Here is a 56,294-nt window from a genome sequence, read left to right as displayed (position 1 = left end):
AGTCGATGGTGGTGCCGTCGGCCTGCTTCTTCAGGATCAGGTTCACCACGCCGGAGATGGCGTCGGAGCCGTAGATCGCCGAAGCGCTGCCGGTGAGTACTTCGATGCGGTCGATCATGCCCAGCGGCAGGCTGGAGATGTCGGTGAAGTTGCTGCGGCCGCCGAAGGGCAGCGGGAAGTCGGCGATGCGCCGGCCGTTCACCAGCACCAGGGTGTGGTTGGGGCCGAGCGCGCGCAGGTCCACCTGCTGGGCGCCGGGCGAGAAGTCGGCGCCGCCGGCCGACTGCTGGCTCTGCGTCTCGCCGCCGTTCTGGGTGAGCGAGCCGAGCACGTCGGGCACGGAGGTGAAGCCACCGGCCAGGATGTCGGCGGCGGTGACCACGGTGATCGGCGCCGGGCCTTCGATCTGCGCGCGCGGGATGCGCGAACCGGTGACCTGCAGGGTTTCCATCGTCACCGGCTCTTCGGCGGCCGGTGCGGCGGGCTCCAGGGCCTTCGGCGCCGGGGCCGGCGCGGGTGCGGGCGGCGGGTTCGCCACCGCGGCGCGCACGATCACCACGGCGCCGGCGTCCCCATGCCGGGCCACGAAGCCGCTGCCGGCGAGCAGCTTGTCCAGCGCCTGGTCGGGCGTCAGCTGGCCCTGGGCGCCGGCGGTGTCCACGCCACGCAGCTGGTCGGCCGGGTACACCACCTGGGTGCCCGACTGCCGCGACAGCGAATCCAGCGCGGCGGCGAGGCTGCCGGCCGGGATGTCGATCGGGCGGGCCGGCGGTTCCTGCGCGTGCGCGGACAGCGCGGCGGAACAGGCCAGGCTCAACAACAGGCGTCGAAACGGTAACGACATGGCAACCCTCCCCTGGTAGGCGCACGACGTGGCGCCCTTAGGCCATCACGACGAACGGACGCGCGATTCCCCCCATCCCCGGGGGCCGGGTGCCTCAGCGGCAGGCGGCGGCGCCGGCCGAATGCAGCACCACGGCCTCGTCGCGGCGCTCGGCGCACACGGGGAAACCGGCTTCGAGCAGGGACACGAAGGTGTCCACGTTGTCCCAGCGGAAGCTGCCGCCCACGCGCAGGGCGCCGGCGGTGTCGTCGCCCACCAGCAGGCGGCGGGCGTTGTAGCGGTTGAATTCCTCGGCCGCGGCGGCCAGCGAGGTGTCCTGGAAGGCGAGGTAGCCGCTGCGCCAGTCCACCAGCCGCGCCACTTCCTCCAGCGTCTGCCGGCGCACCAGCACGCCGTCGCCGCCGGTGGTGGCCACGCTGCCGGCGCGCAGCAGGGTGCCGGGCGCGTCGGGGTCGCCGGCGTCGGCCAGGCGCACGATGCCTTCGGTCACCACCACCCGCACCTCGTCGCCCTGGCGGCGCACGGAAAACGCGGTGCCCACGGCCACCACGCGGTGTTCGCCCACGGCCACCACGAAGGGCCGGGCGCGGTCCTTGGCCACTTCGAAATAACCCTCGCCCTGCGCCAGCTCCACCCGGCGCTGGCTGCGGTCCAGGCGCACGTGGATGCGGCTGTCGCTGCCCAGGGTGGCGCGCGAACCGTCGGAGAGCGGCACGGTGTCGAGCTTGCCCAGCAAGGTGCGGTAATCCGCGGTCTCGATGCCGCTGCGCCACCAGGCGCTGCCGGCCAGCACGGCCAGCACCAGCGCGGCGGCCAGCCCGGCCAGGCGGCGCAGCGCACTGGGCCGGGGCGTGGCGGCGGCGTGACGCGGGCGCGGGGCCAGTTCGATCACGCCGGCGCCGGGCAGCGCGGCCTGCGCGGGCGCCAGCGCCTTCAGCCGGGCCGCCTGCTCCCAGGCCGCCTGCACGCGCAGGAAGGCCACGCGGTGCGCGGTGTCGGCCTGCAGCCAGGCCTCGAGCTCGGCCTCCTGCGCGTCCGTCCAGCGCTCGCCCACGCGGCGCGCCAGCCATTCGGCGGCGAGGCGGTCAGTCTGCGTGCTGGCGTTCATGGCGTTTCTCCCGTCGGGCCACGGCCGGCGCAGGCGCCGCCAGGTCGAGGCCGTCGCCGGTGCCACCGTGGAAACCCTCGGCCATCAGGCGCATGCCCTTGGCCAGGTGCTTTTCCACTGTCTTCTCGCTGATGCCCAGGCGCGCGGCCACCTGCTTCTGCGAAAGCTCCTCCACCCGCCGCAGCCACACCACCTGGCGGCAGCGGGCGGGCAGGCGGTCGAAGGCGTCCGACAGCCGCCGCAGCACCTGGCGGGCGCCGCACCAGTGTTCCGGCGACAGCCCGTCCACCATCAAGACGTTCAAGGCCTCGAAATCACCCATCGTCTCGATCGACACCACCCGGCTGCGGCGCACCCGGTCGGCCAGCAGGTGCCGGGCGGTGGCGAACAGGAAGGCCTTGGGCTGCTCGGGCAGCGCCTTGCCGGCGGCCTCGTAGACGCGCACGTAGATTTCCTGGCGCAGGTCGGCCAGCTCGTCGCGATGCGGCCAGAAACGCCGCAGGAAGTGCATCAGCGCCGCCTCGTGGGCGAGGATTTCGCGGACGAACCATTCGTCTTGGGCGGCGGACATGGCCTTCACCATAGCCGAAGGCGCGGGGTGGGGATATTGGACCTCCGTTCGTCTTGGACAGGACAACCAAAATTCGGGGGAGCGCGGCATGGCAGGCAGCAGGCATTGGCTTTGGACCCTGGGCTTGGCCCTGCTGGCGCCGGTGGCGTGGGCGGCCGACTACGCCCACTACCAGCTGGGCAACCCGGACGCGCCCACCCCGGGTCAGGTGCGCCCCGGCCTGCTGCTGATGGGCGGCGGCGACCGAAATTTCGATTCCCTGCGCTGGTTCTTCGAGCGCGCCGGCCATGGCCACATCGTGGTGCTGCGCGCCTCGCAGGCCAACGAGGTGGCCGAGGAGTTCTTCAACGAGGTCGGCGGCATCGCCTCGGTGGAAACCTACGTCTTCAGCAACCGCGAATCGTCCACCGACCCGGCCCTGCTGCGCAGCCTGGCGCGCGCCGACGGCATCTTCATCGCCGGCGGCGACCAGTCGCGCTACGTGCGCTACTGGCGCGGCACGCCGGTGGCGGCGGCGCTGCAGAAGCACGTGCTCGACGGCAAGCCGCTCGGCGGCACCAGCGCCGGCCTGGCCATGCTGGGCGAATACCTCTACGGCGCCATGGACGGCGGCAGCCAGGTGAGCCCACTGGCGCTGGCCGACCCGCTGGGCGCCGGCAACACCATCGAAACCGGTTTCCTGCAGCTGCCGCTGCTGCACGGCGTGCTCACCGACACCCACTTCCGCGAGCGCAACCGCCTGGGCCGCCTGGTGGCCTTCGTGGCCAAGGCCGAAGCGATGGCCGGCGAAGGCCGCCGCATCCTCGGCCTGGGCGTGGACGAAGACGCCGCGCTGGCGCTGGAAGGCGACGGCACCGCGCGCGTGTACGCCACCGCGCCGGGTGCCGGCGCCACGGTGGTGCCGGGCGGCTTCCCGCGCACGCAGCAGGAAGACCTGCCGATGCAGCTACCGGCCTTCGAAGTGATTGGCGCGGACGCCGGCTCGGTGCTGCACCTGCCCGAAGGCCGGGTGGAGAAGCCCGCGTTCCGCCACCGCTACGCCGTGCGCGACGGCGTGCTGGTGGCCCTGGACCAGCCGCTGCTGGTGATCCACGGCGGCGCCGGCGTGGAGCGCGCCAGCCTGGACGCGAAGGAAGAAGCCGCGGCCCGCGCCGCGCTCGAACAGGCCCTGCGCGCCGGCCACGCCGCGCTCATGGCCGGCCAGCCCGCGCTGGACGCGGTCACCGCCGCCATCACGGTGCTCGAGGACGCGCCGCAGTTCAACGCCGGCCGCGGCGCGGTGTTCACCCACGACGGCCGCAACGAGCTTGACGCCTCGGTGATGGACGGCGCCACCGGCCAGGCAGGCGCCGTGGCGGGCGTGCACCGCGTGCGCAGCCCCATCACGCTGGCGCGCGCGGTGATGGAAAAATCCAAGCACGTGATGATGGTCGGCGACGGCGCCGAAACCTTCGCCGCCGAGCAGGGCATCGAGCTGGTCGACCCGTCCTGGTTCCGCACCGAGAAGCGCTGGCAGCAGCTGCAGAAGGCGCTGGCCGAGGAGGCGAACGCGCAGGCCGCGGTGGAACTGCCGGGCAAGGCCTACTTCGGCACCGTGGGCGCGTTGGCGCTCGACGCCCAGGGCCGCCTGGCCGCGGGCACCTCCACCGGCGGCATGACCAACAAGCGCTACGGCCGCGTCGGCGATTCGCCGGTGATCGGCGCCGGCACCTGGGCCGACGAGCGCTGCGCGTTCTCGGGCACCGGCTGGGGCGAGTACTACCTCCGCGCAGCCGCGGCCTACGACGTCTGCGCGCGCATGAAGTACAGCGGCGTCGGCGTGCGCCGCGCGGCCGAGGCGGTCATCAACGAAACCATCCCGGCCAAGGGCGGTGACGGTGGCGCCATTGCGCTGTCGGCCGACGGCGAAGTGGCCTTCCCCTTCAACACCGAAGGCATGTACCGCGGCTGGATCGGCGCCGACGGCGTTCCGCACGTGGCCGTGTTCGCGGGTGAAACGCTGGCGGAGCCCTGAGCATGGGGCTGGCGCGCAGCGCCTTCGACCGCCGCGCGCGGCGGCATACTGCGGGCATGAAGAAGCGCCCCTCGCCCCCGCCCGCCGCCATGATGGCCGCCTTCGCCGACGCGGTTTACCGCGTCTACGACGGCGATTCGAAAATCGAACTGCGCATCGGCCAGGCCAACCCGGCCATGGCCGCGCTGCTGGCGCGCCACGGCGTGGCGCAGGGCGGCCTGGTCACCGGCGAAAACCCCTTCGGCCAGGCGCAGTCGCCGGAAGCCAACGCCGCCGCGAACGCCGCACTGGCCGCCGCGATTGATTCCCTCGGCCTCGTGCGCCTGCCGTCCGACGGCGGCAGCGAGGACAACAGCTGGAACGAACCCGGCTTCCTGGTGCTCGGCGGCGAAGGCGACCCGGTGGACATGCTGGCCCGCGCCTACCGCCAGGCGGCCTGGGTGCGCATCGACGAGCAGGGCCGCGCGCACCTGGCGCCCTGCCACTACTGGCGCGCCGGCGAGGGCCCGGAACCTTGCTGGCCACCGGGCCTGTTCGACGACGAAACCCCGCTGCCCACCTGATTTCAGTCAAGGCCGGCGCCGCGGCCCCGCCGCAGACTGCCGGGCATGGACACGCCCGCCCCGCTCCGCCGCCTGCTCGCCTGCCTGGACCTGACGCGCCTGGGCGACGCCGACACCCCCGCCGATATCGCCGCGCTCTGCAACCTGGCCGCGCGCCTGCCGGTGGCGCCCGCCGCGCTGTGCGTGCACCCGGAAATGATCACCAGCGCCCGCGACGGCCTGCTGCGCCGCGGCCTGGCCGGCGTGGCCATCGCCACCGTGGTCAACTTCCCCGACGGCGCCGCCGACCCGGCGCGCTGCCGTCGCGAAATCCAGCGCGCGCGTGGCGCCGGCGCCCAGGAAATCGACGCCGTCCTGCCCTGGCGCGCCCTGCTCGACGACGACCCCGATGCCGTGGTCGCCTGCCTGGTGGCGGTGCGCGAAGCCAGCGGCCCGCTGCCGGTGAAGGTCATCCTCGAAAGCGGCGAACTGGGCAGCGCCACGCGCATCCGCGAGGCCTCGCTGCTGGCCATCCACGCCGGCGCCGATTTCATCAAGACCTCCACCGGCAAGGCGCGCGTGCACGCCACGCCGGAAGCGGCCGAAGTGATGCTGCAGGCCATCGCCGACACCGGCGGGCGCTGCGGCTTCAAGGCCGCCGGCGGCATCCGCACGCCGGAAGAAGCCGCGCAGTACGTCGCCATCGCCGCGCGCCTGCTCGGCCCGCTCTGGGTCACGGCCACGCGTTTCCGCATCGGCGCCAGCAGCCTGGCCGAAGCGGTGCTCGCGCAGCTGTCGCCCAAGCCGCCGGAGGCCTGACATGGCCCTCGCCGCGCCCTCGCCGCAGGCCGTGCTGCGCCGCAAGCGCGACGGCCACGCGCTGGCCGCGTCGGAACTGCAGGGTTTCATCGCCGGCATCGCCGACGGCCGGCTCAGCGACGGCCAGCTCGGCGCCTTCGCCATGGCCGTGTGCCTGCGCGGCATGGACCGCGACGAAACCGTGGCGCTCACCCTGGCCATGCGCGACAGCGGCCGGCGCCTGGACTGGCGCGCCGCGGGAATCACCGGCCCGGTGCTCGACAAACATTCCACCGGCGGCGTGGGCGACTGCACCAGCCTGCTGGTGGCGCCCCTCCTGGCGGCCTGCGGCGCACACGTGCCGATGATTTCCGGCCGCGGCCTGGGCCACACCGGCGGCACGCTCGACAAGCTCGAGGCCATTCCCGGCTACCGCGCCACGCTCTCGCCCGATGCGCTGGTGGCCGCGGTGCGCGAGGCCGGGCTGGCCATCGTCGGCGCCAGCGCCGAACTCGCGCCCGCCGACCGCCGCCTCTACGCGGTGCGCGACGTGACCGCCACGGTGGACGCGATCCCGCTCATCACCGCCTCCATCCTGTCGAAGAAGCTCGCCGCCGGCCTGGACGCGCTGGTGCTGGACGTGAAGTGCGGCAACGGCGCCAGCCTGCCCGAACCCGCGCAGGCCCTCGCCCTCGCGCGTGAGCTGGTGGAGGTCGCCAACGCCGCCGGCCTGTCCACGCAGGCCCTGGTCACCGACATGTCGCAGCCGCTGGCACCCGCCGCCGGCAATGCGCTGGAAGTGCGCGTGGCGCTGGCCTGCCTGCGCGGCGAAACCGTGGCGCCGCGCCTGGTAGAACTGAGCCTGCACCTGGCCGCCACCGCGCTGTGGCAGGGCGGCCTGGCGCCGGATCTCGATGCCGCGTACGCGCAGGCGCAGGCCACGCTCGCCAGCGGCGCCGCGGCCGAACGTTTCTCGCGGATGGTGGCCGTGCTGGGCGGGCCCGTCGACCTGCTCGAAGCACCCGACCGGCATTTCCCGCCCGCGCCCTGCATCGCTTCGCTCGGGGCACCGGCCGACGGCTGGCTGGCCGGCTTCGACACCCGCGCGCTCGGCGAAGCGGTGGTGGACCTGGGCGGCGGCCGGCGCCAGCCCGACGACCGCATCGACGCACGCGTCGGCCTCGACGCCATCCTTCCCCTCGGCACGCGCGTACGCAGCGGCCAGCCGCTGCTGCGCGTGCATGCCGCCGACGAAGGCGCGCTGGCGGCCACGCTCGAACGCCTGCGCACGGCGGTGACGATCCAGCCGCAGGCACCGGCGCCCTCGCCGCTGGTGATCGAACGCATCGGTGCGGGGGTCGCCAGCGCATGAGCCGCGTCATGCTGCTGGTGCTCGATTCGCTCGGCGTGGGCGCCCTGCACGACGCCGCCGACTACGGCGACGCCGGCGCCGACACGCTGGGCCATATCGCGCAGTGGTGCGCACGCCCCGTGGCCGACGGGGGCCGCGGCCGCCCGCTGTCGCTGCCGAACCTGGTGGCCCTGGGCCTGGGCGAGGCGGCGCGCTGCGCCACGGGGCGGACGCCGCCGGGCCTGTCGGGCCCCGTTGCCTGGGGCGCCGTGCACGGCTGCGCGCGCGAGCAATCGCGTGGCAAGGACACCGTGTCCGGCCACTGGGAACTGTGCGGCCTGCCCGTGCCCTGGGACTGGGGCCTGTTCCCGCGCCGCGAAGACACGCTGGCGCCGGATGAACTCGCGCGCCTGGCCGCCGCCTGCGGCGTGCCGGGTTTCCTCGGCAACCGCCACGCCTCCGGCACGCAGGTGATCCAGGACCTGGGCGCCGAACACCTGCGCACCGGCCTGCCCATCCTGTATTTCTCCGCGGATTCGGTGATCCAGATCGCGGCGCACGAAGAGGGCTTCGGCCTCGGACGTTTGCTCCAGGCCTGCGAAGGCGCGCGCCGGCTCGCGGACGACTGGCGCATCGGCCGCGTCATCGCGCGACCCTTCCTGGGTTCGCCGGACGAGGGCTTCCAGCGCACGCCGAACCGCCGCGACTACGCCGTGCCGCCGCCCGCGCCCACCCTGCTCGACCACCTGCACGACGCCGGTGGCGAGGTGGTGGCCGTGGGCAAGATCGGCGACATCTTCGCCGGCCGCGGCATCACCCGCGCGGTCAAGGCGCATGGGCTGGACGGGCTGGTGGAGGCCACGCTCGCTGCGTTCTCCACTGCACGCGACCCGGCGCTGGTATTCACCAACCTCGTCGATTTCGACCAGGAATTCGGCCACCGCCGCGACGTGGCCGGATACGCCGGCGCGCTCGAACACTTCGACCAGCAGCTGCCGCGCCTGCGCGACGCGCTCGGCCCCGGCGACCTGCTGGTGCTCACCGCCGACCACGGCAATGACCCCACCTGGCCCGGCAGCGACCACACCCGCGAGCACGTGCCGCTGCTGGCCTGGGGCCCCGGCCTGCGCGGCGCCGACGCCGGCGTGCGCGACAGTTTCGCCGACCTGGGCCAGTCGCTCGCGCGCTGGCTCCGCCTGCCACCGCTGGCCCACGGCACGGCCGCCTTCTGAGGACACCATGAGCCTGCACATCAACGCCGCCCCCGGCGATTTCGCCCCCACCGTGCTGCTGCCCGGCGACCCGCTGCGCGCCCGCCACATCGCCCAGGCCTATCTTTCCGACGCGCGCGAAGTCAGCAACACCCGCGGCATGCTCGGCTACACCGGCCAGTGGCAGGGCCAGCGCCTGTCGGTGATGGGCAGCGGCATGGGCATTCCTTCCTGCGTGCTCTACGCCACCGAGCTGGTGCGCCAGCACGGCGTGCGCCGGCTGCTGCGGGTGGGCACCTGCGGCGCGGTGAAACCCGGCCTGCGCCTGGGCGACCTGGTGCTGGCCCTGGGCGCCAGCACCGATTCGCGCGTGAACCGGCAGCGCTTCGGCGGCCACGACTTCGCCGCCGTGGCTTCGTGGCCGATGCTGCGCACGCTGGCCGACACCGCCGCGGCCGCGGGCCTGCCGCTGCATTCCGGCAACATCTTCTCCAGCGACCTGTTCTACCACCCCGACCGCGCGCTCACCTCGCTGCTGGCCGACATGGGCCTGCTGGGCATCGAAATGGAGGCCGCCGGCCTGTTCGGCGTGGCCGCGGCGGAAGGCGTGCACGCCGCCGCGCTGCTCACCGTGTCCGACCACCTGCTGGAACACACCGCCATGGACCCGGCCGAACGCGAACAAGGGCTGGACCGCATGATCCGCCTGGCGCTCGACGCCGCGGCGGCGATGGAAGCGAACGCCGCGGGCTGAGCCGCGGGCTCAGCCCGGCGGCAGTTCGAAGGCTTCCGGCAGCAGCGCGCCGATGGCGTGCCAGGCCGACGTGCCGTCGCCGGTGCGCCAGCCCACCTGGGCCTCGCGGCCGAATTCGTGGATCAGCTGGCGGCAGGCGCCGCAGGGGGGGATGGCGCGCAGCTGCCCGCTGGCGTCGCGCGCGGCGATGGCCACCGCCACGATTTCCATGCCCGGCCCTTCGGCCAGCACCGCCGCGGCGATGGCATGGCGCTCGGCGCAGCCACCGAGCGGGAAGGCCGCGCTTTCGACATTGCAGCCGGCGTGCAGGTCACCGCCGCGCGTGAGCACCACCGCGCCCACGCTCAGCCCCGACCACGGCGCATGCGCCTGGGCCAGGGTGTTCTCGGCCATGGAAACCAGCACCTCGCGTTCCCGGGGATCGTGCATGTCGGCACACCGCATCGGCGCCGGATCGACGCCTGCCCAGCATCAGGCCAGGGCCCGGTTCGCGGAAATGACGTGGGTCAAGCAGGCACGGGCAGGGGCAGGCGAGGCGCGGGCTCATCCGCCCAGCGCCTGCGCCGCCCGCGCCTGCAGGCTCGCCACCAGCGCTTCGGGCGCGGCGCCGCTGCGGGTGAAGGCGAAGACGTGTTCGGCGTCGAGCCGGCGGTCGAGCCAGATGCCTTCTTCCGACGCCAGCCGCGGCCGCGTGGCGGCCAGCCACAGCGCGGTGTCGGCGCCTTCTTCCGCGCTGCGCAGCACCGGCCTGAAGAAGCGCCGGAAGCCCGGCAGCGCGCTGCGCACGCCGTCGGTGTCCACCCAGCCCGGGTGCATCACCCAGGCACGCGGGGCGGCTTCGCCCAGGCTATTCCAGTAGTTCGTGAGCGCGACTTGCGCACGCTTGTGCTGGGCGTAGGCGAGGAAGCCGTCGTGGGTGGCGGCGTCCGTGGCTTCCAGCGCGTCCAGCCCGAGCGCGGCGCCGTACATGCCGCCCGAGCTCATGGAAATGATCGCCGAGCGCGGGCCCAGCGCGCCGCCGCGGCGCAGCGCGGCGTCGAGCACCCAGTGGCCCAGCAGGTTGGTGGCAAAACCGCGCTCCACGCCTTCGGGCGTGCGGATGAAGTCGTGGCACATCAGGCCCACGTTGTGCACCAGCACGTCCACCGGGCCGGCGGCGGCGATGGCCGCGCCGGCGCGCTGCACGTCCTGCATCAGGGAAAGATCCACCACCACCGGCGTGATGCGGCCGCGATCGAGCGCGCCGCCGGCCAGGGCCTCGAGCTTGCGGCCGTCGCGCGCCAGCGCCAGCACCTGCGCGCCGCGCGCCGCCGCGCCCAGGGCGATGGCGCGGCCGATGCCGCCGGTGGCGCCGGTGACCACCCAGCGCTGCCCGGTGAAATCGGCGTCGAGGCGCGCATCGCCCACGCGGCGGCGGAAGCCCAGCCGCGAGAACGGCAGGGCGAAGCGGGCGTAGAAGACCAGGGCACCGAGGGCGTTCTTCATGCCGGCAAGCATCCGCCACCCGTCGCCGTGGGCGGGTGAAGACGGGCCGCGGGTGACGCCGTCGCCCTACTCCGTGCGCAGCGAGGCGATGGGGTCGAGGTCGGCGGCTTGCTTGGCGGGGTAGACGCCGAAGGCCATGCCCACGGCCGTGCACAGCAGCACCGCCACCGCGATGGGCAGCGGCGCCCAGGCCACGTCCCAGCCCGCCAGCGTGGCGATGGCGTAGGCCAGCGCGATGCCGAAGGCCACGCCGAGCAACGCGCCGGCCACGCAGATGACGGCCGCCTCGCGCAGGAACTGCGCCACCACGTCGGTGCGGCGGGCGCCGAGCGCGCGCAGCAGGCCCACTTCGCGCCGGCGTTCGAGCACGTTGGCCAGCATGATGTTCATGATGCCGATGCCGCCCACCAGCAGGCTGACGCCGGCGATGGCGCTCATCACCACGCGGAAGATGCGCTGGGTCTGCTGGTGCTGGGCGAACAGCTGGGCCGGGATGACCAGGCTGTAGTCGTCGGCGCCGGCGTGGCGCTGCTTCAGCAGCGCCGCCAGCACCTGCGCGCCTTCGCCGATGCGCTCGGGCGCGTCCACGCGCACCAGCAGGCGGTCCACTTCGTCTTCCATGGGCTGCAGGCGGAAGCGCGCCAGGCCGCTGGCCAGCGGCACGAACACGCGGTTGCTCTCCAGCCCCAGCGGCACGCCCTGGAAGCGGTCGGCGCTGAGGTCGCGGTCGGCCAGCACGCCCACCACTTCCAGCCAGGCGTGGTTGACCTTGACGTGCTGGCCCACGGCGCCGCCCTGCGGGAACAGGCTGCGTGCGGCCTGGTGGCCGAGCACGGCCACGGCGGCCAGGGCCTCGTCGTCGGCCTGCGTCAGCGCGCGGCCTTCCGCCACGCGCAGCGAACCGAGCTCGAAGAAGCTGGGCGAAATGGCGCTGGCCTGGGCGTCGCTGGCGGCGTGGTCGCTGGCCACGGCGTCGGTGCGCAGGCGCTTTTCGGCGGCCATGGCCACGGCGCCCGGCACCACGTCGAGCGCCGCCTGGGCGTCGGCGCGCGTGAGGCCCAGGCTGCGGGCGCGCAGTTCGCGCAGCGAGGTTTCATCGAAGGTCTTGGCTTCCACCACCAGGTTGGTCAGGCCCAGGCCTTCCACCAGGCGCAGCGCTTCGCGCCGGCTGCCCTCGCCCACCGCCTGCATGGCCACGATGGAGCCCACGCCGAACACCAGGCCCAGCAGGGTGAGGCCGGTGCGCAGCTTGCGCCGGGCCAGTTCCTCGAAGGCTTCGCGCCAGGCGACGCGGTCGTTGAGGTGACGCCATTCGATCATGGCGCGGCCCCGGCTTCGTCGTTGGCGGCGGGCGCGTCGGCGGCCAGCAGCACGCGTTCGCCCGCGGCCAGGCCCGACAGCACCTGCGTGCGCGCCGGCCCGCGCTTGCCCAGCTCCACCGGGCGGCGCACCGGTTCGCCGCCGTCGAGCACGGTGACGAAGGCCTGGTCGCCTTCGCCCGACAGCGCCACGTTGGGCACGGTGAGCGCTTCCGGCGCCGACAGCAGGATGACGCGGCCGGTGAAGGCCTGGCCCGGCACCCAACCGTGCCGCTTCGCCACTTCGGCCGGCACGCTGGCCTTGGCGGACACGAACTTGGCCGGGTTCTGCCGGCTTACCGCGCGCGGCGCGCTGGCGACCCAGGTGACCTCGCCCACCGCCTGCTGGCCCGGGTGGCCCAGCGGCGCCAGTTCCACCTTCTGGCCGAGCGCCAGGCCCTGCGCTTCCTGCTGCGGCAGGCGCAGCTCCACTTCCAGCGCGTCGATGTCGGGCAGGTTGGCGAACTCGGTGCTGGCCCACATCTGCTCGCCGATGCGCGGCAGCTCGCCGCTCCAGCTGATGGCCAGCATGAAGATGCCGTCGTGCGGCGCGCGCAGCTCCAGGGCGTCCAGGTCGCCGCGCTTGTTGGCGGCGTCGGCTTCCAGGGTGTTGCGCTGCACGCCCAGCACGTCAAGCTCGGCTTCGCCGCGCTGCGCCGACTGGTCCTGGCGCCAGCGCAGCACGCCGGTCTTCTCCTGCAGGAATTCCTCGTCTTCCACCGCGTCGAGCACGACGTTGCGGGCCAGGGCCTCGAAGTCGGCGCGGGCGTAGCGGCGGGCGATGGCCAGGGCCGATTCGGCCTGCGCCAGCTCCACCTCGACGCGGTCGAGCCCGACCTCGAGCTCGCCTTCCTTGCTGGCGCGCGCCAGGGCGTTGCGCTGCAAGTCGAGCAGGGCCTTGTCGAGCTGCAGCTTCGACTGCGCGGCCTCGAAGCGCGCCACCAGGTCGCCCTGCTTCACCGGGCTGCCGTCGGACAGCATCCACACCAGCTGGCGGCGCGCGAAGTTCTGGCCGGGCACGCGCAGGGGCGTGGCCTTGGCGGCCTTGAGCTCGCCCTCGGCGCGCACCCAGAACTCGACCGGCGCCGCGGCCACGGTTTCGGTGGCGGTGACGGCGCCGTCTTCGCTGGCGCAGGCGGCCAGCAGCAGCGTGGCGAGCAGGGCCAGGGCGGGCCGGGTCATGGCGCCACCTTCGCGTCGGCCGCCGGCACGGTGACCTCCACGCTCACCGGCATGCCGGTCTTGAGGCCGCTGGTGTCGCCTTCCAGGCTCACCAGCACGTCGATCACCGGCACCGGCGCCAGGCGCGACTTGCTGCGCACCGCGCGCCCGAGCTCCAGCACCTTGCCCGACAGCCGCCGGCCGGCGCCGCCCTGCACCTGCACGCGCGCCGGCAGGCCTTCGGCGATGCGCAGCATGTCGCGCTCGGCCAGCGTGGCGCGCACCACCAGGGTGGACGGGTCGGGCATCTCGGCCACGGTCTGCCCGACCCAGACCGAGGTGCCCACTTCGAAACGCTCGCCGCGCCAGTTGCTCTTGACCACCAGCACGCCGTCGCGCGGCGCCGGCACGGTGAGCAGGCCGATCGCGCGGGTCAGTTCGGCCACGTCGGTGCTGGCCTGGGCCACCTCGGCGGCGACGAGCGCGCGCTCGGCCTCGCGCTGCCGGCGCGCCAGCACTTCGCGCTCGCGCATCAGCGCCGCGCGGCGGGCGGCCTGCTCGCGCTCGATCACCAGCTTGCGGTAGTCCACCGAGCGGATGATGTCGGCGGGCTGGTCGGCTTTGCGCTCGGCCTTGTCCAGCGTGGCGGCCTGCTCGGCGGTGGCCAGGCGCTCGGTGCGCTCGCGCTCGGCCAGGTCGAGCAGCAGCTTGGCCTGCTCGCTCTGCTTCTGCTTGAGCAGGCCCTGGGCCTCCATCAGCCGGCGCTGCAGCTCGGTGCCGTCGAAGGTGACCGCGGGTTCGCCCTGCTTGAGCGCCGCGCCGTCGGCGGCGAGCTGGGTGATCTGCAGGTTCCAGACGTTGCGCACCGTGGGCGGCATGATGGGCGCGCTGCTGAGCGCGGCCACCTCGCCTTCCAGCGTGAGCGTGTCGGCCGCGGCGGTGCCCGCGGCCAGGGCCAGCAGCAGGGCGGCGGCGCGGATCACGGCGCGGCCCCCGCGGCGGGCTGGGCGGGTTCGGCGATGACGCGCACGCTCATGCCGGGGCGCAGCGGCAGGCCGTGGCCGTCCGGCAGGGCGACGTCCACCACGAAATAGCGGCCGCTGCCCCACTCGGCCTTGGCCGTGGGGCTGCCGGCGATGCCGGTGATGCGGCCCTCGACGGTCTTGCCCGGCACGGCGTCGAAGCGCAGCTGCACGGCCTGGCCCTCGACCAAGCCGCGGCGGTCGGGCTCGAGCGCGAAGGCGCGCACGCCCAGCGCGCCGGGCCGCACCAGTTCGCCGATGGCCTCGCCGGCGTTCACCGACGCGCCTTCCTCGTAGCGCTGGCCGCTCCAGGGGTTGAAGTAGAAGCTGGCGACGCCGCTGCCCACGGCGCGCTGCTCGGCCATGGCAATCACCGAGGCCGCGTAATCGAGGTCGGTTTGCATCTTGGCCACCTCCAGCTCGCCGTCGGCGCGGCGGCGGGCGACCGCCTCACGGGCGGTGCGCAACTCTTCCTGCTTGAGCGCGTGCTCGCGTTCGGCGCGCGCCAGTTCGCCGGCGTAGCGGTCCACGTCGATGCGGGCGATGTAGTCGGACGGGATGGCGGCGTCCACCTTCGCCTTCGCCAGCGCGGCGTCGGCGTCCACCAGGGCCAGCTGGGCGTCGAGCTCGCGCACCGCCAGTTCGGCCAGCTCCTTGGCGATGCGGGCGCGGGCCTGCACGAGCTGGGCCTTGAGCGACTCCTGCTGGGCCAGCGCGGCACCCGGGTCGATGCGAACCAGCGAATCGCCGGGCTCCACGGCCGTGCCGTCGGGCACGGCGTAGCGCAGGGTCACGGGGCTGGATTCGGACATCGGGGCGTAGATGACCTCGGCGTCGGGTGCGCGCACCTGGCCGCTGAGCACCACCGCCAGCAGCAGTTCAGCGCCCGGAATCATGGTCCACCTTGCCGTCGCGCATGCGCACCTGGCGCGGCGCGCGTTCGGCCACGTCGGGGTCGTGGGTCACCAGCACCACGGTCTGGCCGTCGCGGTGCAGCTCGGCGAACAGGCCCAGCACGTCGGCGGCGGTCTTCGAATCGAGGTTGCCGGTGGGTTCGTCGGCCAGCAGCAGCGCGGGCTTGAGCAGCAGGGCACGGGCGATGGCGGCACGCTGCTGCTGGCCGCCGGACAGCTGCTGCGGGCGGTGCGCCATGCGGTCGGCCAGGCCGACGCGGCCAAGCAGCTCGCGGGCGTAGTCTTCGGCGCCGGGCACCGGGTCGAGGCAATAACGCAGCGGCAGCAGCACGTTCTCGAGCACGCTCAGCCGCGGCAGCAGGTGGAAGGACTGGAACACGAAGCCGATGCGGCGGTTGCGCAGTTCGCTCAGCGCGTCGTCGTCGAGGCTGGCCACGTCGGCGTCCTCGAGCCGGTAGCGGCCGGCGCTGGGACGGTCCAGGCAGCCCAGCACGTTGAGCAGGGTGGACTTGCCCGAACCCGAGGCACCGGTGATGGCCACGTGCTCGCCGCGGCCGATGTGCAGGTCCACGCCCGCCAGGGCCGGAATGGATTGGCCCTCCACCGAATAGGTGCGGGCGATGCCTTCGAGGTGGATCATCCGCGGCCGCTGCGATGGATCGAGCTTGGACTAATAGGTGAAGCGGGCGACGACTGCAAGCGTGCCCGGGCCAGCGGAAAAGGCCCGGCCGGCGCCGGCCGGGCCTTTTCCTCCCCTGTTCGGATCAGAAGCTGACGCGGAAGCCGGCACTGTAGCGCGACTCGCCCAGGCCTTCGACATATTCGCCGTGCTGGTACTCGGCCACCAGGCCGAAGCGGTCGTTGATCTTCCACTGCGCGCCGAGGTTGGCGTGGAAGCCGCTGCCGATCTCGCGGTAGCTGGTGTAGTTCGCGGTGGCGCTGCCCTCGAAGTGGGCGCCCATCTGCCAGCGCACGCCGAAGCCGGCGCGGTAGCCGTGGTCGGTGTCGCTGTAGCCCAGGATCTCGGCCTTGCCGGACAGGGCGGAGACTTCACCGATGAAATCGGCCCGGGCGTTGATCGGGCTGTGGTAGCCCAGGCCCAGGGCGAAGGTGTCGACGTTGAGGTCCAGGCCGAACTCGGAGGCCTTAGTGTCGGCGTATTCGCCGGTGAGGTACCACTCGTCGCCCAGCGCGACGGCGCCGCGCGCACCCACGCCATCGAGCTCGATGTCGAAGGCCTCGGCGAGCTTGACGTACTCGACCTGCAGGTAGGTGTAGCTCATGTCGGCGGCGTTGGCCGACGCGGACGCCGCCAGCAGGGCGGCGGCGATCAGGGACTTCTTCATTGGGTGGTGCTTCCTTGGTGTGTGGGGCGCAGCAAGCTACGCGGCTTTCGCCAGCCACAGGCCAAGAAAATTTCTCTGGGTGTCGCCGATGCGTGCTTCAGGCGGCGTCGGTTTCGAGCCGCCAGGCCAGCTCGGTGCCGGCGCGCAGCGGCACCAGCGCGCTGCTGCCTTCGCCCAGCTCCGCCGGCACCACCCAGGGTTCGCGCACCAGGGTGAGCGTGCCGGTGTTGCGCGGCAGGCGGTAGAAATCGGGGCCGTGGAAGCTGGCGAAGGCTTCGAGCCTGTCGAGCGCGTTCTGCTGCTCGAACACCTCGGCGTAGAGCTCGATGGCGCCGTGCGCGCTGTACATGCCGGCGCAGCCGCAGGCCGCTTCCTTGGCGCCGCGGGTATGCGGGGCGCTGTCGGTGCCCAGGAAGAACTTCGGGCTGCCGCCGGTGGCCGCGGCCACCAGCGCCACGCGGTGCTCCTCGCGCTTGAGCACCGGCAGGCAGTAATGGTGCGGGCGGATGCCGCCCTGGAAGAGGGCGTTGCGGTTCATCAGCAGGTGGTGCGGCGTGATGGTGGCCGCCACGTTGGCCGGCGCCGCCGCCACGAATTCCGCCGCCTGGCGCGTGGTGATGTGCTCGAGCACGATGCGCAGCTTCGGGTAGCGCTGCACCAGCGGCTTGAGCAGGGTGTCGATGAACACGGCCTCGCGGTCGAACACGTCCACGTGCGCGTCGGTCACTTCGCCGTGCACCAGCAGCGGCAGGTCGTGCCGTTCCATCGCCAGCAGCGCCTCGTGGCAGTTCGCGACCTGGCGCACGCCGGAATCGGAGTTGGTGGTGGCGCCCGCCGGGTACCACTTCACCGCGTGCACGAAGCCGCTGGCCCTGGCCTCGGCGATGTCGGCCGGCGTGGTGCGCTCGGTGAGGTAGAGCGTCATCAGCGGCTCGAAGTCCATCCCGGCCGGCACCGCCGCGAGGATGCGCTGGCGGTAGGCGCCGGCCAGCGTGGCGTTCACCACCGGCGGCACCAGGTTGGGCATGACGATGGCGCGGCCGAAGCGGCGCGCGGTGTCGGGCAGCACGCGCGCCAGCATGTCGCCGTCGCGCAGGTGCAGGTGCCAGTCGTCGGGGCGGGTGATGGTGAGGCGCGTGGTCATGGCGGTTGACGTAACGGATTCCGGATTAGTTGTCATTGTCGCCGATTGACGCAGCGGGCATGGAGGCACGTCTAGTTTGACGTTCCTTCAAAAAGCTAATCATGGGCTAGCTAAATTTGATATTTGCAAACCTTCCGCTTGCTCCTGGTTCTCCAAAGCAATATTTTACTAACTATGGCTGAGCAAAATCGTCAGAAGCTGAACCGCCTGTTGGCTGAGCTGGGAGACGCTGATTTCGTCTCGGCACGCTGGCTGCGCAGCCATGGCTATTCCACGGCGCTCGTCGCGGGATACGTGAAAAATGGCTGGCTGCGGTCTCCAGCCCGCGGGGTCTACATGGCGGCTGCCGGCGTGGCCACTTGGGAGGGCGCCCTGCACTCCTTGCAGCAGCGGGAGCGACTCCGACTCCATGCCGGTGCGCGTTTCGCCCTCGCGCTATACGGGCACGAGCACTACCTGCGGATGCAGGGCGTGCGCGAAGTCACGCTGTACGGACCGGATCGCCTTCCGGGGTGGGCAACCACCCTGGCCCTGGACGTTCGCTTCGTGCACGGCGGCCTCGGCCCGTTCCCGCCCGCTGGATTGACCTTGTCGGCAAACACCTCTGACGAAGAGTTGCATGCGGAGGGGCTGGAGCGACTGGTGGTTTCCTCGACGACGGACTGGGTCGTCGTCGCGAACGCCGAGCGCGCCATGCTTGAACTGTGCCACGCGGCGCGGGACGCCGCCGACGTGCATGAGGCCCATGCAACCCTTCAGGGAATGAGTGGGCTTCGACCGTCGGAGGTGAACGCGTTGCTCAGGCGATGCCAGAGCATCAAGGCAAAGCGCCTCTTCCTGGCGCTGGCCGATCGCGCCAATCACGCATGGCTGGAGCACCTCGATATGGAAGGCGTTGATCTCGGACGGGGAAAGCGCGCCTTGTTCCCTGGCGGTCGGCTCGACCCGCGCTACCAGATAACCCTTCCTGCGGACCTGGAGTCTTCGCTTGGATAGCCGCTATGCCGATCGCGTCGCCTTGCTGGTGGCGATCCTGCCGCACCTGGCACGAGAGCCCGACTTCGCACTCAAGGGCGGCACGGCGATCAATCTCTTCGAGCATGACTTGCCCCGGCTGTCCGTGGACATCGACCTGGGCTGGCTGCGCACCCAATCGTTCGAGGAGGACGCCACGCTGATCCGCGAGGCGCTCGGCCGGCTGGCGAGCACGTTGGCCAAGCCACCCCTGAAGCTTGATGTCGTGCTTTCACGCCCACCCGGGGCGGGCACGCTGCACCGGATAATCGCCAGCCGACCGGGCGCACAGGTGCAGATCGAGACCTCACCCGTCATGCGCGGCACCCTCCACCCGACGCGCACCATGGTGCTGCAGCCATCTATCGAAAGGCAGTTCGGCTTTGCGAGCACACGGGTGTTCCATTTCGCTGATCTATACGCCGGGAAGATGGCTGCGGCGCTTTCGCGGCAACATCCCCGCGACCTGTTTGACATTCGCGTGCTGCTTGGGACCCAGGGAATCGACGATGAACTGTGGCGCACGTTCCTCGTCTACCTGACGGCAAGTCCAAAACCGGCGGCGGAACTGCTCGACCCCGTGGTCCCGGGTGATTTCAACCGGGTGTTCGCCTCGCAGTTCGAAGGCATGACCCGGGAGCCAGTCACACCCCCGGACCTGCTGGAGGCCAGGGACCAGCTTCTGGCTGAAATCAGGCGCCGGCTGGATGGCCCATCCCGCGAGTTCCTGCTCTCGGTCGAACAGGGGCGCGCCGACTTTGGTCTGATCCGCTTGCCGCAAGCCGCACTGCTGCCGGGAATCAGATGGAAGCTGCGAAACCTCGGGCAGCGTGATACGAGCAAAAAGAACACCGACCTGGCCAAACTGATGGCCGTACTTGATCAGGCCGACCGCTGACGTTCCACACCAGCTGTTGCCGTCCTAACTGCCCAGCCAGGGCCGCAGCCGCTCCTCATCCAAGTGCCCCACCTTCACCAGGATCGTGGCCCCGTCCCTCGTGAACGGCGCATGCCGCGACAGGTGCGGGCTGCGCAGCCAGCTGCCGGCGGGATAAGCGCCATGCTCATCTTCGAACACCCCGCGCAGCACCAGGATCTCCTCGCCGCCGAAATGCGTGTGCGGCTGGAACACCGTGCCCGGCGCCCAGTCGACCAGCGCCGTGTGTTCGGTGCCGAAGGAATGCAGCGGCATCACCCGCAGGCCCGGCACCAGGCCGGGGCGCCAGTCGCCGTGGGCGGTGTCGATGGTGACGCTGGCCGCGTCGCCGGGCGCGAACTGCCGCAGCTTCACGAACAGCGTGCAGCCGCCGATGCTGCGCGGCGCGTGGCGGGAGCCTTCCGGGTTGCGCAGGTAGGTGCCGGGGCCGTGGTCGCCGCGTTCGTCGCTGAACACGCCCTCGAGCACCAGGATTTCCTCGCCCGCCGGGTGGCCGTGTTCGGGGAAGGCCGAACCCGGTGCGTAGCGCACCAGGCTGGTGGCGCGCGCCTGTTCGCCGCCGATGCGGTCGAGCATCCGGCGCTCGACGCCCGGCGACGGCGAGGCCAGCCACGGCGTGTCGCCCGGCCGCAGCACCACGCGCTGGCTGAAATCGGCGTTGATCTTCATGCCGCCAGTCTAGGCCGGCGGGCGTGCAGGGGCGGTGGAGGCCTCGGGCGCCCCGTCGAAGCGGTAGTCGTTGAAGTCCGGCTCGCGCACCGCCCGCACGTATTCGCGGGTGAAGCCGGGGAAGATGGCGATGACCTTGCCGTTGTCCATGCGGTACCAGCTGCGGCACTGCGCCCACACCGAGCCCGCCAGGCGCTGCTGCAGGGCGGCGTTGTGGGCCTGCTGCACCTCGGCGCGCAGTTCGATGGCGCGGTAGCCGGCGCGGCGCACGGCCTGCATGCAGGCGATGGCGTGGCGCACCGCCGGCTCGATGTAGAGCAGCGTGGACGTGTGGCCGGTGGCCGTGTTCGGGCCCAGCATCAGGAACAGGTTGGGGAAACCCGCCACGGAAATGCCATGGAAGGCCTCGGGGCCGTCGCGCCAGGCCTCGGCCAGGGTGCGGCCGCCGCGGCCGGTGACCTGCACCGACTGCAGCAGGTGCACGGTGTCGAAGCCGGTGGCGCAGACCACGGCGTCCAGCGGCCGCTCGGTGCCGTCGGTGGTGATGATGCCGCCCGTCGTGAAGCGCGCGATGCCGGTGGTCACCAGCTCCACGTTCGGCCGTGCCAGCGCCGGGTAGTAGTCGTTGGCGTAGATGATGCGCTTGCAGCCCAGCGGGTAGTCGGGCGTGAGCGCGGCGCGCTTGTCCTTGTCAGGCACCTGGCTGCGGCGGTGGCGCGCGGCCAGGCCCAGCATGAAGCGGCGCATCAGCGTGCCGTCCTGGAAACCGCGGCGCGTGAGTTCCAGGAACTGCACCCAGCCAAAGCGCACCGCCTTCGCATAGGGCGGGAACCGCGCCAGCAGGCCGTCGAACCAGTAGTAGCGGCGCTCGAAGCGCGGCAACACCCAGTTCGCGGTGCGCTGGAACACGTGCAGCCGCGCCGCCTCGCGGGCGATGGGCGGGATCAGCTGCACGGCGGTCGAGCCGGTGCCGACCACCGCGATGCGTTTGCCCGCCAGCGGGATGCTGGCGTCCCAGCGCGCGGAGTGCAGCTTGTCGCCGCGGAAGTCGTCGAGGCCCGGGATATCGGGCCAGCGCGGCTGGCTGAGCGGGCCGGTGCTGCAGACGAAGAAGCGCGCCGCCAGCGTGTCGCCGCGCGCGGTGCGGAACTGCCACAGGCCGCTGGCCTCGTCGAAGCGCGCTTCGCTGAGCCGCGTGCCCAGGCGCAGGCGCGCGAACAGGCCGTGTTTCTCCGCCAGCGCCTGCTGGTAGGCCTGGATTTCCGGTGCGTTGGCGAAACGCTGGCGCCAGTACGGGTTCGGCGCGAAGGAAAACGAATACGCCGGCGCGGGCACGTCCACCTGGGCGCCGGGGTAGCGGTTGTCCCACCAGGTACCGCCCAGGCCAGGCTGTTGTTCGAGCAGCACGAAGTCGTGCCGGCCTTCGCGCTGCAGCTGCATCGCCATGCACAGGCCCGACATGCCGGCGCCCAGGATGACCACCTCGTGCACGTCGTGGCGCGGCGCGGCGGTGGCGTCGAGGTGCTGCTGCAGGAAGCGCGCGAGGCGCGACACGGCGGCGTTCGCGGACGGCAGCTGGCCGGCGTGCAATGGGAAGACATGCCAGCGGCCGGGGACCACTTCGAGCGTCGTGGGTACGCCAGCGGCCTGCAGCGCCTCCGCCAGGGAGCGCGACTGCGCGCACAGCAGTTCGTCGCTGCCGCATTGCAGGAAAGTGGGCGGCAGGCCACGCAGCTCGCCAAGCAAGGGCGACACGCGCGGGTCGCCGGTGTTTTCGCCGGCATAGTGGCGGGCGCAGGCCTGCAGCCAGGCCGCGCCCAGCATGGTTTCGCCGGGCACCGGTTCGGGCAGCTGGCCCGGGCGCAGGTCCACCCAGGGCGAGAGCAAGGCCAGCGCGGCGGGCGCGGGGCGCGCCGTGTCGCGGATCTTCTGCGCCAGGGCCAGCGCCAGGCCACCGCCGGCGGAATCGCCGACCAGCAGCACCGGACCCTGCGCGGCGAGCGCGTCGTACGCCGCCAGCGCGTCGTCGAGCGCGGCGGGGAACGGATGCTCCGGCGCCAGGCGGTAATCGGGCACGACCACGGGGAAGCCGCCGTCGCGCGCCAGCCACGCGGCCAGCGCGCGATGCGTGCGCGGGGAGCCGGCGCAGAAGGCGCCGCCGTGCAGCATCAGCACGGTGCCGGGGCGGCAGGCGGGTGCGCGCGTGTCCTGCCAGCGTTCGGCGGGCACGCCGGCCACCCCGGTGTCCTGCCGCGCCACGCCGGCCGGCAGCCGGGCAATGCCCGCCAGCAGGTTCATCCAGCGGCGCTGGAAGCCCAGCGGTACGCGCGGCGACAGCGCGGGCTTGAGCAGCAGGCGCAGCGTGGTGCGAAGGACGGCGGCCTGCAGCGTGTCGTTGGAGGCCATGGCGTCGTCGTCCCGCGCGTGGGTGGGATCAGACCCGGCCGACCACCGGGATCAGCGCACCGGTAATCGCCGCCGCGCCGTCCGACAGCAGGAAGGCGATGGTGGCCGCCAGCTGCGCGGGCTGCACCCAGCGGCTGAAGTCGGCGTCGGGCATGTCCTTGCGGTTCGCGGCGGTGTCGATGATGCTCGGCAGCAGCGCGTTGACGGTGATGCCGCGGTCCTTGAGCTCTTCGGCCAGGGCCTCGGTGAGGCGCATCACGCCGGCCTTCGAAGCCGCGTACGCGCCCATGCCGGCACCGGCCTTGACCGCGCCGTTGGCGCCGATGTTCACGATGCGGCCGCCGTCGGGCAAATGCGCCAGCGCGGCCTGGATGGCGGCCACGGCGGTGCGCAGGTTCATGCGGTACTGCGCGTCCCAGGTGTCGAGCGAACCGCCCTGCACCTTCTCCCAGGCGAAACCGCCGGCGATGTTCACCAGGCCGTCGAGGCGGCCATGTCTTGCCACGATGGCCTGGAAGGCGGCGGCGGCCGAGGCGGCGTCGCCCAGGTCCACGCCGCCGTGCAGGCTGGCGGCGCCCAGCGCGGCCGGGTCGCGCGGCGCGTCGGCGCGGTCGATGGCGGCCACGGCGGCGCCCTGCGCCTGCAGCGCCGTGACGACGGCGGTGCCCAGCGCCCCGAAGGCGCCGGTGACGGCGATGGTTTTTCCGGCAAGGGACATGGTCGGCTCCTCCAGTGCGATGCCGGCGATGTTACCCGAGGTGGCGGTTCAGCCCGCGTGGAAATCCGCGGGCACCCGCACCGCGCCTTCCATCAGCACGCGCGCGCTGCGGCTCATGATGGCCTTGCGCACCACCCACTGGCCGTTTTCGCTAGCCGCCTCGGCGCCCACGCGCAGGGTGCCGCTGGGGTGGCCGAAACGCACGGCGGTGCGTGCGCCGCCGCCGGCCGCGCGGTTCACCAGCGTGCCGGGGATGGCCGCCGCGGTGCCGATGGCCACGGCGCAGGTGCCCATCATGGCGTGGTGCAGCTTTCCCATGCTGAGCGCACGCACGTGCAGGTCGATGTCGGCGGCGGCGATGCGCTTGCCGCTGCTGGTGGTGTAATCGGCCGGCGGCGCCACGAAGGCGACCTTGGGCGTGTGCTGGCGCTTTGCGGCGTCGGCCACGTCCTTGATCAGGCCCATGCGCACGGCGCCGTGGGCGCGGATGGTTTCGAACCTGGCCAGCGCCGCCGGGTCGCCGTTGATGGCGTCCTGCAGTTCGGTGCCGGTGTAGCCGATGTCCTTCGCGTTGACGAACACGGTGGGGATGCCGGCGTTGATCATCGTCACCTCGAGCGTGCCGACGCCGGGCACCTCGAGCCTGTCGGTGAGGTTGCCGGTGGGGAACATGGCGCCGCCGCCCTCGCCTTCGCCCTCGTCGGCCGGGTCGATGAACTCGAGCACGATCTCGGCCGCCGGGAAGGTGATGCCGTCGAGCTCGAAGTCGCCGGTTTCCTGCACCTCGCCATTCGTGACCGGCACGTGGCAAATGATGGTCTTGCCGATGTTGGCCTGCCACACCTTCACCGGGAACACGCCGTTTTCCGGCAGCCGCGCCTTGTCGATGAAGCCGTTGGCAATGGCGAACGGGCCCACCGCGGTGCTGAGGTTGCCGCAGTTGCCGCTCCAGTCGACGAAGGCGGTGTCGATGGACACCTGGCCGTAGAGGTAGTCGACGTCGTGGCCGGGCTGCGTGCTCTTGGAGATGATCACGCACTTGCTGGTGCTGGACGTGGCGCCGCCCATGCCGTCGGTGTGCTTGCCGTAGGGATCGGGCGAACCGATGACGCGCATCAGCAGCGCGTCGCGCGCCGGGCCGGGCACGCGCGCGGCTTCGGGCAGGTCTTCCAGGCGGAAGAACACGCCCTTGGAAGTGCCGCCGCGCATGTAGGTGGCGGGGATGCGGAGCTGGGGCAGGTGGTTCATGGGATGGGATCCTTCACTCAAGGAGTCTCAGGGCAGCAGCCACGCGCTGGCAGGCGGCGATGGTGTCCAGCACCAGCCGCTCGTCCACGTCCACGTGGCCTTCGTATTCAGAGAGATTGCGCTTGCCGTGTGCATGATCCAGTACGCGCCACACTTCCGGCCCCAGGCCGAGGGTGTGTGGCAGAACCTGGAACACGATGTAGCGATGGCGTGCCCGGTATCCCAACCGCCGCAGCGCGGCGAGACACAGGGCATGCGCCGCGTTGTAGGCCAGGTCGAAGCGACTCTCGAGGGACAAGCCAGCATTGCCGGCGTCGGCAAGCCGCGCGCTGCCAGAGCGCAGCAGGCCCTGGACCTCGGCGGCATCGGCGGGCTCCGCCAGCAACGGCTTGGCGGTGCCGGCTAGATTCTCAAGCGGGGAGGTCATGCTCACCTCCGACGATCCAGAGCTTGGGCTGCGCCAGGACCTTGGCGACAAAAGCATTCCCTTCCGCCATCCGACCCGCCAACTCGGATCGCTTGTAGATCGTGGGGTGCACGACGCGCCCCAAGCCCTCGATGACGGGGTGCAGAACCGCCATCACGTCGGCATAGCCCAGCGTGTCGGACACGATCATCAGGTCGATGTCGCTGGCCACGGTGTCCAGGCCCTTGGCGACGGAACCGTAGACGAAGGCCAGCTCCAGTCTGTCGGCCAGCGGAGCAAGCGCCTCGCGCAGCGGCACCGCCAGCCCAAAGGTCTTGCGGACGATGGCCACCAACTCGTCGTGAATGGGGCAATCGGGATTGGCGCGGTAGCGCTTCTGGTTGCCGAGCTTTTCGACCGAAAGCAGCCCGCTGCCCGACAGGCGCGCAAGTTCACGCTGCACGGCCCCGCTACCGGCGCCGGTGGACTGGATCAGGTCGCTGACCGTGAACGAGCGGCCGGCCTGCCCGAACAGGCTGCCCAGCACGCGCTGCTGGGTCTGGGTGAACAGGGCGTCGGACAGGTTCGCCCGCGCATACAGCGCGGCGGCTTCACTGACACGCGGGGTGGATGCTTTGCCCATAACGGGCATGATAATGCCCATTTTGGGCATTTGCAAGCCTCGCCTGCCCGCGCGCCGCCTCAGGCCGCCCGCGCGCGATGGCGCAGCAGGCCGAGGGCGATCAGCGTCTGGCCAGTGAAGTACAGGCTGACGATCACGAGCACCGCGTTCGGGAACGGCGCGGCGAACTTGTTCACGCCGATCAGCGAATCGGCGAGCAGGAACAGCATGGCTCCGAGCCACAGCAGGCGGGGCGCCGCCTCCACCCGGCAGGCCATCACCACCATGCCGAGCAAGCAGGCGATGTAGACCGACACGTGCACCTGCAGTGCGCCGGCCTGCGGCACCAGCCAGGTGGCGAGCAGCACGCCGTAGGCGATCGCAGGTGCCGCCCGCCGCCAGCGCCACGGCGAACCCGCCGCGAGCTTTGCGAACGCGACCAGGAAGGCGATCTGGTTGACCAGGAAGGCCGCCAGCGCCTGGCGGAACAGGCCGTCGCGTGCACCGTAGTCGAGGAAGAAGTCGCCAAAGGCCGCGGCCAGGTAGCCGAGCGCCAGCCAGCGGCCCACCGCCCCCGGGAAGGCCCGCCAGATCAAGGCCGCGTAGATCAGCATGGGCAGCGGCTTGAGCACCCAGCTGCCGGGATACGGCAGCCACGGGATGAGTGCGATGTAGGCCAGGCCAAGCGCGATGGCCAAGGCCATCATCCCGCGCTGTGCCGTTGTCATCGCCTGCCCACCCGGTTCGTGGACCATCAGGCGGCCTGGGTGGATTCGAGGAAATCCTGGGCGAAGCGCTGCAGCACGCCGCCGGCTTCGTAGATGGACACTTCCTCGTCGGAATCGAGGCGGCAGCGCACCGGCACTTCCAGGCGTTCGCCGTTGCGGCGGTTGACCACCAGCGTCAGGGAGGCGCGCGGGGAACGTTCGCCCAGCACGTCGTAGGTTTCGGTGCCGTCCAGGCCGAGGGTCTTGCGGGTGGTGCCGGGCAGGAACTCCAGCGGCAGCACGCCCATGCCGATCAGGTTGGTGCGGTGGATGCGCTCGAAGCCCTCGGCCACGATGGCTTCCACGCCGGCCAGGCGCACGCCCTTGGCGGCCCAGTCGCGCGAGCTGCCCTGGCCGTAGTCGGCGCCGGCGATGATGACCAGCGGCTGGCCGCGCTCCATGTAGGTCTCGATCGCCTCCCACATGCGCATCACCCGGCCTTCCGGCTCCACGCGCGCCAGCGAACCCTTCTTCACCGCGCCGTCCACCACCGCCATTTCGTTGAGCAGCGTGGGATTGGCGAAGGTGGCGCGCTGCGCGGTCAGGTGGTCGCCGCGGTGGGTGGCGTAGGAATTGAAGTCCTCTTCCGGCAAGCCCATCTTCGCCAGGTATTCGCCGGCCGCGCTGGAGGCGAGGATGGCGTTCGATGGCGAGAGGTGGTCGGTGGTGATGTTGTCGCCCAGCAGCGCCAGCGGGCGCATGCCGGTGAGCGTGCGCGGCTTGGCCAGCGCGCCTTCCCAGTAGGGCGGGCGGCGGATGTAGGTGCTCTGCGGGCGCCAGTCGTACAGCGGGCTCACGGCCTCGCCCGACTCCACCGAAAGCTTGAACATCGGCTCGTACACCTTGCGGAACTGCTCGGGCTTCACCGCCGCCTTCACGATGGCGTCGATCTCGGCGTCGCTGGGCCACAGGTCCCTGAGCAGGATGGGCGTGCCGTCGGCGCGGTGGCCCAGCGCGTCCTTCTCGATGTCGAACCGGATGGTGCCGGCGATGGCATAGGCCACCACCAGCGGCGGCGAGGCCAGGAAGGCCTGCTTCGCGTACGGATGGATGCGGCCGTCGAAGTTGCGGTTGCCGCTGAGCACGGCGGTGGCGTAGAGGTCGCGCTTGATGATTTCCTGCTGGATCTTCGGGTCCAGCGCGCCGCTCATGCCGTTGCAGGTGGTGCAGGCGAAGGCGACGATGCCGAAGCCCAGCTGCTCGAGCTCGGACTTCAGGCCGGCTTCCTCCAGGTACAGCGCCACGGCCTTGGAGCCCGGCGCCAGCGACGACTTCACCCAGGGCTTGCGCACCAGGCCCAGCGCATTGGCCTTCTTCGCCAGCAGGCCGGCGGCGATGACGTTGCGCGGGTTGGACGTATTCGTGCACGAGGTGATGGCGGCGATGATCACCGCGCCGTCGGGCATCAGGCCTTCGGCTTCCTGCGCGCGGGCGGCGTCGAGGTTGCCGGCGATGCCCCTGGCGGCGAGGTCGCTGGTGGCCACGCGGGCGTGCGGGTTCGACGGGCCGGCCATCGTGCGCACCACGGTCGAGAGGTCGAAGTGCAGCGTGCGCTCGTACTGCGCGGTGGCGAGCGCGTCGGCCCACAGGCCGGCGGTCCTGGCATAGGTCTCCACCAGCGCCACCTGCTCGTCGCTGCGGCCGGTCAGGCGCAGGTAGTCGAGCGTGTTGCCGTCGATGAAGAACATGGCCGCGGTGGCGCCGTATTCCGGGGCCATGTTGGAAATGGTGGCGCGGTCGCCCAGCGTGAGCGCGGCGGCGCCTTCGCCGCGGAACTCCAGCCAGGCGCCCACGACCTTCTGCTTGCGCAGGAATTCGGTGAGCGAGAGCACGATGTCGGTGGCGGTGATGCCCGGATGCGGCTTGCCCGTGAGTTCGACGCCGATGATGTCGGGCAGGCGCATCCACGAGGCGCGGCCCAGCATGACGTTCTCGGCCTCCAGGCCGCCCACGCCGATGGCGATCACGCCCAGCGCGTCCACGTGCGGCGTGTGGCTGTCGGTGCCCACGCAGGTGTCGGGGAAGGCCACGCCGTCCTGCACGTAGATCACCGGCGACATCTTCTCCAGGTTGATCTGGTGCATGATCCCGTTGCCCGGCGGGATGACGTCCACGTTCTTGAACGCCAGCTTGGTCCAGTCGATGAAGTGGAAGCGGTCTTCGTTGCGGCGGTCCTCGATGGCGCGGTTCTTCGCAAAGGCATCGGGATCGAAGCCGCCGCATTCCACCGCCAGCGAGTGGTCGACGATCAGCTGCACCGGCACCACCGGGTTCACCTGGGCCGGGTCGCCGCCCTGGTCGGCGATGGCGTCGCGCAGGCCGGCCAGGTCCACCAACGCGGTCTGGCCCAGGATGTCGTGGCAGACCACGCGCGCGGGGAACCAGGGGAAGTCGAGGTCGCGCTTGCGCTCGATGAGCTGGCGCAGCGAAGCCTCCAGGTTGGCCGGCTCGCAGCGGCGCACCAGGTTCTCGGCCAGCACGCGCGAGGTGTAGGGCAGGCCCGCCCAGGCCCCGGGCTGGATCGCGTCCACCGCCGCGCGGGCGTCGAAGTAGTCGAGGGCGGTGCCGGGCAGCGGCTTGCGGTGCTGGGAATTCATGCGGGCGGGGCCTTGGGGGAGCTGAGCCCGCCATTATCCGGCAGCCGCCCAACACCGTCACCCGTCATGGCGCGCCGGGCTTGCCGGCCGCCTCATTCCCGGTCCGTGGCTTCCTCCGACGCCTGCGTGTAGGGGAAGCGCAGGTGGCCATAGCGCACGATGAACACGCCCACCGCCAGCAGCACGATGGCGCCGGCGCCGGCGATCATCAGCCAGGGGTCGTGGTAGGAGGAATCGGCCATCAGGTGCCGGGCGATGCCGACCATGGCGATGTACAGCGGCATGCGCACCGGCAGCTTGCCCATGCGCCAGTAGGTTTCCACCATGGAAACCATCTCGAGGTACATGAAGAGCAGCAGCAGGTCGGAAATGCCGACCTTGCCGCTTGAGAACATGCGCCACACCTCGTGGCCGCCGGCCAGCAGCGTGGCCGCCAGCACGATCACCAGGCCCACGTATTCGAGCAGGCGGATGCCCTTGCCCACGCCGCGCGCGCTCAGCAGCGCCAGTTCCAGCCGGGTTGCCATGCCTTCGCTCCCCACGATGCGGACCCGTGGCCAGCATATACCCCCACGGGTATATGATTGCAACATGGCCCGGCCCCTCCTGCCCGCGCTGCTGCTGGCCCTGCTGCTGCCCCTGCCGGGCGGTGCGGCGGTACCCGCGCAGGCCGCCCCGGCAGCGGAGGCGCGCGACGACTGGGCGCGCCTGGCGTCCGGCCACTGGGTGGCCGACGGCCGCGCCGACGCGCCGCGCCTTGTTTATGCCTTCGCCGACCCGAACTGCGGCTACTGCAACCGCTTCTGGCTGGCCGCTCGTCCCTTCGTGGAATCGGGCCAGGTGCAGCTGCGCCACCTGATGGTGGGCATCATCGGCGACGACAGCCCGGGCAAGGCGGCGGCCATCCTGGGCGCCGACGTGCCGGCCGACGCGCTGGCCCGGAACGAGCGCCATTACCGCGAAGGCGGCATACGCCCGCTGCCGGCCGTGCCGCCGGCGCTGAAGGCCAAGCTCGACGCCAACGAGAAGCTGCTGCGCGCCCTGGGTTTCCACGGCACGCCGGGGCTGGTCTACCTCGACGCCGAGGGTCGCCTCAAGCGCTTCCCCGGCCTGCCCGACACCGCCGACCTCGCGGAAATCCTCGGCGCGCCCTAGCCTTCGCCGCGGCGCAGGTCGTCGGCGTCGGCCGTGTGGAAGTGGCGCTTGAACGGCACCTCGCCCGTCTTCGTTTCGCCCAGCTCCTGCGCGTAACGGTGGCCCGCGTACACCGCGTGGGCGATGAGGCCCGGCGCCAAGGCGTCGCCGATGCAGTCCACGCTCTGGATGCCGGCGTCGGCCCACTCGGCCTCGCGGGCCTTCAGCGCATGGAAAAGTTCGTCGTTCGGCAGCCGTGCGGTGACGGTGAGCAGCGCGTCCACCTCCAGCGTGGAGGTGGCGTCCGACCACACGTCTTCCAGCGCCAGCGTGCGCCCGGCGAAACCGGCGATGTTGGTGGACACGCGGATCTGCACGCCCAGCGCCGCCAGCCGCTTGCGCACGTGCCGGTATTCCAGCGTGTAGGCGCCCCAGGACGCCGGCGTGTCGTCGGGCGTGATGAAGACCACGCGGCAGCCCGCCTTCGCCAGCGCTTCGGCGGCCACGGTGGCGTAGTAGAAATAGTCGTCGTCGAACACCGCCACGGTGCCGGTGGGCATGCGGCCGTCCATCAGGTCGTCCAGGGTAAACACCGACGGATGCGCCGCCAGGCCGGGAATGCCCAGGCCGTTGCTTCGGCCGTAGCCGTCGCGGCGCCAGCGGCAGCCGGTGGCCAGCACCACGTGCCGGGCGCCGAAGTCGAGCACGTCCTGCGCCGACATCGTCGAATCCAGGTACGTGGACACGTTCGGCAGCTTCCGGATCTGCCCCACGCGCCAGTCGCGCACCCGGCCCCATTCGGCGAGGCCGGGCAGGCGCGCCTCGCGGCTGACGCGGCCGCCGAGTTCCTTCGAGGCCTCCGCCAGCGCCACCTCGTGGCCGCGCTGGCCCAGCGCCCGCGCCGCCTCCAGCCCGGCCGGGCCGCCGCCCACCACCAGCACGCGCGCGTCGGAGGCCCTGGGCGCGATGCGCTCGGGGTGCCAGCCCTTGCGCCACTCCTCGCCCATGCTCGGGTTCTGGGTGCAGCGGATGGGCGTGATGGTGTTGTCGCCGGTGATGCAGATGTTGCAGCCGATGCACTCGCGGATGTCGTCGAGCCGGCCTTCTTCGATCTTGCGCGGCAGGAAGGGATCGGCGATGGACGGGCGCGCGGCGCCAATGAAGTCCACCACGCCGCGCCGGACCTGGCTGACCATGGTGTCGGGCGAGGTGAAGCGGCCCACGCCCACCACGGGCTTCGTCGTCGCCTTCTTCACGAAATCAATGAAGGGCTCCTGCGCGCCCTCCGGCGCGAAGCGCGAGGGCACGGAATCGTTGTACCAGGCGGCCACGTTCACGTCCCACAGGTCGGGCAGCTCGGCCAGCATGGCCACGATGTCGCGCGCCTCGGCCAGCTCCACGCCGCCCGGGCCCAGGAATTCGTCGGTGGCGAAACGCAGGGCCACGCCGCAGCGGTGGCCCACGGCCTCCTTCGTGTCCTGCAGCACTTCGCGCAGCAGGCGCACGCGGTTCTCCAGCGAACCGCCGTATTCGTCGGTGCGCTGGTTGCGGCGCCGCTGCAGGAAGTGCATGGGCAGCGACAGGTCGTGCGCGGCGTAGACGTAGACGATGTCCATGCCGGCGCGCATGCCGCGCACGGCGGCGTCGCGGTGCCACTGGCGGTAGGCGCGGATGTCGGCCTTGTCCATGGCCCGCGCCTGCGCCGGGTAGCCGTACTTCGAGGGCTGGTGCGAAGGCGCCAGCAGCACCTCGCGGGAGTACAGGTTCGAAGCGGTGGGACCGTTGTGGCTGAGCTCGATGGCGGCCAGCGCGCCAAACGCGTGCACCTTGTCGGCCATGAGCGAAAGCGCGGGGATGTCCCGGTCGTCCCACAGCCGCGCCTCGACGTAGGGCGTGAGGTCGGAGCTGGGGTGGATTTCGCATTCCTCGGTGGAGATCACCGCCCAGCCGCCCTCGGCCTTCGCCTCGCGCATGGCGGCGTGCGCCAGCGGCATCTGGTGGCCCATGCCGTTGCAGTGCGGCACCTGGAAGAAGCGGTTCTTCGCCACCACCGGGCCGATGCGCACCGGCTCGAACAGGATGTCGTAGCGCGGGTCACGCATGGCCGGCGACCTTCTTCGGGCGAAGGCGCAGGAAGGCATACAGCGGCAGGCCCGCCACCGCCAGCACCAGCGCCCACAGGAAGGGCTCGCGGCCCATGCCGACGAAGGCGAACACCACGAAGGCCAGAGCCAGCACCGAGGCCACCAGCATGCCCGTGCGGATGCCGCCGCCGCGGCGCCAGGTCACCACCAGCGCCAGCGAGCAGCAGGCGTACAGCGGCAGGTTGGCGGCGGTGACCACGGTGGTGAGGAAAGTGAAGCCGGCCACCAGGGTCTTGCTGTAGCTCATCAGCACCATCGCGCTGCCCAGCAGGCCCGTCACCAGCAGGGCGCGGCCCGGCGCACCGGCGCGGTTCGACGCGGCCAGGAAGCCCGGCAGCACGCCGTGGCCGGCCATGGTGCGGGTGAGCTCGCCCACCAGCAGGGTCCAGCCGTTGAGCGCGCCCAGGCCCGACACCACCACGAACAGCGCCAGCCAGCGCCCCGAGCCATCGCCGCCGAACAGCGACATCAGCAGCGCGAACGGCGCGCTCGATTCGGCCAGCTGCGCCTCGGGAATCAGCAGCAGCGGCACGGTGGAAACGATGAGGTAGATCACCGCCACCACCAGCGTGCCCACCAGCGTGGCGCGCGGGATGGTGATGCCCGGCTCGCGCACCTTCGACGCCGGCACCGTGGCCGATTCGATGCCCAGCATGGCGAACAGCGCGATGGTGGCCGCCGACATGGTGGCGCCCAGGGTGATGGCCGGCGTGGGCGGGTGCGCCACGTACTCGCCCGGCGTGGTGAACAGCACCCAGGCGCCCAGCGCCGCCACCGCCACCATCGGCAGCAGCTTGAGGCCGGTGGTGACGATCTGCACCGCGCCACCGCTGCGCACGCCGGCGGAGTTGATGGCCACGAACACCCACAGCAGCACCAGCGCACACAGCGACGGATGCAGCACCACCAGCTCCGGGAACACCGCCTGCAGGTAGCCCACCACGCCGGTGGCCAGCGCCGCGTTGGTGATCCACAGCGACACCCAGTAGCACCACAGCGCCACGTAGGCCGGCAGTTCGCCCAGGGTGGAGCGCACGTAGCCGTAGGGACCCTCGGCCTGCGGCAGCTCGCGCGCCAGGTGCGCGAACACCCGCGCCAGCGCCAGGCAGCCCAGCACCACCACCACCCAGCCGATCAGGGCGTTGAGCCCGAACGGCGCCAGCGAGGCCGGCAGCAGGAAGATGCCCATGCCGATGGTGTTGCCCACCACGAGGGCGGTGCAGGTCCAGAAACCGATCTTCTTGGTGTCGTTCATCCAGGGTCCGGAAAGGGTCAGGGCATCGGAACGGGGTCGCCGGCCTTCACCACGCCGCGAACATGCTCGCGCTCAAGGCAGGTGATGTCGGAAAGCGGGTTGCAGGCCACGGCCACCAGGTCGGCGGCCTTGCCCACGGTGATCGAGCCCAGCGTGGCCTCCTGGCCCAGCAGGCGCGCGGAATCGAGCGTGGCCGAGCGCAGGGCCTGCAGCGGCGTCATGCCGTGCCGCACCATGTAGGCGAACTGGCGGCCGTTGTCGCCGTGCGGGTAGACGCCGGCGTCGGTGCCGTAGGCGATGTTCACGCCGGCGGCCACGGCCTTGCGGAAGCCGGCGCGCTGGGCTTCGGTGGTTTCGGTGTTCTTGCGCAGGATCTCTTCCGACCAGCCGTCGCGGCGGCCGACGGCGTCGATGTAGTCGCCGTTGTAGATGTCGGCCACCAGCCAGGTGCCGTGCCTCTTCATCTCGGCGATGGCGGCGTCGTCCATCAGCGAGCCGTGTTCGATGCTGCGCGCGCCGGCGCGGGCGGCGGCAGCGATGCCTTCGGCGCCGTGGGCGTGCGCGGCCACCCAGCTTCCGCGCGCGGCGGCGGCTTCCACCGCGGCGCTCACTTCGGCTTCGGAGTATTCGGAGGAACCCGGCTCAGTGCCCGCGGTGAGCACGGCGCCGGTGGCGATGACCTTGATGAAATCGGCGCCGCCGTCAAGGAAGCGGTCCACCGCGCCGCGCACCTGCGCTTGATCGTCGGCCACGCCGACGCGGAACTCGGGCGTCACCACGCTGCCTTCCGGCAGGCCGGTGAGTTCGCCGCCGCCGCCGGTGACGGTGACGTAGCCGCCGGCCACGAACATGCGCGGCCCGGGCACCAGGCCTTCGTTGATGGCGTCGCGCAGGGCCACGTCGGCGAAGCCGCGGTAGGCGCCCACGTCGCGCACGGTGGTGAAGCCGGCGCGCAGGGTGGCGGCGGCGTTGCGGGCGCCGACGAAGGCCGCGCGGGCCGGCGTGGCCTTGAGCGGCGCGGCCAGGTCGGCGCTCTGGTCTTCTTCGGCCAGGTGGGTGTGCATGTCCATCAGGCCGGGTACCACCACGTGCGCGGACCAGTCGAGCAGGCGCGCGCCTTCGGGCGCATCGCCGGTCCAGGGCGCGATGGCGGCGATGCGGCCGTCGCGCACGGTGATGGCCTGGTCGGCACGAATCTCGCCGGTTTCCACGTCCACCACGTGGCCGGCGCGCAGCACCAGGTCCTGCGCGGCGGCCGGCGCCGCCAGTGCGACCGCCAGGGCCATCGCCAGGCCGGCGCGCTTCACGCGGCATCCCCCGCGGCGGCGTAGGCCGCGCGCAGCTGGTTGTGGAACAGCCACAGCGCGCTCTCGCGCCTGGGGCACAGCCGGCCGGCCTCGTAGGTGCCCGACACCAGGCCCTTCTGCACCGCTTCGCAGATGGTGATGTCCTCGGCCTGCACCTCGTCGCTGAAGGCCTGGTCGTTGGCGATGCGGGCCCGGGCCTGCTCGTCCTGGGCGTAGTAGTAGTCGAACTCCACCCGGCAGCGGTCGGGGCCCAGCGGCAGGATGCGGTTGGTCTGCAGTCGGCCCGGCATGATGTTGAGCATCACGTTCGGGTAGACGAAGTAATAGAAGGCTTCGCCGTCGCCATAGATGTCGCCGCTGTTGCGCAGCGGCGAGTGCTGCAGCGAATGCCAGGGGAAGAGTTCGGTGTCGTAGACGCGGTAGTCCAGCACCTTCGACAGCCCCGGGTGCACGTGCGGCAGGTGGTAGCCCTCCAGGAAGTTGTCGATGTAGACCTTCCAGTTGCAGGCGATGTCGTAGCTGTCGCGGCGCAGGAAACGCATGGCGGCCAGGTCGATGGGCGCGATGCGTTCGGTGATGCCGGCGTACACCTCCTCGAAGGGCGGCACGTTGTCGCTGAGCGCCACGAACACCAGGCCCTGCCACTCCACCACCCGCAGCGGCGGCAGGCGGATGGCCGACACGTCGAAATCCGCCGCGCCCTGCATTTCGGGCGCCGAGCGCAGCTGGCCCTCGAGCGTGTAGCTCCAGCCGTGGTACTTGCAGTGCAGCGCGCGGGCACCCTTGCCGTTGCACAGCGCCAGCGGGCCGGCGCGGTGGCGGCAGACGTTGGGGAAGGCGCGCAGCACGCCGTCCTGGCCGCGCACCACGATCACCGGCACGTCGCCCACCTGCTCCACCACGTGGTCGCCTGGCTCGGCCAGCTGGCCCTGGTGCGCCACCAGCTGCCAGCTGCGTGCGAATACCGCACGTTTTTCCATCGCCAGCATGGCCTCGCCGACGTAGAAGCGCGCGGGCAGCGCGGTGGCGGATTCAAGCGCGGTGATCTTGTCGGCTGTGTGCATGGGGCCTGCCGGGTTCGATTAAGCTTCGGGTGGTACCGCCATCCTCGGGGAGAAACCATGGTCCGCGCCAGCCTGCTGCTGCTTGCCCTCGCCGCCGGCGCCTCGGCGGCCGAACCCCGGGCCCGCGACCTGGGCATTCCCTTCGAAGGCCAGCCCGGCCCGCTCAATGCCATCACCGACGTGGCCGGGGTCACGGTGGGCCATGCCACGGTCGTCCGCGACGAGGCCGACGGCCGCAAGGTGCGCACCGGCGTCACCGCCGTGCTGCCGCGCGGACAGGCCAGCGCGGCCACACCGGTGTTCGGCGGCTGGTTCGCGCTCAATGGCAACGGCGAGATGACCGGCACCGCCTGGCTGGAGGAATCGGGCCAGCTCGAAGGCCCGGTCATGCTCACCAACACCCACAGCGTGGGCGTGGTGCGCGACGCCGTCATCGCCGAACGCGTGCGCGCCGGCGACGCCGACGCCACCGGCTACTGGTGGTCGCTGCCGGTGGTGGCGGAAACCTGGGACGGGCACCTCAACGACATCAACGGCTTCCACGTGACCCCGGCGCACGTGGCCGAGGCCCTTCGGGGCGCTAAGGGCGGCCCCGTGGCCGAGGGCAACGTGGGCGGCGGCACCGGCATGGTCTGCCACGAGTTCAAGTGCGGCATCGGCACCGCCTCGCGGGTGCGCGGCAACTACACCGTGGGCGTGCTGGTGCAGGCCAACTACGGCCTGCGCGACAGCCTGCGCATCGCCGGGGTGCCGGTGGGCCAGTTCCTGCGCAACGACCGCGTCTACACCGAACCCAACCCGCTGGCCGGCGACACCGGTTCGATCATCATCATCGTGGCCACCGACGCGCCGCTGCTGCCGCACCAGCTCAAGCGCCTGGCGCGGCGGGCCAGCCTGGGCCTGGCGCGCATGGGCAGCTACGCCGGCAACGGTTCCGGCGACATCTTCGTGGCCTTCTCCACCGCCAATGCCGGCGCGCTCGACGGCGGCGAGCTCGAGCAGGCCGCCTTCGTCGGCAACGACCGCATGGACCCGCTGTTCGAAGCCACGGTGCAGGCCACCGAGGAAGCCATCACCAACGCCATGGTGGCCGCGCGCGACATGCAGGGCCACGGCGGCAACTACGCCAAGGCCATCGACCACGCCGCGCTGGTCGGCGTGTTGCGCCAGCACGGGCGGCTCGCGCCGGGCAAGTGAGGGCGCGGCGCAGTTCACTTCGCGCCGCCCTGCCCCACCAGGTAACGCCCGTACCAGTCGAGGTTGCGCTGCATGCGGTCGCGCAGGTAGCTGGGCACGGTGAGGCCGTGGTTCTCGCCGGGGTAGATCACCAGCTGGGTCGGCACCTGCAGTTCGCGCAGGGCCTGGTACATCTGCTCCGACCCGAGGCAAGGCACGTTGTAGTCCATCTCCGCGCACTGGTAGAGCGTGGGCGTGCGGATGCGGTCGGCGTGCAGGAAGGGGAAGCTGGCGCGGTCGTACTGTTCGCGCTGTGACCAGGGGTTGCCGAGTTCGAGCCGGTATTCACGCGTGTACTGGTCGTGGCCGTACAGGCCGTACACGTTCGCCACGCCGGCGCCGGCGATGGCGGCCTTGAAGCGGCCGTCGCGTGCGATGACCGAGTTGGTCAGGATGCCGCCGTAACTCCAGCCGCCCACGCCCAGCCGCGCCGGGTCGGCCACGCCCATCGCCACCACGTGGTCCACGCCGGCCAGCACGTCGGCGGTGTCGAGGTTGCCCCAGTCGGCGTAGATGGCGCGGGCGAAGTCGAAGCCGCGGCCCGAGCTGCCGCGCGGGTTCACCGCCACCACGGCATAGCCATTCGCGGCGTAAACCTGCCAGTCGGGCATGAACTCGTGGCTGTACTGGTACACCGGGCCGCCGTGGATGCGCAGGATCGTGGGGTAGCGCCGGCCGGGCTGGTGGTCGAGCGGCTTCACCAGCAGGCCCTCGAGCGCGGTGCCGTCGGCGCTTCTGAAAAAGATGGGCTCCACCGGCGCCAGGCGGCGCTGCGCCAGCCAGCGGTTGTGGTCGGCCAGTTCGCGCAGTGCCGGCGTGCCGTCGGCGCCGGCTTCCACGGCGGACAGAGCGTATGGCTGGTGGTCGGTGCCGCCGAGCACGACGATGCGCTCGCCTTCCACGTCCAGGTCGTAGTCGAAACGCAGGCCGCCGGTGAGCGGCGTGACCTGCCCGCTGGCCAGGTCCACCCGCGAAAGGTGGGTGACGCGGCTGTGTTCGAACAGCGCGTACAGCGCGCGGCCGTCGGCCGACCAGCGCGGCTTGGTCACGCAGCGGTCGATGGGCGCCGGCAGCGTGGCCTTCCCGGTCGCGACATCAACCACCGCCAGCTGCCAGGGCGCGTAGTAGATCCACTTGTCCTCGCCGCCCTGCAGGTAGGCGATGCGGGTGGAATCGGGGCTCCAGGTGGGCCGCGTTTCCCAGTACGGGTCGAGGTCGGCGCCGATGAAGGTGGTGAGCTGGCGCGCGCGGGCGCCGGCTTCCGGCGCGATCAGGTAGAGGTCGGTGTTGAGGTGGCGGTCGGGGTCCTCGCCGCGCTTGCTGACGAAGGCGATGGTCCTGCCGTCCGGCGACCAGGCCGGCAGCATTTCGTCGGTGTCGCCCTGCGTGAGTTGCGTGGCACGGCCGCTGCCCACGTCCACCAGGTAAAGGTGCTTGCGCAGGTGGGTGAGGTAGCCGGTGCCGTCTTCCTTGAACTGGTAGCGCGTGGTGACGATGGGCGGCGGCTGTTTCGGCTCGGGCGTGCCGGCGGGGCGCTCCGGGTCCCAGGCCACCACCACCATGCGCGCCCCGTCGGGCGACCAGGCGAAGTCCTCGACGCCGCCCGGCAGCGAGGTGATGCGCCGCGCGCGGCCGCCGCCGGCCTTCACCAGCCACACCTGCACGCTGTCGTCGGCGTCGTCGCCGCGGCCGTGCGGTCGGTCGGACAGGAAGGCCACGTGCCTGCCGTCGGGCGACCACTGCGGCCGCCATTCGCTGTGCTTCGGCGTGTCGGTGAGCCGCTTCGGTTCGCCGCCGGCGAAGGCCACGCGCCACAGGTCGGACTGGTTGAGGTCTTCTTCGACGTTGGCGGCACTGGCGGTGTAAACGACCCAGCGGCCGTCGTCGCTGAGGTCGGGCTCGGTAAGGTCCACCAGACGGTCGTAGTCGGCGGGCGACAGGCCCGGCGCCGCGGCGAAAGCCGGCAGCGCGGCGGCCAGCAGCAGGGAGGCGCAGTGGCGGAGCTTCATTCGTCGCGTCCTTCGGCCAGGCGGGCGTAACGCGCGCGGGCGGCGCGCAGGTAGTCGAGCGTGGCGTCGAATTCGCCCGCGCCATTGAAGTCGGCCTCCCGCGCCGTGGCGTTGGCGATCACGCGGTCGAGCCAGGCGGTGAAATAGGCCGCGTCGCCCTGCACGTTTTCGCTGGCGCGGCCGCGGCCGATCCACACCGGGTTGGTGGTGGCGTACGGGTACAGGTCGAGCACGCCGGGGTCGGCCTGGTCGTTCCAGGCGCGCAGCAGCAGCCAGCCGTCGCCCAGCGTGAGCTCGCCCTCGGCGTCGAGCGTGCGGCGGTCGCCCTCCAGCTCGAAGGCCTTCACCACGCGGCCGTTGTGCACCAGTTCCAGGTGCTGCACCGGCACCGGCGAACGCAGCGCGAGCCGGAAGGCGTGTCTGCCGGCCGGCAGTTCGGCGCCGGGCTTGCGGCCGTCGACCAGCAGGCCCAGCAGCGGGCCATTGCTGGCGAAACCTTCGCCCTTGCGCAGCGCGGCCAGCACGGTCTCGGGGTCGCGGCTGCCCGCAGTGTCCAGGAACACGCGGTTCATGCCCACCGGGCCGCGCAGCGAGGCGTAGTTCGCCATCGCGTCGGTGCCGGCGCCGGCGGACACGCGCAGGCCCAGGTTGAGCAGGCGGTACCAGACGCCGGCGGTGGCGCGGTGGTCGGAAAAGCCCACGACCTCGAGGTAGTCCACCTTGCGGTGCATGGCGTCGGCCGGCAGCTGGTGGCTCAGCCCGGTTTCCTTCGCCGGGTCCGGGTCCCAGTCGAAGGGATGCACGTAGCCCACCAGCGCGCCCTGTTCGTGCGCGAGGTCGGCGATTACGCCGTTGTGCGGGTAGGGGCTGGCCAGCGCGGTGTTCCGGTAGGCGGAGAAATCAGGCGTGAGGTAATGGCTGCGCAGCTGCAGCAGACCCAGGTGGCCCCAGAAGCTGGTGTGGTACTCCTGCCCCTGCAGCAGCGTGACGGCCGCGTTGCTGGCCGGGTCCACGCCGGTGCGGAAGGCGGCGATGTCGGGGATGCGCTCTTCCTTGTTCACCACCAGGTTGTGCACGACGTCGAGGTCTTCGGCCTCGGCCTGGCGCACCAGCGTTTCCGGCGTGTGCCGATAGTGGCCGCCGTAGTTCATGTGCACGTGCAGGTCGGCGCTGAGGAAACCGCCGTACTCGGCCGGCAGCGGCTGCGCCTGCAGGCGGGCGACGAGGGGCTTGCCCAGGCCCGGCGCCACGTCCACGCGGGCGTTCCACGGCAGGGTTTCGAAACCACGGCGCACGGTGATGTTCGCGGCGCCGGTGGGCAGCTGCAGGCGGCAGGGCGGTGCGCAGTGGAAGTAGTGGGTTTCGGTTTCCTGCTGCGCGCGATCGAAGCCGTCGTCGGCGTGCAGCCAGGCCCCATCCGGGGCATGCGCGCGCCCGTCGCTGCCGGTGACCGACACGCGCGCCGGCACGCGCTGGCCGGCGCCGTTGCGGATGTCGAGCACCAGCGTGCCCTGCGGCGCCAGCGTCTCGCGGCGCGTGGCCTGCACGGTGTCCGTGCGGCCGCCGATGACGTCCATCACCCGCAGCGTGGTGCCGCCGTCGCGGTTGTCGATATAGGCGATGCGCTGGCCGTTGGGCGACCAGCGCGCATGACGCCGGTCGAACTCGCCGAAGCTCAGCGGAAGCGGCGCCGCGCCGTTCGGCGTGGTCAGCCAGAGCTGGTGCCACTGGCGGCCGCGGTAGCCCGAATACAGCAGGCGCTTGCCATCCGGCGCGAGCTCGGGGCGCGCGGCCCAGCTGGTTTCTTCGGCGTGCACGCGGCGGCGCGCGGCCGGGTCGGCCAGCGGCACCGCCCACAGGTCGCCGCTGCCCCAGGCCACCTCGGGGTTGGCCACGTAGTAGATCGTTTCGCCGTCCGGCGACCACGAGGGATTGATGGCGTGGTCCACCGGCGCGTAGTAGTAGCGGTCGATGGCGCTGCGGCGCTCGCCCAGCAGCGCGCGCACGTTCGTGAGGCCGGCGGGGCCGAGCTCGGCCACGTACAGGTTGAAGTTGCCGTTGCCGCGGGTGGACACCCAGGCCAATCGCTGGCCGTCCGGGGAAATCCGCGGCTCGACGTTCACCGCGCCTTCGTGGGTCAGCTGCTGCCCGCGGCCGCTGCGCAGGTCCAGGCGCCACAGTTCCATCGCCGCGCCGTCGTAGCGGGTGAACACCACGCTGGTGCCGTCGGGCGCCACGTCGGGCTGGTGGTCGTAGGCGCCGCGCGGGTGCGTGAGCTCGGTGGCGAGATCGTCACCCAGCGCCTGGCGCCAGAGCGAACCGCCCATGCTGTACACCAGCCCCTGGCCATCGGGCAGGAAAGCCGCGGCCGACGGGCCGGTGGTGAGCTGGGGCAGGTAGAGCTCGCGCCAGTAGTAGCTGTGCGGCACCTTGACCTGGTGGAGCACCGGCTCCCGCCCCGCCTGCGCCAGCGGCGCCAGCAGGAGGGCCGCGAGCAGCAGGGGAAGGCGGGCGCGCATGGCTCAGCGTCCCGCCAGCGCCTGGTCGAGGCTGGTTTTCAGCATCGCCATGGCCTCGTCCACCTCCGCCACCGTCACCGTCAGCGGCGGCATGAAGCGCACCGTGCTGGTGCCGCAGGAGAGCAGCAGCAGGCCGTTGTGGAAGGCGCGCGTGACCACCGCGTCGCACAGGGCCGCGGCCGGGGTCTTCTTCGCGTCGCTTTCGACCAGCTCCATGCCGATCCACAGGCCCTTGCCACGCACGTCGCCGATGCAGGGGTAGTCGCGCTGCAACTCGCGCAGGCGGGCCATGAAGTGCCCGCCCACGCGCGCTGCGTTGTCCACCAGCCCGCCGCGCACCAGGTCGAGCGTGGCATTGGCCGCCGCGCAGGTGATGGGGTTGCCGCCGTAGGTGTTGCCGTGGGCGCCGCGCTTCCACTGCTGCATCAGGCGGCGTTTCGCCACCACCGCGCCGATGGGCAGGCCCGAGCCCAGGCCCTTGGCCAGGCTCATGATGTCGGGCTGCACGCCCCAGTGTTCGCTGGCGAACATGCGGCCGGTGCGGCCGATGCCCGACTGCACTTCGTCGAAGATCAGCAGGATGCCGTGTTCGTCGCAGAGCGCGCGCAGGCCGGCCAGGAAGCCGTCGGGCGGCGTCAGGTAGCCGCCTTCGCCCTGCATGGGCTCGATCAGCATGGCCGCCACTTCGCTGGGCGGCACGCTGCGCTGGAACAGCATGCGGATGTACTCCAGCACCGCCTCGCCCTGGTCGTCGCCGGCGAACAGCGGCCGGTACGGGTTCGGGTAGGGCACGTGGGTGACGCCGGCCAGCGTGGTGGCGAAGCCTTTCTGCTGGGTGTACTTGCTGGACGTGAAGCTGAGCGAGCCCATGGTGCGGCCGTGGAAGCCGCCCAGGAAGCCGATGAAACGCGGCCGGCCGGTGACGTAGCGCGCCAGCTTGAGCGCGCCCTCCACCGCTTCGGTGCCGGACTGGCAGATGAAGCTCATGGCCGGTTCGCCCATGGGCGCCACCGCGGCCAGGCGTTCGCCCAGGCCCACCATTTCCTCGTGCCAGTAGTCGCTGGAGATGTGCAGGAACTTCTCCGCCGCGCCCTGCACCGCCTTCACCACCGCCGGGTGCGCGTGGCCGGTGGCGCAGACGGCGATGCCGGCCATGAAGTCGAGGAAGCGGTTGCCGTCCACGTCCCAGACTTCGGTGCCACGGCCGTGCGACATCACGAACGGATAGTCGCGCGGGTAGGACGGCGAGATCACCGCCGCGTCGCGCTCGATCATGGCGCGGGCCTTGGGCCCGGGCAGCTCGGTGTGGATGTGCGGATGGCTCATGGCGGGTCCTTCTTGCAGTGGGTTCGCGCGCTCAGCCCGGCAGCCGCACCGGGCGCCGGTGCGCCTCGGCGGTGCGGGCCTGCAGCTGGCGCAGGGCGGTGAGTTCGGTTTCCGTGGGCGGCGGCAGGCGTTCGAGCGTGTCGGCGACCGCCAGCGGCCAGCCGACGGCGGCTTTCGCCTCGGCCACGTCCACGCCTTCGTACAGCGCCACCAGCTGCAGCTCCTGGCGGCCGGGCATCGGGCGCAGCACGCCGAAGTCGGTGATCACCGCCTGCGGGCCGCCGCCGGGTGCGCCGCTGCCTGCGCGTTCGCCGTCGCCGCCGAGGAAGCCGGCGCTGGTGCGGAAGTCGAGCCGTTCCACGAAGCTGCGCGGACTGGCCTTCATCAGCACGAAGGTCTGGCGCGCGTGCGTGGCGATCTCGGGCGCGCCGCCGGCGCCGGGCAGGCGCGTGGACGGGTGCGCGTAGTCGCCGATGACGGTGGAATTGAGGTTGCCGAAGCGGTCTATCTGCGCCGCGCCCAGGAAACCCACGTCCACCCGGCCGCCCTGCAGGTAGAAGGCGAACACTTCCGGCAGCGGCACCACGCAGGCGGCGGTGTCGGCCAGTTCGCCGTCGCCGATCGACAGCGGCAGCACGTCGGGGCGCGTGCCCAGCGTGCCCGATTCGTACACCAGCACCACGTCGGGCGCGTGCGTCAGCCGCGCCAGGTTGCAGGCGGCGCTGGGCAGGCCGATGCCGACGAAACACACGCAGTCGTCCCAGAGCAGCCGCGCCGCGGCCACGGTCATCATTTCGTCGCGGGTCCAGGCGCTCATGCGGCCTTCGCCTTCAGGCGGGCCAGGTAGGCGCCGTGGTCGGGCAGGCCCAGCACGTGCTCGTGCATCCAGGCCTGGAAGCCGGCGCGGTCGCGGGCGATGGCGTCCCAGCGCTGGTAGAAGGCGTTGTCGCGCTCGTAGCAGCCGTGCGCGTAGGACGGGTAGGCGCCGCCCGGGCAGTGCACCACGGCGCTCACCACCCAGTGCGGCAGCACCACGGCGTTCATGGCCGGCGGCAGTTCGTCCACCACGTCCTCCACGGTGACCACGAGCTTCTTCGCCGCCAGCGCGGCCTCGCGCTGGGCGCCGACGATGCCGTGGAGGGCCACGTTGCCCTTGCGGTCGGCGCGCTGCGCGTGCAGCACGGTCACGTCGGGGTTGATGGCCGGCACCGCGGCCAGCCTTTCGCCCGTGAACGGGCATTCGACGCGGCGGATGCGCGGGTTGTTGGCCGGCAGGTCGGTGCCCAGGTAACCGCGCAGCAGGCCGAACGGCAGCTTCGCGGCGCCGGCGGCGTAGGCGGCGGCCATGCCGGCGTGGCTGTGCTCGTCGAGCTCCAGCGGCGCCGGCCAGGCGTGTTCCACCGCGTCGCGCAGGCGGTGCAGCGAACCCACGCCGGGGTTGCCGCCCCAGGAAAAGGTTAGCCGGCGCGCGCAGCCCATGCCGACCAGCTGGTCGTAGACGAGGTCGGGCGTCATGCGCACCAGGTGCAGGTTCCTGCGGCCCTGGCGGATCAGTTCATGCCCGGCCGCGAACGGGATCAGGTGGGTGAAGCCCTCGAGCGCGACGCAGCTGCCGTCGTGCACGAATTCCGCCATCGCCTCGGCCAGCGACAGCCGCGGCGTCTTCATTCGACCACCGTGCGCGACTGCTCGCGCTGGTACTGGGCCAGGTAATAGAAGGAGGCGATGGCCTTGCCCGTGCTGCCCGAGCCCTTCCAGCCGCCGAAGGGCTGGTAGCCCGGCCAGGCGCCGGTGGTGGCGCCCTGCGGCCGGTTGGCGTAGGTGACGCCGGCCTCGATGTTTTCCCAGAAGTAGGCCAGGTCGGCGTCGCTGCCGTAGCAACCGGCGGTGAGGCCCAGCGGCGAATCATTGGCCAGCTGCACGGCCTGGCCGAGGTCCTGCACGCGGTGCAGCATCAGGATGGGCAGGAACATTTCCTCGCGGAACAGCGGGTGCGTCGGCGGCGCCTCGGCCAGCGTGGGCTGCACGTAGAAGCCGTGCGCCAGCTCGCCCTCGGCGAGCCGCTCGCCACCCACGAGCACGCGGCCGCCGTCGCGGGTGATCGCGGCCACGCAGCGCGCGAAGTTGTCGTAGGCGCGGCGGGTGGTGACCGGGCCCAGCCAGTGTTCCTGGCGGCGCGGGTCGCCGAGCGGGATGGCCGCCATCTTTTCCTTCAGCTTCTGCACCAGCGCGTCGGCCACCGCTTCGTCCACGTACAGGCGCGAGAGCGCCGAGCACTTCTGCCCGCCCATGCCGAAGGCCGAGCGCACGATGCCGGTGGCGGCGCGCTCGAGGTCGGCGTTGGCGGTGACGATGCAGGCGTTCTTGCCGCCCATCTCGGTGATGCAGGGCCGCGGCCAGGGGCCGTTGGCCAGGCTGCGGTAGATGCGCATGCCCACGTCGAAGGAGCCTGTGAAGGTGATGCCGGCGGTGCGCGGGTGGTGCACCAGGGCCTGGCCCACCTCGTTGCCGCTGCCGTTGAGGAAGTGGAACACGCCGCGCGGGAAGCCGGCGTCGCGCAGGCAGTCGGCCAGCAGCCGGCCCGCCCAAGGGGTTTCGCTGGCGCTCTTGAACACCACGGTGTTGCCGGTCACCAGCGCCGCGGCCACGGGTCCGCCGGCCAGCGCGAACGGGAAGTTGAAGGGCGCGATCACCACCCAGGCGCCATGCGGCCGCAGCACGCTGCGGTTGTGCGACGTCCAGCCTTCGAGCGGGTCGTCGGGCAGCGGGATGTCGAAGCCGTTCTTTTCCTCGAACTCCTCGGCGTACAGGCGGAAGAAGTCGGCGGTCTCCTGCACTTCGCCCAGCGCCTCCATGCGGTTCTTGCCCACTTCCAGCGTGAGCGCCGCGGCGATGAGGTACACGCGCTCCTCGATCAGCGCGGCCACGCGCTTGAGCAGGCGCACGCGCTCGGGCCAGGGCGTGGCGCGCCAGGCCGGGAAGGCGGCGTGCGCCGCTTCCACCGCCTGCCGCGCCTGGTTGGCGCTGGCCACGGCGAAATGGCCCAGCACGCGGCGCTGGTCGATGGGGCTGCGGCGCTCGTCCTCCTCCACGCCGGCGACGTCCTCGCCGTTGAGGTGCAGGCGGTGGCGGGCGCCCAGGGCCAGTTCCACCTCGCGCAGCGCCTCGTCGAAGCGGGCGTGCATTTCCGCCGGCGGGTTGAACATGGTGGCGTAGGTCAGCTTGAAGCTCATGCGGCGTCCATTTCGCCCAGCAGGCGGTCCAGCAGGCCGAGGGCGTCGGCCAGGTCGTTTTCGTCGATCACCAGCGGCGGCGCCAGGATCACCAGGTTGCCGCGCACGGCGAAGGAGACGCCGGCCTCGCGCGCCTTCGCCACCAGCGCGCGCAGGCCCGAGGGCAGCTGCGGCCAGGGCGCCAGCGGCGCGCGCGCGGCGCGGTCGGACACGAGTTCCAGCACCGCGAACAGGCCGTGGCCGCCGCGCACGTCGCCGATGACGGCGTGGCGGGCCTGCAGGGACTTGAGCGTGGCGAACATCTGCGCGCCCAGGCGGCGCGAGCGTTCGACCAGCCCCTCGTCCTCGTAGGCCTGCAGCGCCGCCAGGCCGGCGGCGCAGCACAGCGGGTGGCCGGCGTAGGTGAGGCCGGTCTGAAGCTGCTGCGGTTCGATCACCGCGGCCACCCCGGGCGACAGCAGCACCGCGCCCAGCGGCAGGTGCGCGCCGGTGAGGCCCTTGGCCACGGTCATCAGGTCGGGGCGGCCCTGCGCGCCGAAACGCTGCCAGGCGAACCACTCGCCGCAGCGGCCGAAGCCCGACATCACCTCGTCGGCGATGAGCAGCACGCCGCTGTCGCGGGTCACGGAACGCAGGCGCGGCCAGTAGGTGTCGGGCGCGACGATGCCGTTGGTGCCGGCATTGGTTTCGACCAGCACGGCGGCCACGGTGTCGGCGCCGTGCGATTCGATCTGTTTCGCCACCGCCTCGGCCGCGCGTTCGCCGCAGCTGGCCTCGTCGCGGCTGCCGAAGGGGCAGCGATAGGCGTAGGGCGCCGGCACGTGCAGCACCTGGAAGGCGGCGGGGTCCACCTGGCGGCGGGTGCGTTCGTCGTCCGACAGCGCCATGGTGGCGTAGCTGGCGCCGTGGTAGCTGCGTTCGCGGGTGATCACCAGGCCCTGCGGCAGGTCGCGGGCCTGGCGCGCGAACTTCACCGCGTGTTCGTTGGCGTCGGCGCCGCCCAGCGTGAAATAGACGCGGCCGCCTTCGAAGCCGGCCTTTTCCAGCAGCCGCTCGGCCAGTTCGCGGCGGGGCGCGGCGCCCCAGCCGTTGGTGACGAAGCACAGGCGCTCGGCCTGGTCGCGGATGGCGCGCACCACGGCCGGGTGCTGGTGGCCCAGGTTGCTGCATTCGGCCAGGCTGGACATGTCCAGCAGCTCACGGCCGTCCTCGAGCACCAGCCGGGCGCCGCGGCCGCCGACCACGGTGGGCGCGTCCCACAGCGCGGGCACGCACCAGGTGTGCAGGACGCTGTCGCGCTCGCGGCTGTGCAACGCGGATCTCCCCTGGCGGCCCGAAATGTTCGGTAATCGAACATCAATTCGTATTGCGAACTCATTGGAATCCTCCTAGGCTCGGCCTGTCAACACCAGCCCAAGGGCCCCGATGGCCGACGAACCGTTCGAGGACAGCGCCGACTACGTGCAGTCGCTGGCACGCGGCCTGAGCGTGCTGCGCGCCTTCAGCCGCGACCTGCCCACGCCCAGCCTGTCCGACGTGGCCAACCGCACCGGCCTGTCGCGCGCCGTGGTGCGCCGCAGCCTGATGACGCTGCAGCACCTGGGCTACGTGGGCCAGCGCGGCCGGCAGTTTTTCCTCACCCCGCGGGTGCTGGAGCTGGGCTACAGCTACCTGTCCTCGCTCGACCTCACCGAGCTGGCTCAGCAGGCCATGGAGCAGATGGCGCAGCGCGTGGGCGAATCGTGCTCGATGGCCGTGCTCGACGGCGGCGACATCGTGTACGTGCTGCGCGTGCCGGTGAAGCGCGTGATGAGCATCGCCCTGGGCGTGGGCGCGCGGCTGCCGGCCGCCGCCACCTCGATGGGCCGCGTGATGCTGGCCGCGCTCGACCCCGCCGAACTCGACGCCTGGCTGGAGCAACACCCGCCCAGCGCCCACACCGCGCACACGCTCACCGAGGCGCGCGCGCTCAAGGCCGAACTCAAGCGCGTGCGCGAGCAGGGTTACGCGCTCACCGCGCAGGAGCTGGAACTGGGCCTGTGTTCGATCGCCCTGCCCGTGCGCACCGCCGACGGCCGCGTGGTGGCGGGCCTGAACGTGGGCATGCCCTACCGCCCGGATTCGAAGAAGCGCGCGGTCGAGGAAATCCTGCCGATCCTGCACGAGACCCAGATGACCATCGAACGCGCCATCCGCCAGGGCGGCTGGCTGCCGGCGCTGCAGGGGCACGGCCGTGGCTGAGGTGTTCCTGGTCGACGCCACCCGCACGCCCTTCGGCCGCTACGGCGGCGCGCTGGCCACGGTGCGCGCCGATGACCTGGCCGCGATGCCCATCACGGCCCTGATGGCGCGGCACCCATCGCTCGACTGGGCGGCGCTGGACGAGGTGATGCTCGGCTGCGCCAACCAGTCGGGCGAGGACAACCGCAACGTCGCGCGCATGGCCACGCTGCTGGCCGGCCTGCCGGTATCGGTGCCGGCGGTGACGGTGAACCGGCTCTGCGCCTCGGGCCTGGAGGCCATCGCCCAGGCCACCCGCGCCGTTGCCGTGGGCGACGCCGACCTGGTGCTGGCCGGCGGCGTGGAAAGCATGAGCCGCGCGCCCTACGTGATGGCCAAGGCCGGCGCCGCGTTCGGCCGCGAACAGCAGCTGCAGGACACCACGCTGGGCTGGCGCTTCGTGAACCCGGCCTTCGAGGCGCGTCATGGCGTGGACCCGATGAGCCAGACCGCCGAAAACCTGGCGCGCGAGCACGGGATCAGCCGCGAACGCCAGGACGGCTTCGCCTGGCGAAGCCAGCAGCGCGCCGCGCACGCGCAGCGCGAAGCTTGGCTGGCCGAAGAGATTTCCCCGATCGTGGCGGGCCAGGGAAGGCGCGCCGCGACCGTTTCTTCCGACGAACACCTGCGCCCCGACACCACGCCCGACGCCCTGGCGGCGCTGCCGCCGCTGCTCGGCCCGGGCACCACCATCACCGCCGGCAATGCCTCCGGCCTGAACGACGGCGCCGCCGCGGTACTGCTGGCGTCGGGCGATGCCGTGGCGCGGCACGGCCTGCAGCCGCTGGCGCGCGTGCTGGGCCAGGCCGCGGCCGGCGTCGAACCGCGGGTGATGGGCATCGGCCCGGTGCCGGCCATTAACCGCCTGCTGCCGCGCCTCGGGCTCACGCTGGACGACTTCGACCGCATCGAAATCAACGAAGCCTTCGCCGCCCAGGTGCTGGCCTGCGCCCAGGCCCTGGGCCTGCCCGACGACAGCCCGCGGCTCAACGGCAACGGCGGCGCCATCGCCCTGGGCCACCCGCTGGGTGCCAGCGGCGCGCGCCTGGCCATGACCGCCGCCTTCGCACTGCGCCGCCACGGCCAGCGCCGCGCCCTGGTCAGCCTGTGCGTGGGCGTGGGCCAGGGCCTGGCGCTCGCGCTCGAACGCCCCTGACCCGGACCCGCGCATGAAACACCGCCCCGCCCTGCTCGCCCTGGCCCTGCTGCTCGCGACCACGGCGGGCGCTGCGCCGCCGCAGGCGCCGGAACACGAACGCGCGCGCGGCCGCGAGCTGCTGCGCCTGCTGATCGAAACCGACACCACCCCGCGCGCCGGCACCACCGCCGCGGCGGAAAAGCTGGCGGCGCGTTTCCTCGCCGAAGGTTTCCCGCGCGAGGACGTGCAACTGCTCGGCGACGACCCGCTGCGCCAGAACCTGGTGGTGCGCCTGCGCGGCCGCGGCGAGCGCAAGCCCATCCTGCTGATGGCCCACCTGGACGTGGTGGAAGCCCGCCGCGAGGACTGGACGCTCGACCCCTTCGTGCTCACCGAACGCGAGGGCTGGCTGTACGGCCGCGGCACCATGGACATCAAGGGCGGCGCCGCCGGCGCGGCCGCCACGCTCATGCGCCTGCGCGCCGAAGGCCGCGTGCCGCGCGGCGACTTCCTGCTGCTTCTCACCGCCGGCGAAGAAGACGGCGTGGCCAACGGCATCCAGTGGCTGCTGGAAAACCGCCGCGACCTGCTCGACGCCGCCTACGCCATCAACTTCGACGGCGGCGGCCCCGAGATCCGCGGCGGCCGGGCGGCGGTGCTGCCGGTGCAGACCGCCGAGAAGGTCTACCTGAGCTACACGCTGGAAGTGCGCAACCCCGGCGGCCACAGCTCAGTGCCCACGCCCGACAATGCCATCCACCGGCTGGCGAAAGGCCTGACCGGCCTGGCCGCGTTCGAATTCCCGCTGCGCACCAACTCCGCCACCCGCGGCCATTACGCGCGGCTGTCGAAACTCGAAACCGGCGCCACCGCCGCCGACATGGCCGCCGCGGCCCGCCTGCCGCAGGACGAGGCCGCCCTGCGCCGCCTGGCCGCCCGCTCGGCCTACGACAACGCCCAGCTGCGCACCACCTGCACGCCCACCCTGCTCGAAGGCGGACACGCCGAAAACGCCCTGCCCCAGCTGGCCCGCGCCACGGTGAACTGCCGGATGCTGCCCGACGAGGACCCGGCCCAGGTGGACCGCTGGCTGGCCGCCGCCGTGGCCGACCCCGGCATCACGATCCGCCGGGTGGCCGAACCCACGCCCAGCCCGCCCTCGCCGGTGGACGAGGCCCTGTTCCAGGCCATCCGCGACGCCGCCGCCCCGCTCTGGGGTCCGATCCCGGTGGCGCCCTACATGTCGGCCGGCGCCACCGACAGCCTGTTCCTGCGCGCCGCCGGCCTGCCGGTGTACGTGTTCAACGGCATCCCCTACGACGTGGACGACGACCGCTCGCACGGCCAGGACGAGCGCATCGGCGCCGCCGCCTACGACCAGTCGCTGGAATTCACCCACCGGCTGCTGGGGGGGCTATGAGGGACTATCCCGCGGCCCGCGACAACGTTAGATTCGGGTGAAGACCCCATGCCCCCGGGAACCGCCAGCATCGCCATGGCCACCGCCGAGCCCACCGCTGGTTTGGACGAGGCGCTCGCGCACGCCACCCGGCTGCTTGAAACCCAGCCCGCGCTTGCCGGCGAACAGGCGCGCGAAATCATCACGGCCGTCGGCGAACACCCGATGGCCGTTTTGATTCTGGCGGTCTCGCACCGCCTGCAGGGCCAGCTGCCGCCCGCGCTCGAGGCGCTGCGGCCGCTGGTGGCCAGCCAGCCGAACTGGGCCCTGGCGCATTACGAACTGGGCATCGCGCTCGGCCTGGCCGGCGACACGGCCGGCGCCATCGCCGCCCTGCGCCGCGCCACGTGGCTCAAGCCCGGGCTGCCGCAGGCCTGGCGCGCGCTGGGCGACCAGCTCGCCGCCGCCGGCGAACTCGAGGCCGCCGACGAGGCCTACGCCAGCCACGTGCGCTTCTCCACCCGCGACCCGCGCCTGCTGGCCGCCGCCTCGGCGCTGCACGCCAACGAACTGCCCAGGGCCGAAGCGCTGCTGCGCGAACACCTCGCCGCCGCGCCCACCGACGTGGCCGCGCTGCGCATGATGGCCGAGCTGGCCGCGCGCATCGGCCGCCAGGAAGACGCCGAGCGCCTGCTCGAGCGCTGCCTGGAACTCGCGCCCGGCTTCCTGGCCGCGCGCCAGAACTACGCCCTGGTCCTGCACCGCGGCAACAAGCCGCGCGAGGCGCTGGCGCAGATCGAAACCCTGCTCGCCGCCGAGCCGCGCAACCCGAACTACCGCAACCTCAAGGCCGTGGTGCTGTGCCGAACCGGCGACTACGAGCAGGCCATCGCGCTCTACGACGGCATCCTGCGCGAGCACCCGGGCCAGGCGAAGATCTGGATCAGCCAGGGCCACGCGCTCAAGACCGCCGGCCACACCGACCGCGCCATCGCTGCCTACCGCCGCAGCCTGGCGGTGGACCCGTCCTGCGGCGAAGTCTGGTGGAGCCTGGCGAACCTGAAGACCTTCAGGTTCAGCGACGAAGACGTGGCGGCCATGCAGGCCCAGCTGGCGCGCCCGGGCCTGTCGCCCGAGGACGTGCAGCACCTGCACTTCGCGCTCGGCAAGGCGCTGGAGGACCGCGCCGACTACGCTGCCTCCTTCGGCCACTACGACCAGGGCAACACGCTGCGCCGCGCCCAGCTGCACTACTCGGCCGACGACACCACGGCGCGGGTGGAGAAGATCGAACGCACCTACACGCCGGCCTTCTTCGCCGCGCGCGCCGGCGCCGGGGCGGCCGCGCCCGACCCCATCTTCGTGCTGGGCCTGCCGCGCGCCGGCTCCACCCTGGTCGAGCAGATCCTCTCCAGCCACTCGGCGGTGGAAGGCACCATGGAGCTGCCCGAGGTGATCTCGATCACCCGCGAGCTGCGCAAGCTCGGCGAGACCGGCCAGTCCCTGCCCTACCACGACGTGCTGGCCTCGCTCGACCCGGCCCGCCTGCGCGAACTGGGCGAGCAGTACCTCGAACACACCCGCATCCAGCGCAAGACCGGCGCGCCGTTCTTCATCGACAAGATGCCGAACAACTTCATGCACATCGGGCTGATCCACCTGATGCTGCCGAACGCCCGCATCATCGACGCCCGCCGGCATCCGCTGGCCTGCTGCTTCTCGGGCTTCAAGCAGCACTTCGCCCGCGGCCAGGCCTTCACCTATTCGCTGGCCGACATCGGCCGCTACTACGCCGACTACGTGCGCCTGATGGCGCATTACGACGCCGTGCTGCCGGGCCGCGTGCACCGGGTGTTCTACGAAGCCATGGTGGACGACACCGAATCCGAAGTGCGGCGCCTGCTCGACTACTGCGGCCTGCCCTTCGAGGAAGGCTGCCTGCGCTTCTTCGAGAACAAGCGGCCCGTGCGCACCGCCAGCTCCGAGCAGGTGCGCCAGCCCATCTACCGCGACGGCGTCGATCACTGGCGCCACTTCGAGCCCTGGCTCGGGCCGCTCAAGGACGCCCTGGGCCCCGTGCTCACGGCCTACCCGGACGTACCGCATTTCCGCTGACGCAACACCCACACCAACAGAGCAAGCCGAGGGGAAGGAAATGAGCAAGCAAACAAGCAAGCGGCGGGGCGCGCGGACGGCGCGTACGCTGTCGCGCGCCTCGCTGGCGGCCGCGATCTACCTGGCGATCGGCTCCGCCGCATTCGCCCAGGAAGCCGCGCCGGAGCCAGAACAGCAGGCCGTGACGCTCGACGAGGTCACGGTGACCGCGCAAAAGCGCACCGAGAACCTGCAGAAGGTGCCGATCAGCCTGCAGGTGCTGGACTCCCAGCGCCTGGACGACCTGAACGTCACCAACTTCGAGGACTACGTCAAATACCTGCCTTCGGTCTCCTACCAGACCTTCGGCCCCGGCTTCGCGCAGATCTACATGCGCGGCGTGGCCTCGGGCGGCGACGGCAACCACTCCGGCTCGCTGCCGAGCGTGGGCGTGTACCTCGACGAGCAGCCCATCACCACCATCCAGGGCCCGCTCGACATCCACATCTACGACGTCGAGCGCGTCGAGGCGCTGGCCGGCCCGCAGGGCACGCTGTACGGCGCCAGCTCGCAGGCGGGCACGCTGCGCATCATCACCAACAAGGCCGACCCGAGCGGCTTCGAGGCCGGCTACACCGTGGGCCTCGATTCCACCAGCAATGGCGGCATGGGCCACGTGGCCGAGGGCTTCGTTAACCTGCCGATGGGCGAAAACGCCGCCATCCGCCTGGTGGGCTGGAAGGAGAAGGAGGCCGGCTACATCGACAACGTTTCCGGCAGCCGCACCTACCCGTCCTGGGACGCCGACTCGGGCGGCAACGGCACCGAGTTCAACGACGACCTGGCCGGGAAGGACTACAACGACATCGACACGATGGGCGCGCGCATCGGCGCGGTCATCAACCTGGGTGACAACTGGACCATCAGCCCCACCGTGATGCACCAGCGCACCGAGGCCGGCGGCTTCTTCGCCTTCGACCCGGTGGTGGGCGACCTCGAGGTCACCCACTTCAACCCCGAATACTCGGACGACCAGTGGACCCAGGCCGCGCTGACCATCGAGGGCAAGATCGGCAACTTCGACGTCACCTACGCCTTCGCCCACCTCGACCGCGACGTGGACGGCGCCTCGGACTACAGCGACTACGCCTTCTGGTACGACACCCTGGCGGGCTACGGCGCCTACTTCTACGACAACGACGGCAACCTGGTGAACCCGTCGCAGTACATCCAGTTCCGCGACCAGTACAAGAAGGCCAGCCACGAGATCCGCATTTCCTCGCCGCAGGAAAACCGCGTGCGCTTCGTCGGCGGCTTCTTCTTCCAGCAGCAGGACCACGACATCCAGCAGGACTACCGCATCGACGGCATCGCCGACTTCCTGCACGTCACCGGCTGGCCGAACACGATCTGGCTGACCAAGCAGTTCCGCGAGGACGACGACCAGGCGGTGTTCGGCGAAGTGAGCTTCGACTTCACCGACCGCCTGACCGGCACCCTGGGCGCGCGCCACTTCCAGGCCGACAACAGCCTCAAGGGCTTCTTCGGCTACAGCGCGGGCTACAGCGGCAGCACCGGCGAGGCGGCCTGCTTCGACCCGGCCGACTTCAACGGCGCGCCCTGCACCAACCTCGACAAGAAGGTCGACGAGTCGGGCACCATCGGCAAGGCGAACCTGACCTTCCAGGTGGACGACACCAAGATGGTCTACGTCACCTGGTCGGAAGGCTTCCGCCCGGGCGGCATCAACCGCCGCGGCACGCTGCCGCCCTACCTGTCGGACTACCTGACCAACTTCGAGATCGGCTGGAAGACCACCTGGGCCGACAACCGCTTCTCGTTCAACGGCTCGGTGTTCCGGCAGGACTGGGAAGACTTCCAGTTCTCGATCCTGGGCGCGAACGGCCTGACGGAAATCAAGAACGCCAACCAGGCGCAGATCGACGGCATGGAGCTGGAGCTGAACTGGGCGGCCAGCTACAACCTGAGCATCGGCGGCGGCGTGGCCTTCTACGACGCCAAGCTGACCGACAACTACTGCGGCTTCACCGACGCCGAGGGCAACCCGGTGACGGACTGCGCCGACCCGGAGGCGCCGAGCGGCACGCAGCTGCCGGTGACGCCGAAGTTCAAGGGCAACCTGATCGCGCGCTACTCGTTCGACCTGGCCGGCGGCGAAGCCTACTGGCAGGCGGCGCTGTCGCACGTGGGCGAGCGCAAGTCGGACCTGCGCCTGCTCGAGCGCAGCATCCTGGGCGACCTGGGTGCCTACACCACCGCCGACTTCTCGGCGGGCTTCCGCAAGAACGACTGGTCGGTGGACCTGTACGTGTCGAACCTGTTCGACGAGCGCGCCGAGATCTTCAAGTTCACGGCCTGCGGCGAGACGGTGTGCGGCGCGTCGGGCGTGGACCCGGTGTACACGGACGGCCAGGTGTACACGGCCACCATCCGCCCGCGCACCGTGGGCATCCGCTTCTCGCAGTCGTTCTGAGGCGAGTGGCAGCGGCGGGCCGTTCGCGGCCCGCCCGGAGCGAAAAACCCCGGCTCCGGCCGGGGTTTTTCTTTAGTTCGTCACCCACGCCCGGGATGGCCTGGGCGGTTCTTCGCTGACCACCGACGTGGCGCCGGCCCCACCGCGAAGGCGAGGGTGGGTTCGAGGCGGGCACATCGATGCCCCCGGCGTCCGATCGGACTGTCCGGGGTGGCGAAGAGCCTTTCGCCTCAGTCCCGCACCCGCCGCCGGGCGGCGAGGACTCGCACACTGGCCACCTTCCACGCTGGCCCAGCCCCTTCAACAAGTGTCCGAAGGGACACGCAGGCGTACACGGGGTGTCAAACAGGGCCCGGAACCATTCAACCGAACGCGCTCCGCGAGAGGAATGCAGCAGGCCTGCCAAGCCAGCACACGCGCAAGCAGCGAAGCAAGATCCCACCCGCCCTTCGATCAGCACCCCATGCAGGCGCGTACCGGACGCGTCGTGGGAGTGCAGGTCTCTTCCTGCGAAATAAAGGCTTCACTGAGCAGGAAGAGACCTGCACTCCCGCGGCGTGGCCGGGCCCCACTCGGCGCCCCCGCCCGCCAGTGTAGTTCACGGCCCGGCGTTTCCGGGCCCGCCGCAGCCGGCGGGGCCAACCGGACCGTGCGC

Annotated in this window: 47 protein-coding genes and 1 pseudogene (1 of these 48 cut by a window edge); 16 read left to right on the top strand and 32 right to left on the bottom strand. The window is 71.7% G+C overall.

The genetic code is table 11. The annotated features are described in order from the left end of the window. From ACE3Q2_RS04375 to ACE3Q2_RS04365, 3 genes are all read right to left on the bottom strand, one after another. A protein-coding gene (locus ACE3Q2_RS04375) for a TonB-dependent receptor domain-containing protein (RefSeq protein ID WP_374473063.1) crosses the window boundary here: on the bottom strand, positions 1–844 show its 5' portion. It extends 2,207 nt beyond the left edge of the window; 844 of the gene's 3,051 nt are visible here — the first part of the coding sequence; its start codon is at positions 842–844; the stop codon falls past the left edge of the window. A 94-nt stretch (positions 845–938) separates the two neighbouring features. Further along, positions 939–1,952 carry a FecR domain-containing protein gene (locus tag ACE3Q2_RS04370; RefSeq protein ID WP_374473061.1) on the bottom strand — a complete coding sequence of 338 codons (1,014 nt, stop codon included), beginning with the start codon at positions 1,950–1,952 and terminating at the stop codon, positions 939–941. Further along, on the bottom strand, positions 1,930–2,523 hold the full coding sequence (locus tag ACE3Q2_RS04365) for an RNA polymerase sigma factor (RefSeq protein WP_374473059.1): 594 nt from the start codon (positions 2,521–2,523) through the stop codon (positions 1,930–1,932). Before ACE3Q2_RS04365 ends, ACE3Q2_RS04370 begins: the two co-directional genes overlap by 23 nt. Between ACE3Q2_RS04365 and ACE3Q2_RS04360 the strand changes: the two are divergent. The 7 genes and pseudogenes from ACE3Q2_RS04360 to deoD form a co-directional block, all read left to right on the top strand. Next, positions 2,522–3,316 (top strand): annotated as a pseudogene (locus ACE3Q2_RS04360) (cyanophycinase); the annotation flags it as partial. The gene ACE3Q2_RS04365 and the pseudogene ACE3Q2_RS04360 overlap by 2 nt on opposite strands. 249 nt (positions 3,317–3,565) lie before the next feature. Further along, positions 3,566–4,537 (top strand): isoaspartyl peptidase/L-asparaginase family protein, encoded by a 972-nt coding sequence (locus tag ACE3Q2_RS04355; protein WP_374473082.1) that lies wholly within the window; start codon positions 3,566–3,568, stop codon positions 4,535–4,537. 2 nt (positions 4,538–4,539) lie between these two features. Beyond that, positions 4,540–5,100: a DUF3293 domain-containing protein gene (locus ACE3Q2_RS04350; protein ID WP_374473057.1), complete on the top strand. Its 561-nt coding sequence runs from the start codon at positions 4,540–4,542 to the stop codon at positions 5,098–5,100. A 45-nt stretch (positions 5,101–5,145) separates the two neighbouring features. Beyond that, the gene (deoC, locus tag ACE3Q2_RS04345; protein ID WP_374473055.1) at positions 5,146–5,898 is read left to right on the top strand and encodes a deoxyribose-phosphate aldolase; all 753 of its coding nucleotides are present in this window, start codon (positions 5,146–5,148) and stop codon (positions 5,896–5,898) included. 1 nt (position 5,899) lies between these two features. Further along, a complete protein-coding gene (gene deoA / locus ACE3Q2_RS04340; RefSeq protein ID WP_374473052.1) occupies positions 5,900–7,249 on the top strand; it encodes a thymidine phosphorylase in 1,350 nt (449 codons plus the stop codon). Further along, positions 7,246–8,460 (top strand): phosphopentomutase, encoded by a 1,215-nt coding sequence (locus ACE3Q2_RS04335; RefSeq protein WP_374473050.1) that lies wholly within the window; start codon positions 7,246–7,248, stop codon positions 8,458–8,460. Before deoA ends, ACE3Q2_RS04335 begins: the two co-directional genes overlap by 4 nt. 7 nt (positions 8,461–8,467) lie before the next feature. Further along, complete coding sequence (gene deoD, locus ACE3Q2_RS04330; protein WP_231698088.1) at positions 8,468–9,193, top strand: purine-nucleoside phosphorylase; 726 nt, start codon at positions 8,468–8,470, stop codon at positions 9,191–9,193. A gap of 9 nt (positions 9,194–9,202) precedes the next feature. Here deoD and ACE3Q2_RS04325 read toward each other — a convergent pair whose 3' ends face one another. The 9 genes from ACE3Q2_RS04325 to pyrC form a co-directional block, all read right to left on the bottom strand. After that, on the bottom strand, positions 9,203–9,622 hold the full coding sequence (locus ACE3Q2_RS04325; protein ID WP_231698087.1) for a cytidine deaminase: 420 nt from the start codon (positions 9,620–9,622) through the stop codon (positions 9,203–9,205). A gap of 114 nt (positions 9,623–9,736) precedes the next feature. Next, complete coding sequence (locus ACE3Q2_RS04320; RefSeq protein ID WP_231698086.1) at positions 9,737–10,678, bottom strand: SDR family NAD(P)-dependent oxidoreductase; 942 nt, start codon at positions 10,676–10,678, stop codon at positions 9,737–9,739. Between the two features lie 66 nt (positions 10,679–10,744). Beyond that, the gene (locus ACE3Q2_RS04315) at positions 10,745–11,998 is read right to left on the bottom strand and encodes an ABC transporter permease (protein ID WP_231698085.1); all 1,254 of its coding nucleotides are present in this window, start codon (positions 11,996–11,998) and stop codon (positions 10,745–10,747) included. Next, positions 11,995–13,218 (bottom strand): efflux RND transporter periplasmic adaptor subunit, encoded by a 1,224-nt coding sequence (locus tag ACE3Q2_RS04310; RefSeq protein ID WP_231698084.1) that lies wholly within the window; start codon positions 13,216–13,218, stop codon positions 11,995–11,997. The genes ACE3Q2_RS04315 and ACE3Q2_RS04310 overlap by 4 nt, the downstream gene beginning before the upstream one ends. After that, positions 13,215–14,180: an HlyD family secretion protein gene (locus ACE3Q2_RS04305; RefSeq protein WP_231698083.1), complete on the bottom strand. Its 966-nt coding sequence runs from the start codon at positions 14,178–14,180 to the stop codon at positions 13,215–13,217. The genes ACE3Q2_RS04310 and ACE3Q2_RS04305 overlap by 4 nt, the downstream gene beginning before the upstream one ends. Further along, positions 14,177–15,115, bottom strand: a complete 939-nt coding sequence (locus ACE3Q2_RS04300) for an HlyD family secretion protein (protein WP_231698082.1) — start codon at positions 15,113–15,115, stop codon at positions 14,177–14,179. The genes ACE3Q2_RS04305 and ACE3Q2_RS04300 overlap by 4 nt, the downstream gene beginning before the upstream one ends. Beyond that, on the bottom strand, positions 15,099–15,773 hold the full coding sequence (locus ACE3Q2_RS04295; RefSeq protein WP_231698081.1) for an ABC transporter ATP-binding protein: 675 nt from the start codon (positions 15,771–15,773) through the stop codon (positions 15,099–15,101). The genes ACE3Q2_RS04300 and ACE3Q2_RS04295 overlap by 17 nt, the downstream gene beginning before the upstream one ends. A gap of 124 nt (positions 15,774–15,897) precedes the next feature. Beyond that, positions 15,898–16,479 (bottom strand): outer membrane beta-barrel protein, encoded by a 582-nt coding sequence (locus ACE3Q2_RS04290; RefSeq protein WP_231698080.1) that lies wholly within the window; start codon positions 16,477–16,479, stop codon positions 15,898–15,900. Positions 16,480–16,576: 97 nt separating this feature from the next. Next, positions 16,577–17,623, bottom strand: coding sequence for a dihydroorotase (gene pyrC, locus ACE3Q2_RS04285; RefSeq protein WP_231698079.1), 1,047 nt, complete (start codon positions 17,621–17,623; stop codon positions 16,577–16,579). 138 nt (positions 17,624–17,761) lie between these two features. Between pyrC and ACE3Q2_RS04280 the strand changes: the two genes are divergently transcribed. Together ACE3Q2_RS04280 and ACE3Q2_RS04275 are read left to right on the top strand one after the other, a co-directional pair. Continuing rightward, on the top strand, positions 17,762–18,619 hold the full coding sequence (locus ACE3Q2_RS04280) for a type IV toxin-antitoxin system AbiEi family antitoxin domain-containing protein (protein ID WP_374473045.1): 858 nt from the start codon (positions 17,762–17,764) through the stop codon (positions 18,617–18,619). Then, positions 18,612–19,535 carry a nucleotidyl transferase AbiEii/AbiGii toxin family protein gene (locus tag ACE3Q2_RS04275; RefSeq protein ID WP_231698077.1) on the top strand — a complete coding sequence of 308 codons (924 nt, stop codon included), beginning with the start codon at positions 18,612–18,614 and terminating at the stop codon, positions 19,533–19,535. The genes ACE3Q2_RS04280 and ACE3Q2_RS04275 overlap by 8 nt, the downstream gene beginning before the upstream one ends. A 24-nt stretch (positions 19,536–19,559) precedes the next feature. Here the strand turns inward: ACE3Q2_RS04275 and ACE3Q2_RS04270 are convergent, their stop codons facing one another. From ACE3Q2_RS04270 to ACE3Q2_RS04230, 9 genes are all read right to left on the bottom strand, one after another. Beyond that, positions 19,560–20,243 (bottom strand): cupin domain-containing protein, encoded by a 684-nt coding sequence (locus tag ACE3Q2_RS04270; RefSeq protein WP_231698076.1) that lies wholly within the window; start codon positions 20,241–20,243, stop codon positions 19,560–19,562. A 9-nt stretch (positions 20,244–20,252) separates the two neighbouring features. Next, positions 20,253–22,649, bottom strand: a complete 2,397-nt coding sequence (locus ACE3Q2_RS04265) for an alpha/beta hydrolase fold domain-containing protein (RefSeq protein WP_374473042.1) — start codon at positions 22,647–22,649, stop codon at positions 20,253–20,255. A 28-nt stretch (positions 22,650–22,677) separates the two neighbouring features. Beyond that, positions 22,678–23,367: an SDR family oxidoreductase gene (locus tag ACE3Q2_RS04260; RefSeq protein ID WP_231698075.1), complete on the bottom strand. Its 690-nt coding sequence runs from the start codon at positions 23,365–23,367 to the stop codon at positions 22,678–22,680. Positions 23,368–23,415: 48 nt separating this feature from the next. Beyond that, complete coding sequence (gene prpF, locus ACE3Q2_RS04255; protein ID WP_231698074.1) at positions 23,416–24,615, bottom strand: 2-methylaconitate cis-trans isomerase PrpF; 1,200 nt, start codon at positions 24,613–24,615, stop codon at positions 23,416–23,418. Between the two features lie 13 nt (positions 24,616–24,628). Next, positions 24,629–25,042 (bottom strand): hypothetical protein, encoded by a 414-nt coding sequence (locus ACE3Q2_RS04250; protein WP_231698073.1) that lies wholly within the window; start codon positions 25,040–25,042, stop codon positions 24,629–24,631. Beyond that, positions 25,026–25,685, bottom strand: a complete 660-nt coding sequence (locus ACE3Q2_RS04245; RefSeq protein ID WP_374473039.1) for a nucleotidyltransferase domain-containing protein — start codon at positions 25,683–25,685, stop codon at positions 25,026–25,028. Before ACE3Q2_RS04245 ends, ACE3Q2_RS04250 begins: the two co-directional genes overlap by 17 nt. Before the next feature lie 38 nt (positions 25,686–25,723). Continuing rightward, positions 25,724–26,341, bottom strand: a complete 618-nt coding sequence (locus ACE3Q2_RS04240; RefSeq protein ID WP_374473037.1) for a lysoplasmalogenase — start codon at positions 26,339–26,341, stop codon at positions 25,724–25,726. Between the two features lie 56 nt (positions 26,342–26,397). After that, a complete protein-coding gene (gene acnD / locus ACE3Q2_RS04235) occupies positions 26,398–29,007 on the bottom strand; it encodes a Fe/S-dependent 2-methylisocitrate dehydratase AcnD (RefSeq protein ID WP_231698070.1) in 2,610 nt (869 codons plus the stop codon). 92 nt (positions 29,008–29,099) lie between these two features. Next, positions 29,100–29,534 (bottom strand): phosphate-starvation-inducible protein PsiE, encoded by a 435-nt coding sequence (locus tag ACE3Q2_RS04230; RefSeq protein ID WP_043802040.1) that lies wholly within the window; start codon positions 29,532–29,534, stop codon positions 29,100–29,102. A gap of 64 nt (positions 29,535–29,598) precedes the next feature. Here ACE3Q2_RS04230 and dsbG point away from each other — a divergent pair, with 64 nt between their 5' ends. Further along, on the top strand, positions 29,599–30,162 hold the full coding sequence (gene dsbG, locus ACE3Q2_RS04225) for a thiol:disulfide interchange protein DsbG (protein ID WP_052385729.1): 564 nt from the start codon (positions 29,599–29,601) through the stop codon (positions 30,160–30,162). Here the strand turns inward: dsbG and ACE3Q2_RS04220 are convergent. The 4 genes from ACE3Q2_RS04220 to ACE3Q2_RS04205 are packed head-to-tail and all read right to left on the bottom strand — an operon-like array spanning position 30,159 to position 35,911. Further along, entirely contained in the window at positions 30,159–32,243 is a 2,085-nt protein-coding gene (locus ACE3Q2_RS04220; RefSeq protein WP_231698069.1) for an FAD-dependent oxidoreductase, read from the bottom strand. The two genes, dsbG and ACE3Q2_RS04220, sit on opposite strands and share 4 nt — an antisense overlap. Continuing rightward, complete coding sequence (locus ACE3Q2_RS04215; RefSeq protein ID WP_231698068.1) at positions 32,236–33,540, bottom strand: amino acid permease; 1,305 nt, start codon at positions 33,538–33,540, stop codon at positions 32,236–32,238. The genes ACE3Q2_RS04220 and ACE3Q2_RS04215 overlap by 8 nt, the downstream gene beginning before the upstream one ends. A 17-nt stretch (positions 33,541–33,557) precedes the next feature. After that, positions 33,558–34,847, bottom strand: a complete 1,290-nt coding sequence (locus ACE3Q2_RS04210) for an amidohydrolase family protein (RefSeq protein ID WP_374473033.1) — start codon at positions 34,845–34,847, stop codon at positions 33,558–33,560. Beyond that, positions 34,844–35,911 (bottom strand): aromatic ring-hydroxylating dioxygenase subunit alpha, encoded by a 1,068-nt coding sequence (locus tag ACE3Q2_RS04205; protein WP_374473031.1) that lies wholly within the window; start codon positions 35,909–35,911, stop codon positions 34,844–34,846. The genes ACE3Q2_RS04210 and ACE3Q2_RS04205 overlap by 4 nt, the downstream gene beginning before the upstream one ends. A 57-nt stretch (positions 35,912–35,968) precedes the next feature. Between ACE3Q2_RS04205 and ACE3Q2_RS04200 the strand changes: the two genes are divergently transcribed. Then, positions 35,969–37,108 (top strand): P1 family peptidase, encoded by a 1,140-nt coding sequence (locus ACE3Q2_RS04200; RefSeq protein WP_231698065.1) that lies wholly within the window; start codon positions 35,969–35,971, stop codon positions 37,106–37,108. A gap of 14 nt (positions 37,109–37,122) precedes the next feature. On the opposite strand, the gene ACE3Q2_RS04195 is transcribed toward ACE3Q2_RS04200, so the two are convergent. The 7 genes from ACE3Q2_RS04195 to ACE3Q2_RS04165 are packed head-to-tail and all read right to left on the bottom strand — an operon-like array spanning position 37,123 to position 47,547. Beyond that, entirely contained in the window at positions 37,123–39,156 is a 2,034-nt protein-coding gene (locus ACE3Q2_RS04195) for a S9 family peptidase (protein WP_231698064.1), read from the bottom strand. Further along, positions 39,153–41,675, bottom strand: a complete 2,523-nt coding sequence (locus tag ACE3Q2_RS04190) for a CehA/McbA family metallohydrolase (protein WP_231698063.1) — start codon at positions 41,673–41,675, stop codon at positions 39,153–39,155. The genes ACE3Q2_RS04195 and ACE3Q2_RS04190 overlap by 4 nt, the downstream gene beginning before the upstream one ends. Positions 41,676–41,678: 3 nt before the next feature. Then, positions 41,679–43,001, bottom strand: coding sequence for an acetyl ornithine aminotransferase family protein (locus ACE3Q2_RS04185; RefSeq protein WP_374473028.1), 1,323 nt, complete (start codon positions 42,999–43,001; stop codon positions 41,679–41,681). 31 nt (positions 43,002–43,032) lie between these two features. Continuing rightward, on the bottom strand, positions 43,033–43,818 hold the full coding sequence (locus ACE3Q2_RS04180) for a CoA-transferase subunit beta (protein WP_374473026.1): 786 nt from the start codon (positions 43,816–43,818) through the stop codon (positions 43,033–43,035). Continuing rightward, positions 43,815–44,669, bottom strand: a complete 855-nt coding sequence (locus ACE3Q2_RS04175) for a CoA transferase subunit A (RefSeq protein ID WP_374473024.1) — start codon at positions 44,667–44,669, stop codon at positions 43,815–43,817. The genes ACE3Q2_RS04180 and ACE3Q2_RS04175 overlap by 4 nt, the downstream gene beginning before the upstream one ends. Further along, complete coding sequence (locus tag ACE3Q2_RS04170; protein ID WP_374473022.1) at positions 44,666–46,234, bottom strand: aldehyde dehydrogenase family protein; 1,569 nt, start codon at positions 46,232–46,234, stop codon at positions 44,666–44,668. Before ACE3Q2_RS04170 ends, ACE3Q2_RS04175 begins: the two co-directional genes overlap by 4 nt. Beyond that, the gene (locus ACE3Q2_RS04165) at positions 46,231–47,547 is read right to left on the bottom strand and encodes an aspartate aminotransferase family protein (protein ID WP_374473020.1); all 1,317 of its coding nucleotides are present in this window, start codon (positions 47,545–47,547) and stop codon (positions 46,231–46,233) included. The genes ACE3Q2_RS04170 and ACE3Q2_RS04165 overlap by 4 nt, the downstream gene beginning before the upstream one ends. 112 nt (positions 47,548–47,659) lie before the next feature. Between ACE3Q2_RS04165 and ACE3Q2_RS04160 the strand changes: the two genes are divergently transcribed. The 5 genes from ACE3Q2_RS04160 to ACE3Q2_RS04140 are packed head-to-tail and all read left to right on the top strand — an operon-like array spanning position 47,660 to position 55,639. After that, positions 47,660–48,475 (top strand): IclR family transcriptional regulator C-terminal domain-containing protein, encoded by an 816-nt coding sequence (locus ACE3Q2_RS04160; RefSeq protein ID WP_231698057.1) that lies wholly within the window; start codon positions 47,660–47,662, stop codon positions 48,473–48,475. Further along, positions 48,468–49,670 (top strand): 3-oxoadipyl-CoA thiolase, encoded by a 1,203-nt coding sequence (gene pcaF, locus ACE3Q2_RS04155; RefSeq protein WP_374473017.1) that lies wholly within the window; start codon positions 48,468–48,470, stop codon positions 49,668–49,670. Before ACE3Q2_RS04160 ends, pcaF begins: the two co-directional genes overlap by 8 nt. Before the next feature lie 13 nt (positions 49,671–49,683). Then, on the top strand, positions 49,684–51,072 hold the full coding sequence (locus tag ACE3Q2_RS04150; protein ID WP_374473015.1) for a M20/M25/M40 family metallo-hydrolase: 1,389 nt from the start codon (positions 49,684–49,686) through the stop codon (positions 51,070–51,072). A gap of 48 nt (positions 51,073–51,120) precedes the next feature. Further along, entirely contained in the window at positions 51,121–53,166 is a 2,046-nt protein-coding gene (locus ACE3Q2_RS04145; RefSeq protein WP_374473013.1) for a sulfotransferase, read from the top strand. 40 nt (positions 53,167–53,206) lie between these two features. Then, positions 53,207–55,639, top strand: a complete 2,433-nt coding sequence (locus ACE3Q2_RS04140) for a TonB-dependent receptor (RefSeq protein WP_374473011.1) — start codon at positions 53,207–53,209, stop codon at positions 55,637–55,639. Positions 55,640–56,294 lie beyond the last annotated feature (655 nt).

The sequence above is a fragment of the Arenimonas sp. genome (assembly GCF_041913985.1).
Classification (GTDB): Bacteria; Pseudomonadota; Gammaproteobacteria; order Xanthomonadales; family Xanthomonadaceae; genus Arenimonas.
This window is presented reverse-complemented; position numbering and strand designations above follow the sequence as displayed.

Coding starts and splice junctions, on each gene's coding strand:
- ACE3Q2_RS04370 (WP_374473061.1), bottom strand. CDS start 1,952: ATGAACGCCAGCACGCAGACTGACCGCCTCGCCGCCGAATGGCTGGCG.
- ACE3Q2_RS04365 (WP_374473059.1), bottom strand. CDS start 2,523: ATGTCCGCCGCCCAAGACGAATGGTTCGTCCGCGAAATCCTCGCCCAC.
- ACE3Q2_RS04350 (WP_374473057.1), top strand. CDS start 4,540: ATGGGGCTGGCGCGCAGCGCCTTCGACCGCCGCGCGCGGCGGCATACT.
- deoC (WP_374473055.1), top strand. CDS start 5,146: ATGGACACGCCCGCCCCGCTCCGCCGCCTGCTCGCCTGCCTGGACCTG.
- deoA (WP_374473052.1), top strand. CDS start 5,900: ATGGCCCTCGCCGCGCCCTCGCCGCAGGCCGTGCTGCGCCGCAAGCGC.
- ACE3Q2_RS04335 (WP_374473050.1), top strand. CDS start 7,246: ATGAGCCGCGTCATGCTGCTGGTGCTCGATTCGCTCGGCGTGGGCGCC.
- deoD (WP_231698088.1), top strand. CDS start 8,468: ATGAGCCTGCACATCAACGCCGCCCCCGGCGATTTCGCCCCCACCGTG.
- ACE3Q2_RS04325 (WP_231698087.1), bottom strand. CDS start 9,622: ATGCACGATCCCCGGGAACGCGAGGTGCTGGTTTCCATGGCCGAGAAC.
- ACE3Q2_RS04320 (WP_231698086.1), bottom strand. CDS start 10,678: ATGAAGAACGCCCTCGGTGCCCTGGTCTTCTACGCCCGCTTCGCCCTG.
- ACE3Q2_RS04315 (WP_231698085.1), bottom strand. CDS start 11,998: ATGATCGAATGGCGTCACCTCAACGACCGCGTCGCCTGGCGCGAAGCC.
- ACE3Q2_RS04310 (WP_231698084.1), bottom strand. CDS start 13,218: ATGACCCGGCCCGCCCTGGCCCTGCTCGCCACGCTGCTGCTGGCCGCC.
- ACE3Q2_RS04300 (WP_231698082.1), bottom strand. CDS start 15,115: ATGATTCCGGGCGCTGAACTGCTGCTGGCGGTGGTGCTCAGCGGCCAG.
- ACE3Q2_RS04295 (WP_231698081.1), bottom strand. CDS start 15,773: ATGATCCACCTCGAAGGCATCGCCCGCACCTATTCGGTGGAGGGCCAA.
- ACE3Q2_RS04290 (WP_231698080.1), bottom strand. CDS start 16,479: ATGAAGAAGTCCCTGATCGCCGCCGCCCTGCTGGCGGCGTCCGCGTCG.
- pyrC (WP_231698079.1), bottom strand. CDS start 17,623: ATGACCACGCGCCTCACCATCACCCGCCCCGACGACTGGCACCTGCAC.
- ACE3Q2_RS04270 (WP_231698076.1), bottom strand. CDS start 20,243: ATGAAGATCAACGCCGATTTCAGCCAGCGCGTGGTGCTGCGGCCGGGC.
- ACE3Q2_RS04265 (WP_374473042.1), bottom strand. CDS start 22,649: ATGGCCTCCAACGACACGCTGCAGGCCGCCGTCCTTCGCACCACGCTG.
- ACE3Q2_RS04260 (WP_231698075.1), bottom strand. CDS start 23,367: ATGTCCCTTGCCGGAAAAACCATCGCCGTCACCGGCGCCTTCGGGGCG.
- prpF (WP_231698074.1), bottom strand. CDS start 24,615: ATGAACCACCTGCCCCAGCTCCGCATCCCCGCCACCTACATGCGCGGC.
- ACE3Q2_RS04250 (WP_231698073.1), bottom strand. CDS start 25,042: ATGACCTCCCCGCTTGAGAATCTAGCCGGCACCGCCAAGCCGTTGCTG.
- ACE3Q2_RS04245 (WP_374473039.1), bottom strand. CDS start 25,685: ATGGGCATTATCATGCCCGTTATGGGCAAAGCATCCACCCCGCGTGTC.
- acnD (WP_231698070.1), bottom strand. CDS start 29,007: ATGAATTCCCAGCACCGCAAGCCGCTGCCCGGCACCGCCCTCGACTAC.
- ACE3Q2_RS04230 (WP_043802040.1), bottom strand. CDS start 29,534: ATGGCAACCCGGCTGGAACTGGCGCTGCTGAGCGCGCGCGGCGTGGGC.
- dsbG (WP_052385729.1), top strand. CDS start 29,599: ATGGCCCGGCCCCTCCTGCCCGCGCTGCTGCTGGCCCTGCTGCTGCCC.
- ACE3Q2_RS04220 (WP_231698069.1), bottom strand. CDS start 32,243: ATGCGTGACCCGCGCTACGACATCCTGTTCGAGCCGGTGCGCATCGGC.
- ACE3Q2_RS04215 (WP_231698068.1), bottom strand. CDS start 33,540: ATGAACGACACCAAGAAGATCGGTTTCTGGACCTGCACCGCCCTCGTG.
- ACE3Q2_RS04205 (WP_374473031.1), bottom strand. CDS start 35,911: ATGCACACAGCCGACAAGATCACCGCGCTTGAATCCGCCACCGCGCTG.
- ACE3Q2_RS04200 (WP_231698065.1), top strand. CDS start 35,969: ATGGTCCGCGCCAGCCTGCTGCTGCTTGCCCTCGCCGCCGGCGCCTCG.
- ACE3Q2_RS04195 (WP_231698064.1), bottom strand. CDS start 39,156: ATGAAGCTCCGCCACTGCGCCTCCCTGCTGCTGGCCGCCGCGCTGCCG.
- ACE3Q2_RS04190 (WP_231698063.1), bottom strand. CDS start 41,675: ATGCGCGCCCGCCTTCCCCTGCTGCTCGCGGCCCTCCTGCTGGCGCCG.
- ACE3Q2_RS04185 (WP_374473028.1), bottom strand. CDS start 43,001: ATGAGCCATCCGCACATCCACACCGAGCTGCCCGGGCCCAAGGCCCGC.
- ACE3Q2_RS04180 (WP_374473026.1), bottom strand. CDS start 43,818: ATGAGCGCCTGGACCCGCGACGAAATGATGACCGTGGCCGCGGCGCGG.
- ACE3Q2_RS04175 (WP_374473024.1), bottom strand. CDS start 44,669: ATGAAGACGCCGCGGCTGTCGCTGGCCGAGGCGATGGCGGAATTCGTG.
- ACE3Q2_RS04170 (WP_374473022.1), bottom strand. CDS start 46,234: ATGAGCTTCAAGCTGACCTACGCCACCATGTTCAACCCGCCGGCGGAA.
- ACE3Q2_RS04160 (WP_231698057.1), top strand. CDS start 47,660: ATGGCCGACGAACCGTTCGAGGACAGCGCCGACTACGTGCAGTCGCTG.
- ACE3Q2_RS04150 (WP_374473015.1), top strand. CDS start 49,684: ATGAAACACCGCCCCGCCCTGCTCGCCCTGGCCCTGCTGCTCGCGACC.
- ACE3Q2_RS04145 (WP_374473013.1), top strand. CDS start 51,121: ATGCCCCCGGGAACCGCCAGCATCGCCATGGCCACCGCCGAGCCCACC.
- ACE3Q2_RS04140 (WP_374473011.1), top strand. CDS start 53,207: ATGAGCAAGCAAACAAGCAAGCGGCGGGGCGCGCGGACGGCGCGTACG.